The following is a 56,563-nucleotide window of genomic DNA, read 5'->3' on the forward strand; positions in this document are numbered from 1 at the left end:
CGGCCTCAAGGCCGCTGCCCGCATGATCGAGGACAAGGCGTTGTCGGCGCCGCTGGCCGAACGCTATGCCGGGTGGAACACCTCTGAAGGCAAGGCGATGCTTGCCGGCAAGAGGACGCTGGAAGAGATCGCCGAGCGCGTCGTCAAGCAGAAGATCGAGCCTGAGCCGAAGTCCGGCCGCCAGGAATTGCTGGAAAACATCGTCAACAGATACGTCTGAACGATCGGCTCTTGAACCAGACCCGCCAAGGTACCGAAAAACGTTGGTGGCTAGCGTTCGATCCAGCCGAGAGAATGGCTTTACCCAAAAGGTGGGCAGCGGCGACATCGTTTTGCCCGTTGCCGCCCTCCAATCACCTCGCTCTTGCCTTCAAACAGCCGTCACGAATCTCCTATAAGGATGCTGCGTGGCGGAGCCGAAGAAGGAGGCGAACCGATGCAGAACGAACATGAAATCGACGCCCTGCTCTCACCGGGCGAAACAGGCTCCATCATCGATCGGCTGATGGCCATGCCGCGCAAGACCGACGATGCAAGGCTCTCGAACGAATGGGATCGCGCCGTCAGCAACCGTTTTGAAATCCGGCTGGTCAAGCAGATGCGCTCGCAACTCGACGGTGACCGCCGGGACGCCGCCTGATCGCACGTTCCATACCCCTGGCTAACCGCGGCGCAACCTGACCGGCGCTTCGCCGAAAGCCCTTGAAAATGCCCTTGAAAACGCCGCGGCGGACGAGAAGCCGGTGCGCGCGGCGATATCGGCCATCGCCACCCGCGTATCGACGACCAACCGGCGCGCCGCGCCCAGGCGCAGTCTGAGATAGTAGGCGCCCGGCGTCTCGCCGATCGACTTGCGGAAGATGCTTTCCAATGTCCGCGCCGTCACGCCGGCGCGCTTGGCCACCGCGTCTATGGTCAGCGGCTGGTCGACATGCGATTCCATCAGCCGGATGGCCTGCGCCAGGCGTGGGTCAAAGCCGTCGAGCCGGCCGAGAGAGACCAGTGGCTGCGCGTCCGTCGCAGCGCGGGCCTGATCATAGATGAAGACGCTGGCGACATCGAGCGCAACGGCCATGCCGAGCCGCGTGCGAATGAGATGCAGCATCAGGTCGAAGGTCGGCGACGCGCCACCCGAGGTGAAGACCGGGCCATCGATGACATAGCGGTCGGGCCGGACATCGACGCCCGGAAAGGCCGAGGAAAAATCCTCCATGTCTTCCCAGTGGGTAGTGGCGCTGCGTCCTTCCAGCAGGCCCGCGCGCGCCACAAGCCAGGTGCCGGCCTCGACGCCGCCGCAGGCGCGCGCCGTCCGCGCCGCGCGGCGCAGGCCTGACAGCAGGGTTGATGTTGCGTAGTTCTGGGTGCCGAAACCGGCGACGACGACAAGAACGTCTGTCGGTTCGGCCGCATCGAAACGGCCACTGACCGCCACTGGCAGGCCGCAAGTGGTGACCGGAGCCTCACCGGTCACCGAGACCAGCTTGAAATCGAACAAGGTCTCGCCGGAAATGCGGTTGGCGGCGCGCAGCGGATCGACGGCCGAGGCGACGCACATGATGGACGAGCCGGAAAACACCAGCAACGTCACCTTGAGCGGCGACCGTTCGGCGCGAAAGATCGTTGGCTTTTCGCTTTTGATCATGAGAGCTTCGTAAAACGCAAAGCAGTTTCCGGCAAGTCAGTCATTGTTGGCCCTACTGGTGCATGCCGTCACTCCAAAGCGCTTTCCACTGTTGGACGACATGCATGGCTATCTCGATTGGGAGGACATTCGATGCCGCTCGCGATGAACCGTGAGGTCTTCATTACCTGTGCCGTGACCGGGTCCGGCGGCTCCCAGGATCGCAGCCCGCATGTGCCGCGCTCGCCCAAGCAGATCGCGGATTCTGCCATCGACGCGGCAAAGGCGGGTGCGGCCATCGTCCACTGCCATGTCCGCGACCCCGACACCGGCAAGCCGAGGCGCGACGTGCATCTCTATCGCGAAGTGACGGAGCGCATCCGCGCGGCGAACGTCGATGTCATCCTGAACCTGACCGCCGGCATGGGCGGCGACATGGTGTTCGGCTCGCCCGAGGCGCCGTTGCCGCTCAACGAGAAGGGCACCGACATGGGCGGCGCCAGTAACCGCGTGGAACATGTGCGCCAATGCCTGCCCGAGATCTGCACGCTGGACTGCGGCACGATGAATTTCGCCGAAGCCGACTATGTCATGACGAACACGCCCGGCATGCTGCGCGCCATGGGCGGCATGATGACGGCGCTCGGCGTCAAGCCGGAGATCGAGGCTTTCGACACCGGCCATCTTTGGTTCGCCAAGCAACTGGTCGAGGAAAAGGTGCTCGATGCCGACGCCCTGGTGCAGCTCTGCATGGGCGTGCCATGGGGTGCGCCTGACGACCTCAACACTTTCATGGCGATGGTCAACAATGTGCCGTCAACCTGGAACTGGTCGGCCTTTTCCATCGGCCGCAACCAGATGGCCTATGCCGCCGCTGCCGTTCTCGCGGGAGGCAATGTCCGCGTCGGCCTCGAGGACAATCTGTGGCTCGACAAGGGCGTCCTGGCGACCAATGCGCAGCTCGTCGAGCGCGCCGCCAGCATCGTCACCAATCTGGGCGCCCGCGTCCTGGGGCCCGAGGAAGTGCGCAAGAAGCTGAACTTGACCAAGCGGGCGCCGATAGCGGCTTGAGTTGGAGGGACCCGGCATGGCTACCGTCAAATTCACCGCGATGAAGGATGGCGACAGGGACGACTACGCGTTCCTGACCGCGCATGAGACCGATTATGCCGCCAGGACAGGCGAGCGCCTGCTCGACGCGCTGGTGCAGCTCGACGAGGGTCTTTCGGGTTACAAGATCACCCGGCTCGGCCATTCCCTGCAGGCGGCCACACGCGCTTGGCGCGACGGCGCCGACACGGACTGGATTGCCTGCGCGGTGCTGCATGATATCGGCGACATCTACGCGCCCTATAATCATGACGAATATGCCGCTTCGATCCTGAAGCCGTTCGTGCGCGAACAATGCACCTGGGTGGTGGAAAAGCATGGCGACTTCCAGCGGCTCTATTACGCCCACCATGTCGGCGGCAATCGCCACGCGCGCGACCGCTTCGCCGGCCATGCCTATTTCGACGATTGCGACCAATTCTGCGAGCGCTGGGACCAGTCGAGCTTCGACCCCGACTACGACACGCTGCCGATCGAGTTCTTCCGGCCTTTCGTGCTCGAGGTCTTTGCCCGCAAGGCATACGACCCGGCGGTGATCCGCGCCGGCGAACGCGTGCCTCTCGTCGATTCAGAAACCGCCAGTACCAGAACCGGAGCGTCAGCATGAGCATCATCAACAAGGCGGCCGCCATCGGCGGCGGTGTCATCGGCGCCGGCTGGGTGGCGCGCCTGCTGCTCAACGGCATCGACGTTTCGATCTTCGATCCCGATCCCGAAGCGTCGCGCAAGGTCTCCGAAGTGATGAAGGGCGCGCGGCGCGCCTACAAACAGATGGTGCCGGGCGGCCTGCCCGTGGAAGGCAGGCTGACCTTCGCCAAGACCATCGCCGAGGCTGTTGCCGATGCGGACTTCATCCAGGAAAGCGTGCCCGAACGGCTCGACCTCAAGCATAAGGTGCTGGCCGAGATCGACACCCATTCGCCGGCCAACGCCATTGTCGGCTCGTCGACCTCCGGCATCAAGCCGACCGACATGCAGGTGGCCATGAAGAAACATCCGGAGCGGTTGGTGGTCGGCCATCCGTTCAATCCTGTCTATCTTCTGCCGCTGGTCGAGATCGTCGGCGGCGAACAGACCTTCCCCGAAGCAATCGAGGTCGCCAAGGAGATCTATGCCTCGATCGGCATGAAGCCGGTGGTCATCCGCAAGGAAATCGAGGCTTTTGTCGGCGACCGTCTGCTGGAGGCAGCATGGCGCGAGGCGCTGTGGCTGATCAAGGACGGCATCTGCACGGTCGAGGAACTCGACGACATCATGCGCTATGGCTTCGGCCTGCGCTGGGCGCAGATGGGCATGTTCCAGGTCTACCGCGTCGCCGGCGGCGAAGCCGGCATGCGCCACTTCATGGCGCAGTTCGGGCCCTGCCTGCAGTGGCCATGGACCAAGCTGATGGACGTTCCGGAATTCAACGACGAGTTGGTCGACCTCATCGCAACCCAGTCGGACGACCAGGCGCATGGCCTGTCGATCCGCGAGCTGGAGAGGATCCGCGATGACAATCTGGTCGCCATCATGGACGCGCTGTCGAAGCAGAACAAGGGTAAAGGCTGGGGCGCCGGCGCACTGCACAAGGACTACACCAAGCAGCTCGCCAAGCTGGCGGCCAAGAAGCCTTTGGCTTCCAAGGCGGGCGAGAAGGCCAAGGCTTTAAAGCCGGTGAAGAAGGCCGAAAAGAAAAAGACCGGCAAGAAGAAGGGCTGAGCCAATGGATTTCGGTCTTTCGGAAGAACAGAAACTCATCGTCGAAACGACGCGCGCCTTTGTCGAGAACGAGCTTTACCCGCATGAGCGTGAGGTCGAGCGCACCGGTGTCCTGCGCCGCGACCTGATCGAGGAGATCAAGGCCAAGGCGATCGAGGCCGGTCTCTACGCCGCCAACATGCCCGAAGAGGTCGGCGGCGCTGGGCTCGATACGGTGAGCTGGCTACTCTACGAAAAGGAACTCGGCCGCGCCAACTACGCACTTCATTGGACCTGCGTGGCGCGCCCCTCCAACATCCTGCTAGCCGGAACGCCGGAGCAGCGTGAAAAATACCTGTTTCCGTGCATCCGTGGCGAGAAATGGGACTGCCTGGCGATGACCGAACCGGGCGCCGGCTCAGACCTGCGCGGCATGAAGGCGACCGCTGTGCAAGACGGCGACGATTGGGTGCTGAATGGCACCAAGCATTTCATCAGCCATGCCGATCTGGCCGACTTCGCGATTGTCTTCATGGCCTCGGGCGAGGAGGATTCGCCACGCGGCAAGCGCAAGAAGATCACAGCCTTCTTCGTCGACAAGGGCACCAAAGGTTTTACGGTTCGCGACGGCTACCGCAACGTTTCGCATCGCGGCTACACCAATTCTATCCTGGAATTCGACGATTGCCGGCTGCCGGCCGCCCAGGTTCTTGGCGAAGTGCACAAGGGTTTCGAAGTCGCCAACTCCTGGCTCGGCGCCACCCGCCTGCAGGTCGGCGCCACCTGTCTCGGCCGTGCCGAGCGGGCGCTTGGCCACGCGGTGGAATATGCGGCGCAACGCCAGCAATTCGGCCAGCAGATCGGCAAGTTTCAGGGCGTGTCGTTCAAGCTCGCCGACATGGCGAGCGAGCTGAAGGCCGCCGACCTGATGGTCTTCGAAGCCGGCTGGAAATACGATCAGGGCACCGTCACTGACCGGGACATGGCCATGGCCAAGTTGAAGGCCAGCGAAATGCTCGCCTTCGTCGCCGACGAGGCGATCCAGGTCCATGGCGGCATGGGATTGATGGATGATCTGCCGCTGGAGCGCATCTGGCGCGACGCCCGTGTCGAACGCATCTGGGAAGGCACGTCGGAGATCCAGCGCCATATCATTTCGCGGGCGCTGCTGCGCCCGTTCGGGGCCTGAGCATGCACAAACTCGAGCGCCTTCTACGCCCGAAATCGATAGCCGTGTTCGGCGGGATACAGGCGGCCGCCGTCGTCGCGCAGTCGATCAAGATGGGTTTTGCCGGCGAGATCTGGCCGGTGCATCCGACCAAGGACGAGGTCGCCGGCCGCAAAGCCTATCGTTCAGTGGCCGACCTGCCGGGCGCGCCCGATGCCGCTTTTGTCGGCGTCAACCGGCATCTGACCATCGAGGTCGTCAAGGCCCTGGCGGAACGCGGCGCAGGCGGGGCCGTCTGCTTTGCCGCCGGCTTCCTCGAAACCGAAGCCTATGACGACGACGGCGAGCGGCTGCAGGCCGAACTTGTCGCCGCCGCCGGGTCGATGCCGATCATCGGGCCGAACTGCTATGGCCTGATCAACTATGCGGACGGTGCGCTATTGTGGCCCGACCAGCATGGCGGCATAAGGTTGGCCGAAGGCGGCAAGGGCGTCGCCATCATCACGCAGTCGTCCAACATCGCCATCAACATGACCATGCAGAAGCGCGGCCTGCCGATCGCCTTCCTGATGACCGCCGGCAACCAGGCGCAGACGGGCCTGTCCGAAATGGCGCTCGGCCTGATCGAGGACGAAAGGGTTACGGCGCTCGGCCTGCATATCGAGGCCTTCGATTCGGTCGCCGGCTTCGAAAGACTGGCCGCGAGGGCGCGGGAACTGAAGAAGCCGATCATCGCCATGAAGGTCGGCCGCTCTGAACAGGCGCGTCAGGCGACGGTCTCGCACACCGCCTCTTTGGCCGGCTCGGACGCCGCTTCGGGCGCCTTCCTGAAACGGCTGGGCATCGCCCGCATCGATTCCATCCCCGCCTTCATCGAGGCGCTGAAGCTCCTGCACATCACCGGGCCGCTGCCGGGCTACACGCTGTCCTCGATGAGTTGCTCGGGCGGCGAGGCATCGGTGATGGCCGACAGCGCCGAGGGCCGCCGGGTCAAATTCCCTGTGCTGACCGAGGCGCACCGCGCCCATGTGAAGTCTACGCTTGGACCTCTGGTGGCCGTCGCCAACCCGCTCGATTATCACACCTTCATCTGGAACAATGAACCGGCGATGACCGCCACCTTCACCGCCATGGTGTCGGGCGGTTTCGACTTGAACATGCTGGTGCTCGACTTTCCGCGACCCGACCGCTGTTCGGTCACCGACTGGTGGGCGACTCTGCGCGCCTTCGAATCGGCGCTGAAGACCAACGAGGCGCATGGCGCGATTGTCTCCTCGCTGCCTGAGAACCTGCCTGAGGAGTATACCGCCGAACTCATGGCGAGGGGCATGGTGCCCTTGTTCGGCATTTCCGAGGCCATGGACGCCGCGCAGGCCGCGGCCTTTATCGGCTGGGCTTGGCGCGAGCCGCAGGCACAGCCGATCGACACCTCCGCTGCAGGAGCGGCCGGCGGCGAGCATGCGACCCCGGACGAGGCAGAGGCCAAGTCTCGGTTGATCAAGGCCGGGCTTCCGGTGCCGAAAGGCGAGCGCGCCGGGAATGCGGTCGAGGCCGTCATTTCTTCGATGGCGCTCGGCTTCCCTGTCGCCGTGAAGGCCTTGGGCGTCAGCCACAAATCCGAGGTCGGTGCCGTCAGGCTCAACCTCAGGGATGCCGAATCCGTCAGCGCGGCGGCGCATGATCTGCTGCCACTCGGCACCGGCCTCTATGTCGAGCGCATGGTGCGCGACGGTGTCGCCGAGCTCCTGGTCGGCTTCACCCGCGATCCGATGTTCGGCGCGGTGATGACGCTCGGCACCGGCGGTGTGCTCGTCGAACTGCTTCGCGACAGCGTCACGCTGATGTTGCCGGCGACCCGCGACGACATCGAGGCGGCGCTGCGCGGCCTCAAATTGTTTCCGCTACTGGACGGCTATCGCGGCCGTCCGAAAGCCGATGTCGCGGCCGCGATCGACGCCATCGCGGGCATTGCCGCCTTCGTGCAGGCGAATGCGGGCGAGATCGAGGAGCTCGACATCAATCCGCTGATCGTCTGCAGCGAAGGCAAGGGCGCCTGGATCGCCGACGCATTGCTGGTGCTGGGAGAGAACAAGAATGTCTGAGGTCATTTCCACCCGCCACGAGGGAACCATCCTCGAGGTCACGCTCGACCGGCCCAAGGCCAACGCCATCGACCTGAAGACCTCGCGCCTGATGGGCGAGACGTTCAAGGCGTTCCGCGACGATCCGGAATTGCGCGTCGCCATCGTCAAGACCGCCGGCGACAAGTTCTTCTGCGCCGGCTGGGACCTGAAGGCCGCGGCCAGCGGCGAAGCGGTCGACGGTGATTATGGCGTCGGCGGTTTTGCCGGCCTGCAGGAGCTGCGCGACCTGAACAAGCCGGTCATCGCCTGCGTCAACGGCATGGCTGTTGGCGGCGGGTTCGAACTGGCCCTGTCCTGCGACCTCATCTATGCGTCCGACCATTCATCCTTCGCCCTGCCCGAAATCCGCGCCGGCACGCTGGCCGACGCCGCGACGATCAAGCTGCCGAAGCGCATCCCCTATCATGTCGCCATGGACCTGCTGCTGACCGGCCGCTGGATGGATGTCGCCGAAGCGCATCGCTGGGGCCTGGTCAACGAGGTTCTGCCCAAGGAGAAGCTCGAGGACCGCGTCTGGGAGATCGCCCGGCTCCTGGCCGGCGGCCCGCCGCTGGTGTTCGCAGCGATCAAGGAGACGGCGCGCGTGGCCGAGTCGCTGACTTTCCAGGATGCGATGAACCGCGTGACGCGACGGCAATTGCCGACGGTGGATGCGCTGTATGGATCGGACGATAATATGGAAGGCTTCCGCGCTTTTGCCGAGAAGCGCGACCCGGTTTGGAAGGGGAAGTGACGTCTGAGATGGCGGCGCGCCCACCATGACCGACTACACCAATCTCATCGACGCCGAGACATGGGCGTTCATCGAGCGGACCAATTCCTATTACCCGCCCGACACGATCGACTACACGATCGTACAGCAGCGGGAAATATACGACCGTATGTGCCGGGAATTCTTTGCCGGCTATCCCCAGGGCGTCATCGTTGAAACGTCCACGGTAGATGCCCCTGCCCACCGAATCCCTATCCGCATCTATCGAGGCGGGACGCAGGCGGCAGCGACGGTGCTCTACTTCCACGGCGGCGGCTTCATCCTCGGTGGACTGGAGAGCCATGACGATGTCTGTGCCGAGCTCTGCGCCCGAACCGGCCACGAGGTAGTCTCCGTCGACTACCGGCTGGCGCCGGAGCACCCGCATCCGGCCGCCTTCGACGATGCGATAAAGGCTTTCGCGTGGGCCGCTTCCACGCGCGATCGTCCCATCCTGCTTTGCGGCGACAGCGCCGGCGGCAATCTCGCCGCCGCCGTCAGCCATGCCACGCGTGCTGGCGCGAGAAGACCTGTCGGCCAGGTGCTGATCTATCCAGGCCTCGGCGGCGACCGCTCGAAAGGGTCCTATGTAACGCATGCCGAAGCGCCCATGCTGACGGTCCGAGACCTCGAATTCTACAAGCATATACGCACCGGCGGGGCGGATCGTGGCATTGATGCGACGCTGGCTCCGCTTACCGACACCGACTTTTCCAACCTGCCGCCGACGGTGCTGATTACCGCGCAATGCGATCCGCTATCATCGGATGGCGAGACCTATCGCGACCGGATCATGGCAGCCGGCGGGAGCGCCGTCTGGGTCGAGGAGCCAGGCTTGGTGCATGGCTATCTCAGAGCGCGGCATACGGTCGGTCGGGCCGGCGAAAGTTTCACCAGGATCGTCGAGGCGGTGACCGCTCTCGGCAAGGGCGACCGGCTCTTGTAGAGTGGGGATAGCGGGATCCTATTGCACGGCGGCCGCTGCCGCCCTGCCGGCGCCACGGCCGGAAAAGATGCAGCCGCCGAGGAAGGTGCCTTCGAGCGCCGCATAGCCATGCATGCCGCCGCCGCCGAAGCCCGCGGCTTCGCCAACGGCGTAGAGCCCGGGCACGGGCTCGCCATCGGCACCCAGCACGCGGCTGTCGAGATCGGTCTGCAGGCCGCCCAGCGTCTTGCGGGTCAGGATGTTCAGCCGCACCGCGATCAGCGGCCCGCTTGCCGGGTCGAGGATCTTGTGCGGCTTGGCCGTGCGGATGAGACGGTCCCCCAGATAGGCCCGCGCTCCCCGCAAGGCGGTGACCTGCATGTCCTTGGAGAACGGATTGTCGAGCTGGCGGTCGCGCGCGCGAATCTCTCGCTCGACCTGAGCAAGATCGAGCAGCGGCTCGCCACCGACCAGCGCGTTCATGCGGGCAACCAGCGTCGAAAGGTCGGCTTCGACGATGAAGTCCTCGCCCTTCTCCATGAAGGCGCGCACCGGCCCGGGAATGCCCGAAGTGGCGCGGCCGAGCACCTGGCGCCAGCTCTTGCCGGTCAGGTCGGGGTTCTGTTCGGAGCCCGACAGCGCGAACTCCTTCTGGATGATCTTTTTGGTCAGGATGAACCAGGAATAATCGAAGCCCGTACTCATGATGTGGGAGAGCGTGCCCAGCGTGTCGAAGCCTGGATAAAGCGGCACCGGCAGGCGCTTTCCACGGGCGTCGAGCCAGAGGGACGATGGGCCCGGCAGGATGCGGATGGCATGGTCCGTCCAGACCGGCGCCCAGTTCCTGATGCCCTCGACATAGTGCCACATGCGGTCGCGGTTGATGATCGAGCCGCCGGCCTGTTCCGTGATCGCCAGCATGCGGCCGTCGACATGGTCAGGCACACCGGTGATCATGCGCTTGGGCGGCGCGCCGAGCCGTTGCGGCCAGTTTTCGCGGACGAGCTGATGGTTGGCGCCGATGCCGCCGGAGGCGACGATCACGGCTTGCGCGTGCAACTCGAAATCGCCGGCCACATCGCGCGAACTCTTGCGGCCACGCTCAACGGCGCTCGGTTGCAGGATGACGCCGCGTATACCGGTCACGACCGCGCCCGTACGCGTCAGTTCGTTGACGCGGTAGCGAAACCTGAAGCTGACCAATCCCCGCTTCTGCGCCTCGCGCACGCGCTGCACAAACGGTTCGAGCACGCCCGGGCCGGTGCCCCAGCTGATGTGGAAACGCGGCACCGAATTGCCGTGGCCAATGGCGTTGCCGCCGCCGCGCTCGGCCCAGCCGACGACTGGAAAGAATTTCAGGCCCCGCTGCAGAAGCCAGGAGCGCTTCTCGCCGGCGGCGAAGGCGACATAGGCTTCGGCCCATTTGCGCGGCCAGAAATCCTCAGGCCGGTCGAAAGCGGCTGTTCCCATCCAGTCCTCGAGCGCCAGGTCGTGCGAATCGCGGATGCGCATGCGCCGCTGCTCGGGAGAATCCACCAGGAAAAGCCCGCCGAACGACCAGAATGCCTGGCCGCCCAGAGACTGCTCCGGCTCCTGGTCGACAATGATGATCTTCTTGCCGGAATCGGCCAGTTCCGCGGCTGCAACCAACCCGGCCAGGCCCGCGCCGACAATGATCACATCCGCGTCGTCAGCCATTGTTCCTCCGGGATCAGCCGCCAATTCCCGACGGAGGTCAGACGGTCTCCCAGCTGCCGTCCTTGTCGCCGGCGCGGAAGATTGCGTCGATGACCTTCTGGTTGAGGATGGACTCCTCCAGGGTGAAGACACGCTCCTTGCTGCCCTGTGCCGCTCGCGCGAAGGTCTCGACCTCGAGCCGGTACTGCTGCGTGCCGGGGAAGCGAAATACCTGCGCTTCGCTGTGATTCTGGTTGTGCAGTTCGACCCTATGATGGTCGTACAGCCCGGCATTGAAGGGCGAGAACAGTTCGATGAAACCCGTCTCGCCGTGGAACACCATGACTTGGCGCGCCGCCATCTGCGTGGACAGGTAGAAGGACAGTTCGAAATCACCGAAATCGGCGCGGATCGAAGAATAGATGTCGGTGCCGAATTTCTTGTCGCGCTCGATCTTCGCCTGAACGCGCAGCGGCTCCTTGCCGGTCGAAAAGCGCGTCGACACGGTCGGGTAGACGCCGATGTCCGGCAGCGCGCCGCCGCCGAGGTCGAGCTGGTTGCGCATGTTGTTTGGGTCGACATTGTAATAGGAGAACGCGCCTTGGACATGGCGCAGCCTGCCGATGGCGCCGGCAGCAATGAGGTCGCGCACCTTGATCCATTGCGGATGGTAGATGACCATGAAGGCCTCGCAGACCAGAACTTTCTTCTGATCGCGCAGCTTGATCAGTGGCGGGATCTCCCTGGCGTCGAGCGCCAACGGCTTTTCGACCAGAACATGCTTGCCCGCTTCGATGGCCTTCGCCGTCCATTCGACGTGCTGCGAGGTCGGCAGCGGGATGTAGACGCCGTCGATCTCCGGCGAGGCCAGCAACTCCTCATAGGAACCGAAGGCGTGGCGGGCGCCGAAGCGCTCGCCCAGCGCCTTCGCCTTCGACAGGTCGCGGCTGGCGATCGCCGCCAGCACGCCGTTCTCCGACTCCACGATCGCCGGCAAAAGCTGCTCGCGACCGATCTTGGCCGTCGACAACACACCCCATCGGAACATCGCACTCTCTCCCTGTCGGTTATAGGTGAGGAGACTTGCCTGAAATCTGCGGAAAAGCCAATGCGGGGTGTGGGTTTCCTCGCCCCACGAAGTGGGGAGAGGTAGCCCGGCGAAGCCGGGACGGAGAGGGGGCGCCTTCGTGAAGTGCCCAACCTGCCGCTTCGAGCACCCTTGGACGTATGTCTGATCGAGGGGTGCTGCCACCACGAAGGCGCCCCCTCTCCGTCTCGGGCTTCGCCCGAGCCACCTCTCCCCCGCGTTGCGGGGGAGAGGAACCAGGCCGCGCTATCCCCTTTTTCCCGTCAGCATCATGTCGAAATCGACGATGTTGGAATAGATCGGCGTGCCGACATCCATGCCATAGCGCGACCTCAGCACCTTGCCCGTGACATGAAATTTAATGGTGCCGCCCTTGAGGCCGCCAAGCTCGGCCGTGAACTTTTCCGGATACGTCTTGCCGCGCGCCGTCAGCCGGCCGGCAACGAGTGCTGTGGTGTCGCTGGTGCGCGTCACGCTGGTGGAACGGAACCGGATTTCGGGGCTGTTGGCCGCATCGAACACGGCGTCGGAGCGCAGGAATGCATCGATACGGCCCTGGCCGGTGCCGACGCTTTCGGGAAAGATGGTGAAGTTAACCTCTGAGCGGCCGACATCGCCATTATCGATGCGGATCGAGCCCTTGAAGCGAGCAAAGGAACCATTGAGCCCGCCGCCGCCGACCTTGCCTATGGAGAAGCGGATGCTGGATGTAGCGGGGCTGATCGAATAGGTGCCGGCGGCGTCGCCAAGCGCGACGGCCGCTGAGACAGGCATGGCTAGGCAAGCGGCGACCGCCGCAAATCCGAGGATGCGCGCATACATGGGATATTCCTTCTGGAGGCGGCGCCCTTTACTGCGCCCTCGGGTCCATGAACGACCGAACCCGGCGCTCTATTCCACGTCTATTCTGACGATGGCGTGATCATGCGCTTCAGCACGGCATCCCCGAGCTGGAAGTGATGGCGCAAGGCCGCCGCGATATGGACCGTGACCAGCGCCATGCCGGCATAGGCGAGATACCAATGCGCGGCCGCCCAGAAACTTTCGGCGGCATCCGATTCGGCGAGCGGCAGGTTCGGCATGATGAACAGGTTGAACGGCAGGCTTGGGATCTCCAGCGTCGACACCGACACCAGCGCCCAGCCCGACAAAGGCAGGGCAAGCTGAAACGCATAGAGCGCCAGGTGGGCGAGCGGCGCGGTGCGACGCTCGCACTGGCCAACCGAGAGCGGCAAGGGCGGCGTTGAATTGCCGAGACGCCAGGCGATCCGGAGGATGATCAGGCCAAGCAGCAGAAAGCCCAGGGACTTGTGGAGTTGGATCAGTTCGAACGCCGTTCGCTGGCTCGTAAGCCGCACCATGACGAAGCCAAGCCCGAGCTGACCCAGGAAGATCAGCGCGATCAGCCAGTGGAGAAGGATGGTTGCCCAGCCGTAGCGGGTCGCAGTGTTGGTGATGGCCGATTGCATAAATGGCAAACGGGTCTGGACCATGCTTTCTTCCTGACGATGACAGCGTCCCTCGCACTATTTACGGTGAGAGGATGCCGGCAGCCAGGTGAGAGGCAGCCCCACCTTGGCAAGGCGTACACTCAAAGTGAGAGACTGCTCTTTCACTGCCGCCGGCTAGCCGCTGACCTTGAAGAAATCGACAAAGGCCCTGAGCGCCGGCCGCATCTGGCGGCGACTGGGGTAGTAGACGAAGAAGCCGTCGAAGGGCGGGCACCAGTCCTCCAGCACGCGGATCAGCCTGCCGTTGGCCAGCGGCGCGCGGACATAGGGTTCGAAGACGAAGGCGAGCCCGGCGCCATCGACCGCCGCCTGGGCGACCAGATGGTCCTCGTCGAGGATCAGTGGCCCCTCCACCGCCATCTCGATCGCCTCGCCATCTTTCTCGAATTCCCAGCGATAGAGGATGCCACTGGAGAAGCGAAAGCGGATGCAACGGTGGCCGGCCAGGTCGCGCGGGTGGCGCGGCTTGGGATTGGCTTCGAAATAGGCCGGCGCGCCGACCACCGCGCCACGGAGATTCGGCCCTATCCGCACCGCGATCATGTCTCGCTGCAGACTCTCGCCCAGCCTCACGCCGGCATCGTATCCCCCTTCGACCACATCTGTGAAGCGATCCTCGACGACGATTTCCAGCACGATGTCGGGATAGGCCGTCGCAAAGGCGCCCAGCCGTGGCGTCAGCACAAGATGCGCCGCCGTGCGGGGGACGCTGAGCCGCAGGTTCCCGGCCGGCCGGTCGCGCGCCTCGACCGCCGTCTCCAGCGCCAGATCGATCTCCGACAGCGCGGGCCGCAATCGCTCCAGCAATCGCGCGCCTTCTTCGGTGGGCGCGACACTGCGCGTGCTGCGCGAGAGCAGGCGAACACCGAGCCGGGCTTCCAGGCTGGACACTGCATGGCTGACCGCCGAAGGCGCGATGGCTAATTCCCTCGCGGCGCCGCGAAAGCTACCGCATTGGGCCACTGTTGCCAGTACGGCCAGTTGGGAAAGATGCGCGCGATTCATTGATCTATATTTTGCTACAGCCTGCGCAGATGAGAGCCGATTATCGAACACGGTGCAAGGCGCTATTTCTGGCGCATCGCAACAAGGAGACGCGTCATGCAAACCCGCAAGTTAGGAAACGAATTGAATGTCTATCCCGTCGGCCTCGGCTGCATGGGCATGAGCTTCGCCTATGGCGGTCAAGCGGAAGCCGAGGCAATCCGGACGCTCCACCGCGCCGTCGAGATCGGCGTCAATTTCTTCGATACGGCTGAGGTCTATGGCCCTTACGAGAACGAAATCCTGCTCGGCAAAGCGCTGAAGTCGGTGCGCAACAATGTCACCATAGCTACCAAGTTCGGCTTCAGGATTTTGGAGGAAGGCACAGGCGTCGAGCGCATGGCCGGCGTGGACAGCCGTCCGGAACACGTCAAAGCGGTGGCGGAAGCCTCGTTGAAGAGGCTCGGCATCGATGTGATCGACCTCTACTACCAGCACCGCGTCGACCCCGGCGTACCGATCGAGGACACGGTCGGCGCCATGGCCGAACTCGTGCGTGAGGGAAAAGTGCGGGCGCTCGGCCTTTCGGAGGCAAGTGCGGCGACCATCCGTCGGGCGCATGCCGTGCACCCGATCGCCGCCGTGCAAAGCGAATACTCGCTGTGGAGCCGCGACCCCGAAGACGAGGTGTTCGCCGTCTGCCGCGAACTCGGCATCGGCTTCGTTCCGTATAGTCCGCTTGGCCGTGGCCTGTTGACCGGCACGATCGCCAAAGCCGAGGCTCTGAGCGACGACGATTGGCGCCGCACGCTGCCCCGCTTCCAGGCCGATGCCATGGCTGCCAATGCCGCTATCATCGCCACGCTGGAGAAGATGGCGGCTGAAAAAGGCGTGACCCCGGCACAGCTGGCACTGGCGTGGGTGCTGCATCAGGGCGATTTCATCGTGCCGATCCCCGGCGCGCGAAAGATCCGCCATCTGGAGCAGAACACGGCGGCGGCCGCGATCGAACTGAGCGCGGCCGAGGTGGCGGCGATCGGCGACGCGCTGTCGCCGGACAAGGTGATGGGCAAGCGCTACACGGACGAGGCGTTGGCGCTGGTGAATGGCTGACGGGATGGAGCAAGGGGCCGAGCAGCTTGGCACGACCCCTTGTTCTTCCGACGTGAGCTGCATGAAGGCCTACCCGCGCAGGACACCGCCGGTCTGCTTGCCGACATTCTCGACGACACGCCTGGCCAGGGCCTCGAAATCCTCGTCTGTCAGCGTCCGCTCGAGCGGCTGGATCGACACTTCTATGGCGATCGACTTCTTGCCCTCGCCGAGTGATGCGCCTTCGAAGATATCGAAGACCGAAACTCCCGATATCAGCTTCTTGTCGGCGGCCAGGGCGGCGCGCACCAGCGTGCCCGCCTCGACCGACTTGTCGACGACGAAGGCGAAATCGCGCTTCACCCCCTGGAAGGCGGACAGTTCCAGCTTCGGCTTTGTCTTCGTCGGCTTGGCCTTCGGCTCGGGCACGGCATCGACGAACACTTCGAACCCGCAGAGCGGCCCGGAGGCATCCAGCCCCTCCAGCGTCTTCGGATGGAATTCGCCGAATGTGCCGAGCACGGTCTTCGGGCCGAGCTTGATCGTGCCCGAACGGCCGGGATGATACCAAGCCGGACCGCGGGGCTCGATCTGCAGGCGATCGACCGGCGCGCCGCAGGCCTCGAGCGCCGCTATGGCATCGGCCTTGGCGTCGAACACGCCAACCGGGCCCGAATTGCCGGCCCAGTTGCGGCCGGAGCCTTCGAGCTTGGCGGTGCCGCGACGCACGCCGGCGGCGACGCGACGCTGCTGGTCCGCGCCGTCGCCCTCATAGGTGCCCGACACTTCGAACAGCGCGACGTCGCCAATGCCCCTGTCGGCGTTGCGCTGGGCAGCGGCGATCAGCCCTGGCAGCAGCGAAGGCCGCATGTCGGACATGTCGGCGGCGATCGGGTTGGCGAGCTTGAGCGCGGTCTGGCCGCCGCCGAACAGTTCCGCATGTTTAGCCGGGATGAACGACCAGGTGACGGCCTCCATCATGCCGCGCACGCCAAGCGCGCGCTTGGCCGTGCGGGTGCGGATCTGCAGCGTGGTCAGGATCCTGCCGTTGACGGCGTCGTGTGCACCGAGTGGCTGGGAGACGATGTTGTCGACCCCATGGATGCGCATGACCTCCTCGACCAGATCGGCCTTGCCGTCGACATCCGGGCGCCAGGACGGCACGGCGACATTGACGACATCGCCGGAGCCTTCCGGCTTGAAACCAAGGCGAGAGAGGATATCGAGGCTGGTCGCCCCCGGCACCTCGATCCCGGTCAGCCGCTTCACTTCCGCCAGCGGGAAGCGCACCATTTTGGGGGTGTGGCCGGCATAGCCGACAACCTCGGTTTGCGCCGGCGTACCGCCGCAGAGATCGAGCACCAGCTTGGTCGCCAGTTCGATGCCGGGGACCATGAATTCGGGATCGACGCCGCGCTCGAAGCGGTAGCGGGCATCGGTGATGATGCTGAGCGTCCGGCCGGTGCGGGCGGTGGTGATCGGGTCCCAGAGGGCCGATTCGATCAGCACATCCGATGTGTGCTCGTCGCAGCCCGAATGCTCGCCGCCCATGATTCCGGCGATCGATTCGACGCCGTTGTCGTCTGCTATGACGCACATGTCCGGGGTCAGCGTGTATTCGCGGCCATCGAGCGCCAGGACCTTCTCGCCGTCGCGCGCATGACGCACGACGAGATTGCCGGCAACCTTCCTTGCGTCGAACACATGCAGCGGTCGGCCGCGATCGAAGGTCACGTAGTTGGTGATGTCGACTAGCGCGCTGATCGGCCGGAGGCCGATCGCGATCAACCGCTGCTGCAGCCATTTTGGCGACGGACCGTTCTTGACGCCGCGCACCAGCCTCAACGCGAAACCGAGGCAAAGCTCCGGCGCCTCGATGGTCACCTTGACCGGCGTCTCGCCCTTGCCAGCTATCGCTTCGATGGGATCGCTCTTGAGCGTGCCAAGGCCGCTCGCCGCCAGATCCCGGGCAATGCCGTAGACGCTGGTGGCGTCCGGGCGATTGGGCGTCAGATTGATCTCGATCAGAGGATCGTCGAGATGCGCATAGGCGGCGAAACTGGTGCCGACCGGCGCATCCTCGGGGAGGTCGATGATGCCATTATGCTCGTCGGACAGCTGCAGTTCCCGCTCGGAGCACATCATGCCGTGGCTTTCGACGCCCCTTATCTTGCCGACCGTCAGCGTCACGTCAATGCCGGGCACGTAGGCGCCGGGCGCGGCGAAAGCGCCGATGAGGCCTGCGCGGGCATTGGGCGCGCCGCAGACGACCTGCACGGGGGGCTTGCCGTTGCCGGTATCGACGGTCAGCACCCGCAGCCGGTCGGCATCGGGGTGCTGCACCGCCGTCAGCACCTTGGCGATGACGAAGGGCTTCAGGCTGGACTTGTCGTCGACATGCTCGACTTCGAGGCCGATCGACGTCAGCCGCTCGACGATCTCGCTGAGCGGCGCGTCGGTCTCGAGATGATCCTTGAGCCAGGAGAGGGTGAATTTCATGACTGTGTTCCGTCTAGTCTTTTGACGCTTGTTTTCAGAAGTCTCGGCAGGTCGTCCGACATATGCAGGTAAGGCAGTTGCTCGCTGACATAGGCATGCAGCGTCGGCTCGAAATCGGTCGGTGCGTCCATGGCGCCGAGCATGAAATAAATGTCATCCTCCAGCCGCTCATCGACATAGGCGATAGGCGAGCCGCAGATGCCGCAGAAGGAGCGCGTAACCGGCCCGTTCTCGAACATCTTTAGCGCCTTGCCGGTAAACGCCACCCGTTCCACCGCGAAGCCGACAAAGGCCGAGACCGGCGCGCCCGTCGCCCGCCGGCAATCGCCACAATGGCAATAGCTGACCTGCTGCGGTTCATCTGAAGCCTCGAACCGCACGGCGCCGCAGCGGCAACCACCGGCATGTGGCGCCGTCATGGGCTGAGGCCGCCGAACAAAGTGGGCATGTCGAGCGGACGGAAGCCGTAATGCGACAGCCAGCGGACGTCGGCGTCGAAGAAGGCGCGTAGGTCCGGCATGCCGTATTTGAGCATGGCGATGCGGTCGATGCCCATGCCCCAGGCAAAGCCCTGATATTCGTCCGGGTCAAGCCCGCCATGGCGCAGCACATTGGGATGCACCATGCCGCACCCGAGGATCTCCATCCAGTCGGAGCCCTCGCCGAAGCGCACCTCGCCCGGCCGCGAGCGGTCGCACTGGATATCGACCTCGAGGCTGGGCTCGGTGAACGGGAAGAAGGACGGCCGGAAGCGCATCTTCACTGACGGCACTTCGAAGAAAGCCTTGCAGAACTCCTCCAGCACCCACTTCATATTGGCGACATTTGCGGATTTGTCGATCACCAGCCCCTCGACCTGATGGAACATCGGCGAGTGGGTGGCGTCGGAATCCTGGCGATAGGTCTTGCCCGGAATGACGATGCGGATCGGCGGCTTCTGCTTCTCCATGGTGCGGATCTGCACCGGCGAGGTGTGGGTGCGCAGAAGCTTGCGCTCGCCCTTGTCGTCCGGCTGGAAGAAGAAAGTGTCGTGCATCTCGCGCGCCGGATGTCCCTCGGGGAAATTCAGCGCGGTGAAATTGTAGTGGTCGCTTTCGATATCCGGCCCCTCGGCGATGGCGAAGCCGAGGTCGCCGAAGATCGCCGCGATCTCGTCGATGACCTGGCTGATCGGATGGATGCGGCCACGCTCTGCCGGAGACTGGCGCACCGGCAAGGTCACATCGACTTTCTCGGCGGCGAGGCGCGCGGTGATTGCCACGTCCTTCAGTTCTGCCTTGCGAGCCGCCAGAGCCTCGGTGATACGGTTCTTGAGGCCGTTGATCGCCGGCCCCTTGACCTGACGCTCCTCGGCGCTCATCGCGCCCAGCGTCTTCAGCACTTCGGAGATCGATCCCTTCTTGCCAAGGGCGGCGAGGCGCACGGCTTCGATCGACGCCTCGTCGGCGGCCGAGGCGATATCTGCGAGCAGGGAAGCTTCCAGGGCTTCAAGATTTCCAGCGTTGGCGTTCACGGCGAAAACTCTCTCGGTCGGGCAACGCGCCATCCCCGGGCGTGTCACCAATTCGGTTACATCGGGCATAAGAAAAACCCGCGCCAGCCGTGCCAGCGCGGGTTCCCCAAATCAGAATTGCGAATGCTTGGGAAGCGCTGGGCTCGGAGCTCGATCCCGAAAAGTTGCAGACTTTTCGGGAAGATCGCGCTCCTCGCTAATTCCCCTGAAGCATGATGTCGTCCAAAAAGTCAGCAACTTTTTGGCATCATGCTTTAGGCGACAGCGCTTTCAAAAGCGTTCGGCGTGGTGTTCTTCAGATATTCGAGCGCAAGCTTGGCCTTGGCGACCAGGGCTGCGAAAGCCTGCGGCTCGTGGATGGCCATGTCGGAAAGGATCTTGCGATCGATTTCGATACCCGACTTGTTGAGGCCGTCGATGAAGCGGCCATAGGTCAGGCCATGCTCGTGCGTCGCGGCGTTGATGCGCTGGATCCACAGAGCGCGGAACGAGCGCTTGCGGTTCTTGCGGTCGCGATACGCGTACTGCATCGACTTTTCCACCGCCTGCTTGGCGATGCGGATGGTGTTCTTGCGGCGGCCGTAGAAGCCCTTGGCGGCTTTCAGGACCTTCTTGTGCTTGGCGTGCGAGGTGACGCCTCTCTTTACGCGTGCCATGTCATGATCTCCTTAAACGCTGTTCCTGAAACCGAAGGCTCAGAGGCCGTTCGGCAGAAAATTCTTGATGACCTTCTTGCCATCCGGTTCAGCCAGAACCATCGTGCCGCGGGCATTTCGAATGAACTTGTTGGAACGCTTGATCATGCCGTGACGCTTGCCGGCCGCAGCCGACAGGACTTTACCCGTACCTGTGATCTTGAACCGCTTCTTGGCGGCCGATTTGGTCTTCATCTTGGGCATTTTGCTACTCCGTTTCTATGAGGTCCCTGTCGTGCCTCCGGCACTCCACGCCTCTTGTCTTGTTCGCTTCAGGCCGACCAAAGCCCGAAAAGCAAATGAAACCGCCACGGCATGCCCTGCCGGGCGGTTTTCTTGAACGGCGGTCCTATACGTCAAAGACGGCCCGCGCGCAACACCCGCCTCGCCGCACATTCGCCGCGAGGTGGGACGCGACGAACTGTCCGATCAGGGCAGCGTAAACCAGATCGGCAGCATGCCGGACTGCTGGGCACCGTCGATCAGTTCGAACACCGGCAGCGCGATGAGGAATACCAGCCCGTCGAGCAGTGTGGTGAGCAGCAGGCGCGGCCTGAAGCTGCCTGTGTCGCCTTCCTGGTAAAGCGACAGGTTCGGGAAAAAGCGCGGCACCTTGTCCAGATAGGCCTGGTAGGGCGCACCGAGCGCCTCCTTGAGGAATTTCTCCTCGCGCAGAATGACGATGTGGAAGGCGCCCGCGCAAAGCAGCGCAAACAGGATGATGCCCGAGAAGGAGCCGATCTGGGCGCCCACGCCAGCCGCGGCCAGCGTCGAGAAGACATAGAGCGGATTGCGGGTGATCGAGTACGGCCCGCCCGTCACCACTTCCGACGATTTGCGTCCACCTATGTAGAGGGTCGACCAGAGCCGCCCGACAATGCCCAGGAAAATCAGCAGCACGCCGAACATCTCGATCGATTCATGCACCGGCGTATTCGGCGGGAAGGTCGATTGGCCGAACAGCAGCGCCAGAAACAGCACCACCACAAGTACGGCAAGAACCAGCCGGCGCATCTCCTGATAGTTGCCCAGGCCATGCTTGACGGCCTTGACGCCGGAAACCTTGACTTCATTGACCATGGAGGAATCCGATCGAAGAACTTTGCCGGCGATCGCGGCATCTGGCCAAGAAGCAGACGTCCCGCTGATCGCCGGGACGCCCTGGGACATGATTCAGGCGGATTTTAGCGCGATGACCAAGCCTGACGTCATCGTGTTCAAAGGCATGCATGGCATCATGCCTCTTTAGGCAACACAGCGACGAAACGGATGTCAGGCCGATGCGTCCTGAAACGATCGACTTTAGCGCGGTGACAGCACCATCATCATCTGGCGGCCTTCGAGCTTCGGTTCCGCCTCGACCTTGGCAATGGTCGCCACTTCCTCCCGCACCTTGTTCAGAAGCTGCATGCCGAGTTCCATATGGGCCATCTCGCGGCCACGGAAACGCAGAGTCAGCTTGACCTTGTCGCCTTCCTCGAAGAAACGGCGCACCGCCTTCATCTTAGTCTCGTAGTCATGGCTGTCGATGTTCGGGCGCATCTTGATCTCCTTGATCTCGATGACCTTCTGGTTCTTGCGCGCCTCGGCGGCCTTCTTCTGGTTGGCGTATTTCAGCTTGCCGAGATCGAGGATCTTGACGACGGGGGGCACCGCATTGGGCGATATCTCGACGAGATCGAGCCCAGCCTCTTCGGCGAGCAGCAACGCGTCGTTGATGGAAACATCGCCGCGGTTCTGGCCTTCGGCGTCGATAAGCTGGACCCGGGGAACCCGGATATCACGGTTTGAGCGCGGCCCATCCTTGGTTGGCGCCGCTGCTTTGAAAGGTCTGCGAATGGTCGTGGTCTCCTTGGCCGTTTCGTTCAGGGTTTTTGGTATCGATGCGTGGACGCGCCAATGTGGTGAGCGCGCGGGCGGAGTCAATAGCACAGCATTGACAGAAAATCACCCTGGTCGCGGGCCTGCACCAAACAAAGAAGCGTGGCGAGCACTTTCCGCTTCGGCGTCGGCTGTGCCAAAAGACCGCTGCGCCACGGAGAGGCGTTAGGAAAAATGCGATGACCGACACGCCCCCTGTCTTCCTGGATGTCGACGGCTCGAGAATCGCGGTACGCCACGCGGCCGGCGCCGCGCCGGGTGTCGTCTGGCTGGGCGGCTACAAATCGGACATGCTGGGCACCAAGGCCCAGACGCTGTCGGACTGGGCGACGCAGGAAGGCCACGCCTTCCTGCGCCATGACTATTCCGGCCATGGCGAATCCGGCGGCGCCTTTGCCGACGGCACGATTTCGAAATGGCTGTCGCAAAGTCTTGCCGTGTACCGACATTTCACAAGCGGCGAACAAATCCTCGTCGGCTCCTCGATGGGGGCCTGGATCGCCTTGCGCATGGTGCAGGAGCTGCGCAAAACTGGCGACTTCAGCGTCGTCGGCCTGGTGCTGCTGGCGCCCGCCCCCGACTTCACCAGCGAACTCGTCGAACCGGGCCTGACCGAGGCGCGCAAGCGCGACCTTGCCGAAAAGGGCTTCTTCGAGGAGCCATCCGACTATTCCGCCGCGCCCTATATCTACACAAGGGCGCTTATCGAGGATGGGCGCGACAATAGGGTGATGACGGGCCCGATCGACACGCATTGCCCGGTGCACATTCTACAGGGACTGGCCGACGCCGACGTGCCGGCAAGCCATGCGCTGAAGCTGGTCAGCCTGCTGCCCGCCGACGACGTAACGCTGTCGCTCATTCCCGATGGCGACCATCGCCTGTCGCGACCGCAGGATCTCGACATGCTGGTGCGGGGCGTCGCCGCCATGGTGCAGAGGGGAAGCTGATGCGCCTGTCCATTCCGATTTCCGCCTTCGTGGCGGCTATCGTCGGTTTCGGCGGGACGCTGGCCGTCGTCATCGCCGCCGCCACGGCGGTGGGCGCGACGCAGGTCGAGACGGCGAGCTGGGTGACGGCGATCTGCCTGGCGATGGCGATCGAGAGCCTTTGGCTGTCCTGCCGCACGAAGATGCCCGTCATCACGGCGTGGTCGACGCCGGGCCTGGCGCTGATCGCGGCATCGACCGGCTTTTCGATCCATGACGCTGTCGCGGCCTTCATCGTCACCGCCATCTTGTTAATCGCCACGGGCCTGTTCCGCCCCTTGACGCAGCTGATCTCCAGGATACCGCCCTCCGTCGCTTCGGGAATGCTGGCCGGCATCGTGGTCACCTTCGCCCTCAACGCGGTCAAGACCATCCCGGTCGATCCATGGTTGATCCTGCCGCTGATCGCGGCCTTTTTCGTCATTCGCCTGTTCAACCCGGCGCTCTCGGTCCTGGCGGTGCTGATCGGCGGCGGCCTCGCCGCCTTCCTGACTGGCCGGGTCGGCGGCCTGCCGACCCCGGAGCTGTCGACGCTGACGTTTGTTGCGCCTGAATTCAGCGCCAGGGCAATCATCGGCCTTGCGCTGCCGCTCTATCTCGTCACCATGGCGTCGCAAAACCTTTCCGGCCTCGCCGTTCTGCGCGCCGCCGGCTACGATCCGGAGCCCGGTCCACTGATCGGCGTCACCGGCCTGTTCTCGCTGCTATCGGCGCCGTTTGCGGGCTCGACCACCAACCTGGCGGCGATCTCGGCGGCGATCTGCACAGGGCCGGACGTCCATCCGGACCCCGCGGAGCGCTGGAAGACGGGGCCGTTCTACGCGCTTGCCTATCTCGTCTTCGCGATTTTCGGCGCCTCGTTGGTGGCGATCTTCGCCGTTCTGCCGGTGAGCCTGATCGTGCTGGTCGCCGGCCTGGCGCTGATGGCTTCGCTGGCCAACGCGCTGTCGATCGCGCTGAAGGAGGAGGGGGAGCGGATGGCCGCCACCGTCACCTTCGTCGTCACGGCTTCGGGACTGACATTGTTCGGCGTCGGCGCTGCCTTCTGGGGCCTGGTCGGAGGACTGGTCGTTCTTTTCCTCGACAGTTTCAAAAAGCGATAATCTTTTCATAGTCTTGTCCGGTTTTGGCGGACACTGTCTTGAATCGCCGTTTTTGCTATCCCATTTCGATTCCACGCAGCCGATCTGGCTGTCTCCAACCGAAGGAATGGGAGAAATGAACACATCCGCATTGATCCGTCCGGCCTGGACGCCGGCAACCATCGCGTTGATGGTGATTGGCTTCATGGTGTTCTGGCCGCTCGGCTTCGCCATGCTCGCCTACATCATCTGGGGCGATCGGCTTGAAGGTTTCAAGCGTGACGTCAACCGTGCGACCGACGGCATCTTCGCCGGCTGCCGCCGCGGTTCCGACAAGGCCGCACGCTGGGGCAATGGTTCTGCCCGCACCGGCAATGTCGCTTTCGACGACTGGCGGGAAAAAGAGCTGGAGCGCCTCAACGAGGAGCGCCGCAAGCTCGACGAGATGCTGACCCAGTTCGACGAGTACGCCCGCGAATTGCGCCGCGCCAAGGATCAGGACGAGTTCGACCGCTTCATGGCCAACCGCAACAAATCGTCGGCGCCGACGACGACCGACACCAAGCCCACAAAGGGCTCGGGCCTGCTGGACGACTGAGCACGGCAAGCGGTCACCGCGCAAATGACGGCGTCGCGAAAGCGGCGCCGTTTCTTTTTTGTTCTACTCGTTTCCTCGAATCGCGTAATGCTGCGCCAATGTCCTTCGGCTTCTTCCGCACCCCGACAAAGCCCAAGCCCGCGCCTGTCGAAGAGCGCGAGCACGTGGTTGCCGGCCGTTCCTTGCCGCTCAAGATCGTCGAGAACGATCGCGCCAGGCGACTGACGTTGCGCATCGATTCCGGTGGCCGCGGCCTGCGCATCACCGTGCCCCCCGGCCTGCGCCGGGGCGAGGTGGAGAAGTTCCTCGACCGCCATCAGGGATGGCTGGAGCAGCGGCTGGCCAAGGTGCCGAACCGGCCGCAGGTGCGGCCCGGCATCAAGATCCCGCTTCGCGGCGTGCCGCATCGCATCGTCCATGAGCCTTCGAAGCGTGGCACGGTGACCGTCTCGAACGATGAGCACGGTCCGCTCTTGATCGCGCATGGCGATCGCATTCATTTGCCGCGGCGCATCGCCGATTTCCTCAAGCGCGAGGCGAAATCAGAGATAGAGGCGTTGGTGGCCAAGCATACGCAGGCTTTGGGCAAGCGCGCCAAGGCCATCCGCTTCAAGGACACGTCAAGCCGGTGGGGCTCCTGCACGTCCGAGGGCAATCTGTCGTTTTCCTGGCGCATCATGATGGCGCCCTCCCCGGTGATCAATTATCTCGTCGCGCATGAGGTGGCGCATCTCAAGGAGATGAACCACGGCCCGAAATTCTGGAAATTGTGCGAAGAGCTTTGCCCGGACACCGAGCGCTGCAAGGCCTGGCTCAAGCGCAATGGCGGCGCCTTGCAGTCGATTGCGTTCGAGTAGATGCCGCAAGTAAGTAAGCGCCGTCAGAACCGCTCAACCGTCATTCGCCGCATTCAACTCCTCCGGCCGCAAGCCCTCGTCTTCATGGTGCGGCCAGGGCAGGAAGTCGGCGTCGAAGGCGTCGCCAGTGAAATAGTCGAGCGCGCGGTGCGCCTCGGCGCCGTTGAAGGCGGCCTGGTCCATCAGATGGGCGATGACCTCGCGCGCCTGTGCGATCTTCTGCTTCAATTCGGCAATGGTTGCGTCCGCCATGAGTCTCTCCCGCCTGTCATCAAGTCGAACCAAAGGTAGCGCTATTTGCCACGCTGGCAACGGCGTGCTTTTTCTCGACTTTCGCCGCGTTTCATGCCAATCCCCGCGCCATGGCGCTCGACATCAAGATCTGCGGCTTGAAGACCGAGGCGGCGCTCGCGGCGGCCCTCGCCGGCGGAGCCAGCCATGTCGGCTTTATTTTCTTCCCCAAGAGCCCCCGCTATGTCGAGCCTGCCGAAGCAGGCCGGCTGCGCGAGGCGGTGCGCGGCAAGGCGTTGGCGGTCGCGGTCACGGTCGACGCAAGCGACGCCTTCCTGGATGAGATCGTTACTGCCATGCAGCCCGACATGTTGCAGCTGCACGGCTCGGAAACACCCGAGCGGGTGACGGAGCTGAAGGCCCGCTATGGCCTGCCGGTGATCAAGGCGCTGCCACTCAGCGATGCCGTTGATCTCGAACGGATCAAGCCATTCATCGGCGTTGCCGACCGTTTCCTGTTCGATGCCAAGCCGCCAAAGGGCTCCGCCTTGCCGGGAGGCAACGGCGTGGCCTTCGACTGGCGCATCCTTGCCGGCCTTGACGCCGATGTCGATTACATGCTTTCCGGTGGGCTCAACGCCGCCAATGTCGGCGATGCCCTTCGGCTTGCTAACCCGCCCGCCATCGACATTTCCTCGGGTGTGGAAAGCGCGCCGGGCGTCAAGGACCCGTCGTTGATCGAACAATTTTTCCGGGCCGTCCGGGCAGCACGCGACGACCGCGCCGCCTGAGCGTATTCCACCCCCAAGACGCAGGAGATCGGCGATGAACAAGCCGGCGACACCCAATTCCTTCCGTACTGGCCCTGACGAACAGGGCATGTTCGGCATTTTCGGCGGACGATTCGTCGCCGAGACGCTGATGCCGCTTATCCTCGACCTGGAGAAGCACTGGACATTCGCCAAGAACGATCCGTCGTTCAAGGCAGAGGTGGAGCATCTTAACAAGCACTATACGGGCCGGCCCAGCCCATTGTATTTCGCCGAACGCCTGACCGAACACCTCGGCGGAGCAAAGATCTATTTCAAGCGCGACGAGCTCAACCACACGGGTTCCCACAAGATCAACAATTGCCTGGGCCAGATCCTACTGGCCAAGCGCATGGGCAAGACGCGCATCATCGCCGAGACCGGCGCGGGACAGCATGGCGTGGCATCGGCAACGGTCGCGGCGCGTTTCGGCCTGCCCTGCGTGGTCTACATGGGCGCCACCGACGTGCAGCGCCAGGCGCCGAACGTCTTCCGCATGAAGCTGCTCGGCGCCGAAGTGGTGCCGGTCACGTCCGGCCACGGCACGCTGAAGGACGCCATGAACGAGGCGTTGCGCGACTGGGTGACCAATGTCGACGACACCTATTACATGATCGGAACCGCGGCAGGCCCGCATCCCTATCCAGAAATCGTGCGCGACCTGCAGTCCGTGATCGGCCGCGAAACCAAGGAACAGATGCTGGAAGCGGAAGGACGATTGCCCGATCTGCTGGTCGCCGCCGTTGGCGGCGGATCGAACGCCATCGGCCTGTTCCATCCGTTCCTGGACGACAAGGACGTGAAGATCGTCGGCGTCGAGGCGGGTGGCAAGGGACTTGAGGGCGAGGAGCATTGCGCTTCGCTGACCGCCGGTTCGCCTGGCGTGCTGCATGGCAACCGGACCTATCTGCTGCAAACCTCCGATGGCCAGATCATGGAAGGCCACTCCATCTCCGCCGGGCTCGACTATCCCGGCATCGGACCAGAGCATTCATGGCTGAAGGAGATCGACCGTGTGCAATATGTGCCGATCATGGACTCCGAGGCTCTCGAGGCGTTCCAGCTGCTGACCCGGCTGGAGGGCATCATCCCCGCATTGGAGCCGGCGCATGCGCTGGCCGAGGTGATCAAGCGGGCTCCGAAGATGGGCAAGGACCAGATCATCGTCATGAACCTGTGCGGCCGGGGCGACAAGGACATCTTCACGGTGGGCAAGATCCTGGGGATGGAGCTTTAAGATGACGACCCGTATCGACCGCCGCATGGCGGAACTGAAGGCCGAAGGCCGTCCGGCGCTTGTAACCTACTTCATGAGTGGCGATCCCGACTATGAGACCTCGCTGTCGATCATGAAGGCGCTTCCGGGAGCAGGCGCCGACATCATTGAAATGGGCATGCCGTTCTCGGATCCGATGGCAGACGGCCCAGCGATCCAGGCCGCCGGCCTGCGTTCGCTGAAGGGCGGCCAGACGCTGGTCAAGACGCTGAAGATGGCGTCCGAGTTCCGGGCCGGCGACGATAAGACGCCGATCGTGCTGATGGGCTATTACAATCCGATCTACAAATACGGTGTTGATCGTTTTCTCGGCGACGCGATCGCTAGCGGCATCGACGGGCTGATCGTCGTCGACCTACCTCCCGAAATGGACGAGGAACTCTGCATCCCCGCCCTCAAGGCAGGGATCAACTTCATCCGGCTGGCAACGCCGACCACGGACGACAAGCGCCTGCCCAAGGTGCTGCAGAATACTTCGGGTTTCGTCTACTACGTTTCGATGACAGGCATTACCGGTGCGGCATTGGCCGACATGAGCAAGGTGGCGGCGGCGGTCAAGCGGATCAAGGGCCATACCGAATTGCCGATTTGTGTCGGGTTCGGCGTCAAGACCGCCGAGCAGGCGCGGGTGATCGGGGCCAACGCCGACGGAGTTGTCGTCGGCACCGCCATCGTCGCTGCGGTGGCGAATGTGCTTGGGGCGAACGGGGAAAAAACCGGCGATCCGGTGGAAGTCGTCACCGCTTTGGTCAGCGGTCTTGCGCAAGGGGTTCGAACCGCTCGCCTTGCTGCCGCCGAATAGTTCTCCTAGATCAGGATTTCGAGCGCAATTGCCACAAGACCGGAGCCATTCTTGGCGGGCAGGCGCCAACCCTTCGTCAGGACAGGAGCCGAAGCGATGAACTGGATCACCAATTACGTTCGTCCGAGGATCAATTCGATGCTCGGACGGCGGGCGGACATGCCAGAGAACCTCTGGATCAAGGATCCCGAGACCGGCGAGATGGTGTTCCACAAGGATCTCGAATCCAACCAGTTCGTCATCCCGTCGTCTGGCCATCACATGAAGATCTCGGCCAAGGAAAGGCTGAAGTTCTTCTTCGACGACGGCAGATACGAGACTTTGGAAAACCCCAAGGTAATGCAGGATCCGCTGAAGTTCCGTGACGAGAAACGCTATGTCGACCGGCTGAAGGATGCCAAGGCCAAGACCGGGCTGGAAGACGCCATCATCAATGCGCTGGGCACTGTCGAGGGCCTGCCGGTGGTAGTCACGGTACAGGATTTCGCCTTCATGGGCGGCTCGCTCGGCATGGCCGCCGGCGACGCAATCGTCCATGGTTTCGAGGTAGCGCTGCAGCGCAAGCGGCCGCTGATCCTGTTTGCCGCGTCGGGCGGTGCCCGCATGCAGGAAGGCATCCTGTCCCTCATGCAATTGCCGCGCACCACGGTCGGAGTCGACCGGCTGAAGGAAGCCGGCCTGCCCTACATCGTGGTGCTGACCAATCCGACCACGGGCGGCGTCACCGCTTCTTATGCCATGCTGGGCGACGTGCACATCGCCGAGCCCGGCGCGCTGATCGGCTTTGCCGGGCCGCGCGTCATCGAACAGACCATCCGGGAGAAGCTGCCCGATGGTTTCCAGCGCGCCGAATATCTGATGGAGCACGGCATGGTCGACATGGTCGTTTCCAGGCTGGAATTGCGTCAAACCATCGCGAAGCTGCTGAAAATACTGCTCAAGCTGCCGGAAGAGCATAAGCCGCTGGAGCCTGAAATCCTGCCGCCTGCAGTGATTTCGGCGGAAGCCAGGCCGCAGGCCTGACGCGGAGGCATCGGCGCCCGTGACGTTGCGGCGGATGCCCGTGCGTCATGGCCCATATTGCGCTAGGACCCTTGCATGACCACGCTCGCTGCCGACCGCGAAATCGAAGCCCTGATGGCGCTGCATCCGAAAGGCTTCGACCTTTCGCTTGATCGCATTTCGCGGCTGCTGGAGCGGTTGGGCAATCCTCAGGACAGCCTGCCGCCTGTCATCCACATAGCCGGCACCAACGGAAAGGGCTCCTGCGCGGCCTTTTCGCGTGCGCTGCTCGAGGCGGCGGACTACCGCGTGCATGTCCACACCTCGCCGCATCTGGTGAACTGGCACGAGCGCTACCGCCTGGCCGCCGATGGCGGCGGCAGGCTGGTCGACGACAAGGTCTTCGCCGACGCCATCGCCCGTGTCGCAAAAGCCAATGAAGGCGAGACAATAACCGTCTTCGAGATCCTCACCGCCGTCACCTTCCTGCTGTTTTCCGAACATCCCGCCGATGCCGCCATCATCGAGGTGGGTCTCGGCGGCCGTTTCGACGCCACCAATGTCATCAAGGCGCCTGCCGTATCTGTCATCATGCCGGTGTCGCTCGACCACGAGGCCTATCTCGGCGACCGTGTCGAACTGATCGCCGCCGAGAAGGCCGGCATCATCAAGCGCGGCCATCCGGTAGTCATCGGCGCCCAGGAAAGCGAGACGGCGCTGCAGGTGCTGATCGAGACCGCCGAGCGGCTCGGCTGTCCCACGCTCGTCTACGGCCAGGATTTTCTCGCCTTCGAGGAAAATGGCCGCATGGTCTATCAGGACGAGGACGGGTTGATGGACCTTCCGCCGCCGAGGCTGCCCGGGCGCCACCAGTTCGCCAATGCGGCGGCCGCGATCGCCGCGGTCAAGGCCGCCGGCTTCGAGATCAGCCACCGTGCGGCCGAAAAAGCGATGACTCATGTCGCCTGGCCTGGCCGGATGCAGAAGCTCGCGCAGGGAAAGCTGGCCGAGCTGGCGCCGAAGGGCGCCGATATCTGGCTCGACGGCGGTCACAATCCGGGTGCCGGGGTGGTCGTTGCGGAGGCGCTGGCCGAGCAGGAAGAGAAGAACCCGCGTCCGCTGTTGCTGATCTCCGGCATGATCAATACCAAGGACCAGAGCGGCTATTTCCGCGCCTTCAAGGGCCTCGCCCGGCATGTCTACACCGTGCCAGTCAGCATGAGCGATGCCGGCGTGCCCAATGACGAACTGGCGATCCGCGCCGTTGAGGCCGGCCTTTCGGCCGAGCCGGTCAGTTCCGTCGCCAATGCGCTGATGCTGCTGCGCGACACCTGGGACGGCCCACCGCCGCGCATCCTGATCGGCGGATCGCTGTACCTCGCCGGCGCGGTGCTGGCGGAGAACGGAACGCCGCCGACCTGAGGGAAGCCTCCGCCGGCCTGTCCGCGGCCATCGCGGCGCACAAGCGGTCGCTCTTGTCCCTCCGCACAGGAACATCTAGTGGTCACGTCAACGCCATTGACCCGGAGTCAATCGCAGGAGAGCCTTATCCAGCAGGCAACGTCGATGGCAGGCGGTTGCGCAGGGACCGGGATGGACACGAAGCTGATCACGCAGTGCTTCTTCCCGAGCGACAGTCAGGCCAACGCCGATGTCGCGATCGTGTTTGGCATGAGCAATCCGGCGCGACCCCTGGCGCGCGCGGTCGAGCTGTTCGAGGCCCGGATGGTGCGCGCGCTTTTGCTGACCGGCGGATACAATGAGAAGCTGCGAGCCGTCGAAGCCCATGAGATGGCGAGGCTGGCCCGGCAAAGAGGCGTGCCCGCCGACGCGATCTTGGTCGAGGACAGGGCCGTCAACACCGAACAGAATGTCGCGTTCGCTTGGGACATGCTGCAGAGCCGGTTCGGCCGGGGCGCCATCGGCTCGGTCATGCTGCTGACGATCCATTATCACATGCGCCGGGCCTACCTCGCCGCTCGTCGAAGACTTCCAGCCGACGTCGCTTTGCATTGGGCGTGCTACCCGAGCATCCACTATTCGTCCGAAAACTGGTTCGACGTAGAGCAGGGGCGCCGGGACGTTGAATCCGAGATCGCGAAGATCGAGCGATACTACAGTCTGTCGCTTCCCGAGATTGCCAGGCAAATCCGATGAGACCGGCGCTGTCTGTCGGCGATACTGCAACGGACCCGCCTTTCGCCAGCATGGCGGAAGCCATTGCCGGAGGCGTGGCCAGGTTCCCGGACGGCGGCTTCCTTTACTTTGGCTCGCAAGGTCAACAGGCAGCGGTTTCGTACCGGGACACGCTCGCGCTTGCCCATCGGCTGGTCAGCGGCTGCCGAAACCGCGGGATGCAGACTGGAGATGCCCTGCTGATCTGCATGGCCGATGCCACGCGGATCGTGCCGGCCCTGTGGGCCGCGGCGATCGGCGGCTATGTCGCGGTGCCGATGACCCATGCCGCCCGCGCCGGTAAGGCAATCGATGGGGAGGTCTTGGCAAGCTTGCAGCGTGCGGTGTCCGCCCTCCACATCATTGGCGACGATTTCGTGCCGACGGGGCGTCCGGACGTGCCGTTCATGCGGTTCGCCGATGTTGCCGCCGCTGCAAATCCTGACAACGCAGTGGTCGCGACACTGCCGCACGATATGAGCTTCGCGATCCCGACTTCGGGGACCACCGGACGGCCCAGATTGGTCGGCCTGTCGCATCGCGCATCGCTGGCCCGCTGGTGGCCGCAACTGCCCGACGCGGCCCACGCGGAAGGCTTCCTGTCATGGGCCGCGTTCGATCATGTCATGGGCATCGGGCACGCCATGCCCAACCTGCCTCGGAAGATCCACCTCGATGCCGGCCGCTTCGTTGCCAACCCAGCGTCGTGGCTGGATGCGCTTGAAATGTCGGGAGCCACGCATGCGACCATGACCAATTTCGGCCTGTCGCTGGTCCTGCGCGCGGTGGCGGAGGCTCCGGAGCGGCGCTGGCGCCTCGACAAGGTCCGCAAGATCGGAATCGGCGCCGAGGCCATTTCTAGCCGGACCTGCCAGCGCTTCCTGGCCAGCTTGGCGAAGTTCGGCTTGCGCGATGATGCGCTGATCCTCGGTTACGGGCTTTCTGAATGCGGCCCCGTTGTCGGTGGGCGGACACCCTTCGCCGGGGACGCTTCGCAGCGCCCCGACGAGCCGCCGGAACTCGACCGGCCGACCGCCGGCCACGCGGTAAGGATCGTCGGCGATAACGGCCTTCTCCTGGAGGGAGCGGTCGGGCGGATCGAGGTGCGTGGCCCGACGATGACCGACGGATATGTCGGCGACCCTGAGGCCAGCGCTGAACTGTTCACTCCCGACCGCTGGTTGCGGACCGGCGATTTGGGTTTGTTGCGCGACGGCAGGCTGACGGTCGTCGGGCGGGAAAAGGAGACGCTGATCGTCAATGCCAGGAAGTATTCCTGCCATGAGGTCGAGACGGTCCTCAGGAACGAGACCGGCCGTGACGAAGTCTATGTCGCCCCCCTGGGCGGCGCGTCTGAAACGGATGAAGCCGCGCTGGGCGCGCCGTGCGCCGTCTTCGTGGTGGCCGAGCCGGCCGATGCGACATCGTCCGTGGCGGTGGCCGATGTCGTCCGGGAGGCGATGGCCAGGTCATTCCGTTTCGTGCCGCGTTTGGTCGCGCTCATTTCTCCCGACGAAATACCGCGAACATCGCTCGGCAAGGTCCGGCGGCTGGCCCTTCCGGCCCTGCTCGCAGATCCCGAAATCGCCCGCCGGGTGAGCCATCTGGCGGCGCGAACCGCCGATCAGGCAACAGCCGCGGGGAGGACGGACGTCGCATCGAGGATAGCCAGGATCTGGGGAGATCTTCTGCGCGTCGACGGGGAGATCGGCCGCGATACCGATTTCTTCGCGATCGGGGGCGATTCCCTGCTGGCGATACGAATGTCCTTCCTGCTTGAGGAGGAGTTTGGCATAGAAGTGCAGTTCGAGCGTTTCCCGGGCAGGCTAAGCATTGCGGAACTGGCAACGTATCTGTCGGGCAACAGGACAGAGCCCGTGGCGCCGCCGCCAGAGCCCGGCCTGCCGGATTGGTTGGCCGAGAGGCTACGCCAGCTGACCGAAAGATGGCCGGGAGAGCCCGCGCTTACGGATGGCTTCGTGCGCCGCGTGGGCAATCGACATCACGGCGTTCCGGTCTTCTGGTGCGTGCAAACCTCCGAAGAAGCCCGGCACTTCGAAACGGCGATGAACGGCCGCTTCCCCGCTTATGTGATGCGCTCCGGAGCCCTGTTGCTGGAGTATGGCACGCCCCTGGCCGACGCCCTGATCGACCGCTATGTCGACGAGATCGCGCAGATCGCCGAGGGCGGCCCCGTGATCATCGGCGGCAACTGCCAGGGTGTGACGATCGGCGTCGCCATCTCCCGCCGGCTGGTAGCAAGGAAGTGCGACGTGCGCCTGCTGGCCGCCGCCGACTGCCGTTTTGCCGACATCTGCGGCACGGTGCCGGTGCCGGCGCCGGTGGCGTTGTTTCCGGCCTTGAACAGCAAGTTCAATCCCTACAGATATTTCCGCCATCCGGAAGCGGGCCTTCGCAAGTTGGCGCCCTCCGGCTTGCGCATCGAGATGATTGACGCCCGCTATTCGCAGGTGATGTTCGGTGCGGCCATGGAGCATATCGCACAGGCTCTGCAGGCTGCCGCCGACTGGGCCTCGTCGCGACGCCAGCCAGAACCCGTCGCGCGTCCGAGTCCTCCTGAACTGTATGAGTGCCGTCTCTCCACGGTCTTCAAGTCGCTCGAGCTTCAGCCCGGCGAAATTCTGCGTGTGCCCGTCAAGGTTAAGAACACCAGCCCTGTCGCCTGGGCCCCCTTTGCCTGCAGCGGCCTGATGCTGGCAAACCATTGGCTGGCCGGCACCGGCGAGATGTCGATATGGTCGGATGGCAGGACCGCCCTCGAGCGCGAGATACAGCCGGGCGGCCGGGCATACATGACGCTCGACGTCACCGCTCCGCCGCGAGCCGGTGACTATCTGCTCGAAGTCGACCTTGTCGAAGAGGGCGTTCGGTGGTTCGGTACTGGGGCCGGCTCGCCTTTGCACGTGCCGGTAAAGGTTCGCGACGCCGCCGGCCACGGCATGGCGCGCCTCACCGCCGGGCGCTCTTCGCTGCTTGCGGCCGTGGTGCGCCTCGTTGACGCTGTTCCTGCGCTGACCAGAGGGGCGAAACGACGTAGACAATGAGTTCGACCGGACGATCGGGCCAGCAGAAGCGCGCGGTCGCGATCCGCCATGGGCCTGCCGGCCGCCCTGCGGTCTATTTCAGCTCGATCTCGATAAAGGCATACTCGCCTTCGTTGGCGTTGATGACATCGTGCTCGACGCCCTCCTTGCGGAAATACGGTGCCCCCTTCTTCATTTCGGCGAAGGTTTCACCATCCTTGGTCAAAAGCTTCACCTTGCCGTCCATCAGCGGCACGACGACATAGTCGTGGCCGTGGCGGTGCCAGCCGGTGTTGTCCCCCGGCTCGAAGCGGTATTCGGTGACGATGACGCGATCATTGTCGATGAAGACGGTGGCCTTGGCGGATCCGGTCATATGTCGTTCTCCCTTATCTTTCACCAACAGAAGACATGGGGTGCCGGAACGTGAGGGCCAGCGCGGCTCAGCGATGACGCCAACAAAAAGCCCGGCGCAATGGCCGGGCTTGATACAGGATGTCTCAGGTCGATCAGGCGAGGTTGCCGTTGACCCAATGCGACAGTGCCGTCTTGGGCGCGGCGCCGACCTTGATGTCGGCCACTTCGCCGCCCTTGAAGATCATCAGCGTCGGGATCGAGCGAACGCCGAACTGCGCGGCAAGCTCCGGATTTTCGTCGATGTTCAGCTTGGCGATCTTTACCCTGGCGCCGAGTTCGGTGGCGATGTCTTCAAGGGAGGGCGCGATCTGCTTGCAAGGACCGCACCATTCAGCCCAGAAATCGACCACGACCGGCACGCTGGCGTCGAGCACGTCGGCCTGGAAATTGCTATTGTCGACCTTGACGGTGGCACCCATGCGGAAAATCCTTTCGAGAGTTCTTTGTCGCACCAAATGTGGTGTTTATCGCGCCCTTCTTCAAGCAGGTCTTGTGTCACGGTCCCGTGAGTCGGGCAAGGGCGTCATCCATGACGCTGGGCGGCAGTTCGATCAGCCGCGGCGCTTCGGTGAACAACAAGGCCGCTTTCACCGCGCGTCCTGGATAGAGCGGCCGCAGCAGGGCGCGGTATAGCGCGAGTTGCAGGACATAGGCTGGCGGCACCTCGGCCAGCGAGGTGGGAGCGGGCCTGTTGGTCTTGTAGTCGACGATCGAAACAGTGTCCGATGTCACAGCAAGGCGGTCGATCTTGCCGGAAATCGAGCGGTTCCTGCCCTTGACCTCGAGGCTGCCCATAATGGCGACCTCGGCGCGCGACGATGGCGCAAACAACGGCCCCAGCGCGGCGTCGGCAAGGATGGCGTCGACCGAAGCTAAAGCATCCTCACGCTCTGATGGACGCCATTTGGTGCCAACGCGGGCAAGGTAGCGTTTCGCGGCTTCATGGCGCCTGTCTTCGGCAATGCCGGGCAACATCTGCAGCAGCTTGTGCAGGGCGAGCCCCCGCATCACCGCGAAACCCGGCTCAACATCGGCATCCAGCACCGGCGAGGCCTTGTCCACCACGGCCTCCTTGCCTTCATCGATCAGCGCCGAGGCGCCTGATGGCGACAGCGGACGCGGCAGATCCTCGAAGGGCGGCAGGGGGTGGAACAGCGTGGTGGGCAGCGGTGCGAATGCATCGGCCGGGTCAGCCTGCGCGCCGGAAAGCAGGGCAACACCCGGCAGCTTCGTGACATGGAATCGATGCACCGGCTCTCCACCGGCGGGATGCTCCCGCTGTTCGCTTTCCGGCGCCCCGATCAGGGCGCGGCTGACGATCGAATGCCAGGTGCCGGCATTCGGCGCCCGCTTGCCGTGATAGCCGCAGACGATCAACCGGTCCTCGGCACGCGTCATGCCGACATAGAGCAGCCTCCGATATTCGTCGTCGGCGAGTTCCCGCGCCTTTGCCGCCGCCGCTTTCGAAAAGCCATTGGCGACATCGCTGGCCGAGCGCCAAAGATAGCCCTTGCCGTCCCAATGGGCGCCGGACCCGGCGAAAGGCATCAGCCGCGGCAGATGCTGGTCGCTGAACGGGGCGGAGCCGCCATCGACCAGGAACACGACCGGCGCCTCGAGCCCCTTGGCCGCATGGACGGTCATGACGCGAACCTCGTCGCGGGTCTGGTCCATCTCGCGCTTGATCTCGGGACCGGCATTCTCCAGCGTCGCCAGGAAGGCCTCGAGCCCAGGCAGGCCGGTCCGTTCCTCGGCAAGGCAGAAACTCAAAAACTCGTCGAGAATATCGCCGGCCTCGGGACCGAGGCGCGCGATCATCCTGGCGCGCACGCCATCGCGCGCCAGGAGACTGGCATAGAATTCGAACACCGGCCTGAAGGCGGCCTCGTTCGTCCAGGCCTCGAGTTGCGCGGCAATGTCCGCAAGTCGTCCACCTTCGCCCGCCTGAGTGCGCAGCGACGCGAGCAGCGACATGCCGGGCGGCCTCTGCGCGGCGAGCGTGAAGAGTGCCTCTTCCGGCAGGTCGAAGATCGGGCCGCACAGGATTGCGGCCAGCGACAGGTCGTCCTGCGGCTGGATGAGGAGATGCCCGAGCGCGATCAGGTCCTTGACCGCGATATGGCCGGGCAGGCTCAGCCGGTCGGCGCCGGCAACCGGGATGTCGCGGCGCTTCAAGGCACGAGTGAGGGCGTGCACGAAGCGGTCCCGCTTGCGCACCAGGACCAGCACATCGCCCGGCCGCAGCCGCTTGCCGCGGCCTTCTATGATCTCGCCCCTGCCGATCCACCCGGCGATCGTGGCGGCGACATTTTCGGCCACGCGCACCGCCGGTGCATGCGCGTGATCGATGGCCTGCGTCCAGTCGTCCGGCTCGTCGACGGCTTCGGTCCCGATCGATGGCCAGACCTCGACATAGCCAGGCGCGTCGGTGCGGATCGCCTGGTGGCGCAGCGGATCGGGATCGTGGCTGATGCCCCTCCTGACGACAGGGTCGGCAAAAACACGGTCGACGGCGGCAAGCACATCGTCGGTCGAGCGGAACGACCAGGTCAGCTTGAGGTCGGCAAACGACGCCTCGGCTTCGCGCACCTTACCAGCGAACAAAAGCCGGCTGTCAGCGAAGGAGTCGGGCGCGGCGCCCTGGAAGGAATAGATCGACTGCTTCTCGTCGCCGACGGCAAAGACCGTCCGATTGTTGGCGTCGCGGGCTCCAATGCCGGCAAAGAACTCTTCGGCCAGCCGCTTCACCACTTCCCATTGATCGGGGCTGGTGTCCTGCGCCTCGTCGAGCAGGATGTGGTCGATGCCCTGGTCGAGTTTGTAGTGCACCCAGGGACCGGCGTCGGGCCGCGCCAGAAGGCTGACCGTGCGTGTGATCAGGTCGTTGAAATCGAGGAAGCCACGGCTGCGCTTCAAAATCTCGTAGCGGGCAATCAGCCAGTCGGCGATGGTAAGCGCGGCCCGCGTGCCCTCGAGCATCCGGAACAGGGCAAGCCGGTCGACGGTTTGAATGATCGCTTTGGCCGCTGTCAGGTAGCGGTCCGCCAGATCGGGCAGTTGGCTAACCAGAGCTTTCTTGAATGCCGTTCCCGGATCATAGGCATCGCCACCGGTCTTGAGGAAGGCCCTCGACAGCAGTTGCAGCCGGCGCACCGGATCGTCCTCGGCGAAAGCCAGACGCGCATAGGGCAGGATATTGTTCAGCACCGTCCTGGCGTCGGCTGCTTCGGCGGCATGGGCAAACGCGCCGAAGTAATCCGGCGGGAAGCCGGGCAATGGCCACGCCGAGGCGGCTATGCCGTCGGCGGTCTGGCCGGGGCGGAAATCGAACTCATCGAACAGGGGCTGGAAGCGGGTGTCGTAGCGTCCGATGGCGTCGATAAAGGAGTTCAAGCCGTCGCGCTTGCGCACGATCTCGCCCAGCAGCGCATCGAGCCCGGCTTCCCCGCCGCGGTCGAGAATGGTTGCGAACGCCTCGGCCAGTTCCCTGTCGCCAGCAGCCGTGCCGGAGATCATCTCGCGGCGCGCGGCGGCAAAAAGCGATGCCTCCATCTGGCTGTCGAGCAGCTCGAAATGGGCGGGGATGTTGGCTTCCAGGGGAAATTGATGGAGCACCGATTCGCAGAATGCGTGGATGGTCTGGATCTTCAGCCCACCCGGCGTTTCCAGCGCCTCGGCAAACAGGCGACGGGCGCGGCGCATGGTTTCCAAGTCCGGCCGCCGGCCTTCCAGCGCCTCCACCCTGGCCGCAAGATCGACCTCGCTAAGCGTGGTCCACTCAGACAGGGTCGAGAACACCCGGTTCGACATGTTCGCTGCCGCGGCGCGCGTATAGGTCAGGCACAGGATTTTCGACGGATCGGTGCCGCGCAGCAGCAGCCTGATGACGCGCTGGGCCAGCACATGGGTCTTGCCCGATCCGGCATTGGCCGACACCCAGGCGGAGTTGTTCGGATCGGAAGCACGCGCCTGGCTGGAAGCGGTTTCACTCGGGATCGGATAGGGCTTCTTCATGCCTCGTCGCCCTCGTCGCCGGGATCGCCGCCGGCCGACCATTCGAGAACGCGCGCAAGATGGTCGTAGGCGCCATCCGTCTCGCCCTCCCGGAACGGTAGCGCACGGGACAGATAGCCGGTCTCCGGGTCGGCATAGTGGATCAGCAGCTTCTCCAGCCGCGCCCAGGCCTCCTCTGCAAGATCGGCAGCCGTCCGCGGCTGTCGGTTGTGTTCGAGGATGGATTCCTCGAACACCTCGCCGTTCGGCTTCAGCCTGATGAAGGCCAGCTGCGACGGCTCGCGCGCGCCCAAATCCCTGAAGGCACCGCGCCTTAACAGCGCGCCCTCCAAGGCCAATTGCGGCGCCAGCAGCGTATGCGCCTGCGCCTTGGAGGGCGAGGAGCCGGTCTTGTAGTCCAGTATGTCAGCCATGCCGCCGGCCAGCAGATCGACGCGATCCGCATAGCCGGACAGCGTCACGCCGGACCGTCCGACCAACGTCTTTCCTGCCCGCTCCTCGGCATGGCGGCTCATCACCGCGTCGGCGCGCGTGCGCTCCCATTCGATGATGTTGGCGGCGAGTTTCTCGAAGCGCGGCCACCATATCGCCTCGACGTCGGCAGGAAGCCCTGCCTCGGCAAAGCAGGCGCGGCCGGCGGCGATGAGGCCGGCCAGTGCGTCGGGCGCGCGCGGGTCGGGTGAGTGCCCGGAGAAGCGATGCAGGACGGCGTGGAACAGCGTGCCGCGCTCCGCCGCGCCGGGGTCACGGATAACCGGGTCGAGCGGCATCAGCCCGAGGATGCGCCTTGCATAGATGGCATAGGGGTCGCGGCGCAGCGTTTCGATCTCGGTGACGGAGAAATGCGTTGGGCGTACAGACAAAGGCGGCTTCGGACGTGGCCGTGGCGCGAAATCCTGCCTGGGGCCGGCGTCCAGGGCGCGCGCCCAGGCGAGCAACTGATCGCCACGCCGGCGCGGCGCAGCCGCCTGATCGCTGCCTATGAAGGTGACGAGACGCTGCAGCCAACGCGACGGCACGGCAGGAGCGTCGCCGGCGCGCACCGAGCGGGCCAGCACCACTTTGCCGGCGCCCATGGCCATTTGGAAATCATGCGCGGCGAGGCCTATGCGCCGTTCTGGGGGTTCGAGGTCGATGCCGGACTTCATCAGCCGCGACATGAAGCGGTCGCTCTCAGGCTTGCGTGGCCACACGCCTTCATTGAGCCCGCCGATGACAAGGGTGTCGACGGTTTGCAGCCGGGCTTCCAGCGCGCCCCAGATGGCGATGTTCCTGTCGCTCCCCTGCGCCGGCTTCACCGTCTCGGGTGCGATCAGGGCCGCCATCACGTCCGGCCATTCGCTGGCAGCGAGCGAGAGCGGTGCCGAGGCTGCAATCAGTCCCCGCAGCAGTTCGGCGAGTTTTTCGCCTGCGTCACCCGCGTAAAGCCCGGCAAGGCCGCCATCCGCTGTGCGGCCGAGATTTTCCAGTGCCGTGACGCTGGACCTGGCCAGCGCCGACAAGGCCGCTTCCGCTTCATCGCGAAACGTGGTCAACGGCGCCAGGGCCTGAGTGAGACGCCCCAGCACATCGCGCGCGTTTCCGATGGTCCGCACGGTCAGCCGGGACAACCAGAACGGCGGCCGCCCACCATCGTCCAGGCCGGCAAGGCGGGCCTCGAACAGATCCGGGAGCGACGCGATGTCAGGACGGCCGGTGCCGCCGCGAAGCGCCACCAGTTCGACCAGTTCGGCCGCGTGGCGCACCTCGGCCCGTTCGAGGCCGAGATGGAGCAGCGGATGCTTGAGCAGCGCAAGCAGGCCTACCGGATCTCCGGGACGGAACACCGCTTCCAGCAACAGCCTGAGCAGGCCGGCCGCCGGACTGTTGGCGAGCGGCGTTCCGCCGGAATCATCGGCGATGACGCCAAACCGCTTCAGTTCGACGCAGACACGGCGCGCAAGGGCACGGTCGCCGGTAACAAGCGCGGCCGTTTGGCCGGGCGCCTCGACGGCCTGCTTGAGCGCGACGGCGATGGCAACGGCCTCATCGCGCTCGCTCGCCGCTTCGATCAGGGTCACATCGGCAAAGGCGCGCGCAATTTCGGGGGCCAGGAATCCGGCGCGCGTCTCGGCCCAGAGTTCGGTGGTCTCGGCTGGCCGCAGCGCCTCGCCGATCATTGCGGCGCGCAGCGCGAGCCGCGGCTCGGGCACGGCGATCTCCTCGACATCGCCGCGCGGCACGCCGATCTTGCCGAGCAGTCTTGCCAAGCCATATTGCGGGTGCCCGAGTACCGCCGGACGGGCGCCGGGGGCGGCAATCGCCTGGAAGGACGCCTCGTCGAGGGTCCGGTCGAGCCCAGGCAGCACGACGGCGCCGTCGGGCAAGCGGGCAATGGCCGCAAGCAGTTCCGCCGTGGCGGGTATCGAGCCTGTGGATCCCGCCGCGATCACCGGCCCGGCGGGCAGATCGCGACGCAGCCGCGCCGCTTCCGCCCGGATCAAGGCGTTGCGATGCGCCGCCGGATCGGACTGGCCGCTCTCCTCAAGGAATTGCGGCCAGGCGTTGGTGACGATATCGAGGAACTCGAGTGTTACCTGCCACCACTCGGCAAGGTTGCCGGTGACCACGTCCTTTAGCCTTGCCCAGTCTGAGCCCTCCGTCTCGATGTCATCCATCAGCCTGGCGAGATCCCGCGCCAGCCAGATCGCGTCGGCCGTCGAGGCCGGGATGACGATCTCCTCGGAGAAAAGCGCGGCGACATGCGCCGGCAGCCGGCGCTTCCAGGCGCGCACCAGAGGCGTCAGCAGCAGCAGGCGCTCGATCGCGGCGATGGGCGGCGCGAGATCGATGGCGGCGGACGGCTCGACATCGAACGCGGCCTCGTCTTCGTCGAATTCGCCGAGCGGGCGAATGACCGGCAGGATGGCCGAACCGCTGCCGCCACGCGCCTTCAGGCTATCGACGAAGACGCCACGCAAGGCGCGAGCCGCGCGGCGGGTCGGCACGTAAATGGTGACATCGGCCAGCGCAAGGGGGTCGCCCTCGAACCGGAAGCCTGGGACAAGGCGGCCGGCAAGCAGGGCCTCGGCAAGCGTCGGCAGAAACGGCGCTCCGGGTGGGATGGAGAAAACGCGGCTCGAGCCGCTCATCGCGACCCGGTCAAGGAACCGGCGACAGCTGCTTCCGCGAGTGGGATGGCGTCCGGCGTGCCGACGGTGATCCAGCGGCCACGCATCGGCAGGCCGAACAGGCGGCCGGCTTCTATTGCCCTGTCGAAATAGGCGTTGAGCGAATGCGCTCCCGCGGGTGCATCCTGGAAAAGACGAGGCTGGATGATCGCGGCGCCGGCATAGATCAGCCCCGACGGATCTCCTTTCGAGCGCTGCAAGGCACCATCCGGCGCCACCAGGAAATCGGTCCCGCCGCTATGTCCGGTCGCCTGGTGCAGATCAGCCAGCATCATCAGAATATCCATCGTCGTCTCGTCCCATGCAAGGGCGAGCCGACCCAGATTGGCGGGTCCGTCGTCGATCCAGAACGTGTCGGCATTGACGATGTAGAAGGGTTTCATGCCAAGGTCCGGCAACGCCTTGACGATGCCCCCGGCGGAATCAAGCAGCTGTTCGCTCTCGTCGGAGATGATGATGCGGGGCGCCTGGCGTGCCGCGACATGAGCGACGATCTGTTCGGGAAGATAATGGACGTTGACCACGGCCCTGCCGACGCCGGCGGCAGCCAGGCTGTCGAGGCCCCAATCGAGCAAGGTCTTGCCGGCGATCCTGACCAGCGGCTTGGGAATGGTGTCGGTGATCGGCCGCATGCGCTTGCCGAGCCCGGCGGCGAGCACGATCGCGCTGTCCGGCCCTTCCATCACAGCCCTCGCTCTTCCAGCAGGCCGTTATCGCTGTAGAAATCCCGCAGTTCGACCAGCGCAGGGTGCCCCAGGGCGCGGCGCAGATAGTCGCGAATGCGCGGCAGATGCTTGAGATAGTCGGGCTTGCCGTCACGTTCGTGCAGTCGCACGAAGATGCCGAGGATCTTGGAATTGCGCTGCGCCGCCATGATCGCGTAGGTCTCGAGAAAGCCTGCCTCATCGAACGCGCCGGCGGCATGGCGTGCCGCGACATAGGCATCGAGCGTCCGCTTCTCGATCTCGGGAGATATTGTCACGCGGGCGTCCATGGCCAGGGACGCCACATCATAGGCTGAAGGACCGATCAGCGCATCCTGGAAGTCGACGATGCCCAGCCGGTCGTGGCCGGTGCGATCGGGGCGCCAGATGATGTTGGGTGAATGGAAATCGCGCAGCATCAGCGTGTATTCGCGGCCTTGCAGGCGGTCGAAAAGTCCGTTCCAAGCCTGGTGGTAGCCGGCGCGCAAGCCCTCGCTCGCCGGACTGCCTGAGATCGCCGGCACATACCAGTCGACCAGCAGGTCGGCTTCGATCATCATCGCATCGCGGTCGAAGGGCGGCACCTCATGGAGGCCGCCGAGCCCGGTTTCCATGCGCTTCGGCCATGTCCTGCCATGCATCATGGCCAGCAGTTCAGCCGCCGCTGCATGGCGCTCGGCCACCGGTTCGCCATCCTTGCCAAGGAACCCTTCGGAACCGAGATGTTCGATGAGCAGGAAACCGTTGTCCTGGTCCTCGGCATGAATCTCGGGAACGCTGACGCCGCCGGCTTGCAAGGCACGGTCGATGGCGACGAAGGCCGAGACCGACTGGGCTGTATGCGCGATCTCGGCATAGGGCTTGCCATCCCTGACCGGTGGCCCGAGCACCAGCCGCGGCGAGTTCATCAGCACTTGATGGTCCCGGCCGGCAAGCGATACGATTTCGTAGGAGCGGGCCGATGCATCGCCGGTGAAATGGCGCCGCCGCGCTTCGCCCCAGCCGGCATGTTCGAGAAAATCGCGCATTGCCAGCGACCGCGCGGCGCGGTCGAAGGCGGCACCCTGCCCCGACAGCCGCGCCAGCCGAGCTTCGCCATGCTGGACAAGTTCGACCAGAATAGCGGTTTTCGGCAGATGGCCTTCCGCTCGTTCCGGCCATTCGACCAGCGCCGCACCCTGAGCCAGCGCCTCATCGAAGCCAAGCTCATCGAGCTCGGACGCAGAGGCCAGGCGGTAGAGATCGAAATGGTGCACCGGAATGCGGGTCTCGTAGCTTTGCACCAGAGTGAAGGTCGGGCTCGGGACATCGAGCCCTGGGTCGTCGGCCAAGGTCCTGATCAGCGCGCGCGCCAGCGTGGATTTGCCGGCGCCGAGATCGCCCTTTAGCAACAGCACGTCTCCGGCCCGCAACGACAGCGCGAGATCCTCGCCCAGTCTTGCCGTCCGTGCCTCGTCGGCAAGCACGCGCTCCAGCACCAATTCCGCCATCGCGCGTGCTACTCGGCCGCGGCGCGGATGCCCGGCCTGTCAGGAAAGGTGCAGATGACGGTCGTGCCCTTGTCCTTGCCGGTTTCGATGCGGACGCTGCCGCCATGGAGCTCGACGAAGCTCTTGACGATCGACAAGCCGAGGCCGGCACCGCGACGGCGCCCGCCATTGGTGCGCGGCTCAAAGCGGCGGAAGACCGAATCGAGCACATCCGGCGGCATGCCCGGGCCGTCATCGTGAACCGAGAATTCCACCCCGCTCGTCAATTGCCGGCAGGCGAGCCTGATCGTGCTGGCTTCCGGAGCATAGTTGGCGGCGTTGCTGAGCAGATTGTAGAGGATCTGGCGGACTCTGATCTCGTCGCCGTGAAACGTCTTCGGCGCCGCCGCGGCGTCGATTTCCAGCCTTATCGCATGCTCCTCCAGCCGGTCGACCACCAATTCGGCAGCGGCAGCGATCGTCTGGTCGACATGCACTTCCGAAATGTCGAGCTGCATGATGCCGGCATCCACCGTGGCCAGGTCGAGGATGTCGTTGACGATGGTGAGCAGCACGGAGGACGACGAGCTGACATGGCCGACATATTCGCGCTGTTTCGGGTTCAGCGGACCGGTCGTCGGCAGCGTCAGCAGTTCGGTGAAGCCGATGATGTTGGTGAGCGGCGATCGCAATTCGTAGGACACATGCTGGACGAACTCGTTCTTGAGCTGGTCGGATTTCCGCAACGCCTCGTTCTTGTCCTTCAGCGCCCTCTCGACATGGACGCTGTCGGTCACATCGACGAAGGTCACCATCACCTGCCCGTTGGGTAGCGGAATCATGGCGTAGCTCAGCACATCGCCATTGTTGAGTTCGGTCTGGCCATGGCGATCGCGCCGCTCGTCGTCGAAACCGGTGATGGCGGCGACGAAGCCGGGCCAGGGACTGTCTGCCGCTTGCCGGCTGCACAGGTCACGGATCGTGGAAACGTGCACATTCGCCTTGGCGGCCTCGGCGCTCAGCCCCCAAAGTTTGGCAAAGGCCGGATTCGAAAGCCGAAGCCTGCCGTCCGGGCCGAACACCGCCACGCCCTCGGCAAGGTTGTCGAGCGTTTCGCCCTGGACCCGCACTGCCGTTTGATAGCGGCTCTCGAGATCCATCTTCTCGGTAAGGTTCTCGAAGACCCAGGTCACGCCGCCCTTGGGCTGCGGACTGGCGACGACGCGAATGGTCTTTCCATCGGGCAGATGCCACCAATGTTCCTGCGACTCCACGGCGCGATAGGCGCTAAGCAGGCTTTCCTTCCAGCGGCGCCATTCGGGCTGCTCGGCGATCTTGCCCTCGCTGCGCAAACGGTCGAGCAACAATGCATTGTCGGGGGCGCTGTGCAGGAAGCCGGTTTCGAGGCCCCAGAGTTTCTGGAACGCCTGGTTGAAGAACCGCAGCTTCTCATCGACGTCGAAAATGGCCACCGCCGTGTTGAGCTGGTCGAGCGTGTCGGCATGGCTCCTTACGGTGCGCTCATATTCGCCGCGCATCGCCTCGATGGCGCTGGTGTCGCAGGCAAGGCCGGCGGAGCCATCGGCGCCGGCGAAATCGGTCACCGCGAATACGCGACGGTCGCCTTCGATCACAGTCGAGAGCGATTGCTCGAAGACCGGATGGGATCTGTGTTGGGCGGCAATCGCGTCCCGCGCCTGGCCGCCGAGAAACTCCTTCGCGTCGCGCACGGCGGCTTCCGGGCTTTCGGCCTCGACGGCATCGGCATAGGCCCTGTTGACCCATCTCAGCCGCCCGTCCTCGCCACGCATCCACGCCGGCATCTTGAGCGCGTCGAGCAGGCCCATCATCGTATCGTGGTCCGCCGTCAGGCGCTGGTTTTCGATCTTGAGCCGCGCCTGGCCACGTTGCGTCTCCGACAGCGAAACGAAGCGCACGAGCACGTGCGCCGCGCTCTTGCGGCCATGCACCTCGAGCGGTGCGCCGGCCTGCGATTCAATGACAAGGTCGAAGGGTCTCGCTTTTTCGCGCAGTCCGGCGATGGCGTGCTCAAGCGCCGCGGCCGAGCGCGGCATCAGCCAGCGGCCGAAGGCAAGGAACGCTGCCCGGTCCTCAGGCGCTCCGCTCTCGACCGGCAAGGTGCCGATCAGTTCCGGTTTCTTATTGTCCGCCGCCCAGACAACGACACGCTGGTCGCGCAAGTTGAGCAACGCCTCAGAACGGCGCAGCGCCGCATTGATGTCGGCGAGACGGCTCCTGAGTTCGACATTCTCCGCCGAGGTGCGGGCCCTTTCGCGAATGAGGACGACGGCCGACAGAAGGGCCGCGCCGGTCACGCCGACGAACACGGCAAGCTGCATGACCTCTACCGTGCTGACCGACAGGCCGGCAACGGTCGCACCCTTGCCCTCGGCACGCGCGACCGCATGAAGGAAGGGAGCGGCCAGTGTAGAGGTGCCGAGCAACAGCCCGGCGCGGGCGCGCCATGACAGGCGGCCGCCTCTTAAGGCGGAGCCAGCGGCCCCCGAATCGTCATGGCCGCCGGAAACGGCCCGTCCCGCTGCGTGCGGGTGTTGCCCCGGCATGTCTTGGTCCTCTCCGCCGCCTGATACAAGACCGCCCTGATGCGCGCCTCTCTCATCCCTTGCAGGCCGCAAGCGTCGCGAATCACCCGACAATAAACCCTCGCCGAATCGCCGTGAAGGCGATGGCGCGCAAAAATAAAGCCGGGCGAAATGTCAATCGCCCGGCGTCAATATCTGGTAGTAATTTCCGCTTTGGTTAATAGCGGTAGTGTTCCGGTTTGAACGGTCCCTGCTGGCTGACGCCGATATAGGCTGCCTGCTCGCCCGAGAGTTCAGTCAGGCGGGCACCGAGCTTATCGAGATGCAGCCGCGCGACCTTTTCGTCGAGATGCTTGGGCAGCACATAGACCTGATTCTCGTACTGTCCGGGCTTGGTGTACAATTCGATCTGGGCCAGTACCTGGTTGGTGAAGGACGCCGACATGACGAAGCTCGGATGGCCGGTGGCATTGCCCAGATTGAGCAGGCGGCCTTCCGATAACAGGATCATGCGCTTGCCGTCCGCAAAGGTGATCATGTCGACCTGCGGCTTGACGTTGGTCCATTTCAGATTGCGCAGCGACGCCACCTGGATCTCATTGTCGAAGTGGCCGATGTTGCCGACGATGACCATGTCCTTCATCGAGCGCATGTGGTCGAGGGTTACGACGTCTTTGTTGCCGGTTGTGGTGATGACGATGTCGGCGGTCGGAGCCGCGTCTTCCAGCGTGACCACCTCGAAACCGTCCATCGCCGCCTGCAGCGCGCAGATTGGATCGACTTCGGTGACCTTGACGCGGGCACCGGCGCCCTTGAGCGAAGCCGACGAGCCCTTGCCGACGTCGCCATAGCCGCACACCACGGCGACCTTGCCGGCCATCATGGTGTCAGTGCCCCGGCGGATGCCATCGACCAGCGATTCCTTGCAGCCATACTTGTTGTCGAATTTCGACTTGGTGACCGAGTCGTTGACGTTGATGGCAGGGAAGGGCAGCAAGCCCTTCTTCTGTAGCTGGTAAAGACGGTTGACGCCGGTGGTCGTCTCTTCGGTGACGCCCCGGATTGCAGCCTTCTGCCTGGTGAAGAAGCCGGGCGTGGCCGCCAGGCGCTTCTTGACCTGGGCATAGAAATATTCTTCTTCCTCGCTCTGCGGGTTGGACAGCACGTCCTCCCCGGCTTCGGCGCGGGCGCCGATCAGGATGTACATGGTGGCGTCCCCGCCATCATCGAGGATCATGTTGGAGAGGCCGCCGTCCGCCCACTGGAAGATGCGGTCGGTGTAGTCCCAATACTGTTCGAGGCTCTCGCCTTTGACAGCGAAGACAGGAATGCCGGCCTCGGCAATCGCCGCGGCGGCATGGTCCTGCGTCGAGAAGATGTTGCAGGACGCCCAGCGGATGTCGGCGCCGAGCGCCTTAAGGGTTTCGATCAACACTGCTGTCTGGATGGTCATGTGCAACGAGCCGGTGATGCGCGCGCCCTCGAGCGGCTTCTTGGAGCCGAATTCCTCACGGCAGGCCATCAGGCCCGGCATTTCGGTCTCAGCGATCTCGATTTCCTTGCGGCCCCAGCCGGCAAGCGAGATGTCTGCGACCACGTAATCCTTGCTACCCGTCATGGCAGTGCTCCTGCGAATTGTTGCGCTTACGAATTGGTTGCCGATGCGCCCACGCCTATCGGCGCGTCAAAGGGCGCGGATGCCGCTGACTAGCAGATCGCCGGCGAGGCGACAATGGGATATAAAGAAATCTTTATCCCTGCATGTGTCGAAGACACGCTTTTGCCGAAATCAGGCGTCCTCGCCAAAGCGGGATGCCACGAGTTGTTCCAGCGCGTCCATCGCCTGAGCCGCCTCCGGGCCGCTGGCTGTAACGCGGATCGAATAACCGGGGCTGGCTGCCAACATCATGAGGCCCATGATCGAGGTGCCGCCGACCTTGACCCCGTCCTTCTCGACATGCACAGAGGCGTCGAACCCGCTCGCCACCTGGACGAATTTAGCCGAAGCGCGGGCATGCAGTCCGCGCTGGTTGATGATCGGAAACTCCCGGACAAGCTGGTCTTTTTCCGACAGCGCGTTCATTTGCTGCTCAGAAGCTGGCTGGCGACGTTGATGTATTTGCGGCCGGCGGCCTGCGCCTCGTCGAGCGCCGCCGCCATATTGTCGCCCTTGCGGATCGAGGACAGCTTTATCAGCATCGGAAGGTTCATGCCGGCGATCACTTCCGTGCGGCCAGACTCCATCACCGAAATGGCGAGGTTCGACGGTGTGCCGCCGAACATGTCGGTCAGCACGATGACGCCGGCTCCGGTATCGACACGGGCGACAGCATCGACGATGTCGCGGCGACGCTGCTCCATATCGTCGTCGGCACCGATTGCCACGGTTTCGAAACTGTCTTGTGGCCCCACGACATGTTCCACGGCATGTCGAAACTCGGTGGCCAGTTGACCGTGCGTTACAAGCACGAGTCCGATCATTCTCTGGTGGCTCCCGTCATCGCCGCTTCACAGGCGCATTTTATGCTCGCCAGCCATTTTAGGCGGCGGGAGCGCTATCTTGTCGACGCGCGGCCTGTTGACAAGCCCAAAATTGCGCGGGCACCTGCCATTTTGACGCATTGCAACAAGAAATAGGGACGGATCACAGGAATAGCGCGATCGACAGCCGTGCCGCAATTGCGGGCAAAGCGGCCGTGACGTTGCGTTCGGCTAGGTCGATCCGGGGCACTAGGCAGCCCGCGATGGTGCTTGCGGCGTCCTCCTGAAAGCGCGCCGTTCCGCCGGCCGCCAACAGGCGCAGGTGCAGATCGACGACGCAAGCCGGCTCGAAGGGAAGCGGACGCGGACCGAGCCCAGGCACCTCGGCGAGGCCGGCTATGACGGCGGGAACACGGCAAACCAAACGCCCGGCGTGACCTTCGACAAATAGCTGATCGTCGCCGACCAGCCGCGCGAACAATCCACATGGCCGGCAATGCGCGATGAGCGCCAGGGCCAGCGTTGTCTTGCCGGAACCGGAGGCGCCAGTGACGAGGATGCCGCGATCGCCGATCAACAGTGCCGTTGCGTGAATGTTTTCAGGCTGCACGATCGGCAATCATGCTTGTTGGAGGAAGCATGAGCCCTGGACGAACGGCACATCCAGTCCGAGAAACCGCGGCTCACCTCTCGCGATCATGCTTCCGCCGGCAGCGTCACGACGAAGCGCGCGCCCTTGATTTCGCCAGGCTTGGTGCCTGGAATGTTTTCGGCGGTCAGCGTGCCGCCATGAGCCTCGACGATCTGTCGCGATATGGACAGGCCGAGACCCGAATTCTGGCCGAACGCCTCGCCAGCCGGCCTGTCGGTGTAAAAGCGCTCGAAGATCCGGTCGATGTTGTCCGCCCGGATGCCGGGGCCGTTATCGTCGACCGTGAGGATGTTGAACTTGCCTGAGCGTGCCAGAGACAGGGTGATATGGCCATGGTCCTCGGGCACGAAGGAACGAGCGTTCTCGATCAGGTTGGTGACGACCTGGCCGATGCGCAGGTCATGCCCGAGGACGAAATAGCCCTTGACCCCCTGCGGCGGCTTGGCAACCTTGAACTCGATCTCAACCGCCTTCTTGTTGCGCGTGGCTTCTCGCGAAACGGCGACAAGATCGGTGATGAATGTCTTCAGGTCGACCCTGCCCGCGTCTTCCCGCGCCAGCTCCGCATCGAGGCGCGAGGCGTCGGAAATGTCCGTAATGAGGCGGTCCAAACGCCTGACGTCGTGCTGGATGATATCCATCAGCCGGCCGCGCGAAGTGTCGTTCTTGGCCAGCGGCAGGGTTTCGACAGCGCTGCGCAGCGACGTCAGGGGGTTCTTCAGCTCATGCGAGACGTCGGCCGCGAAGCTTTCGATGGCCTCGATGCGGGCATAGAGCGCGTTGGTCATGTCGCGTATGGCGATCGACAGATTGCCGATCTCGTCCTGCCGGTCGGAAAAGTCGGGGATTTCCTCGCGGCTCTTGACGCCTCGGCGCACGCGCACCGCAGCCGCAGAAAGACGGCGCAGCGGATTGGCGATCGTTGACGCCAGAAGCATGGACAGGATGGCGGTGACCAGGGCCGCTATGCCGAAGACGCGCAGGATCGCCTTGCGCTCGGCGGCGACGATCTTGTCGATGTCGCCGCCTTCGGTCGACAGCATCAAGACGCCCAGGACGGCGCGAAAGCGCTGGATCGGCACCGCCACCGAAACGATCTGCTCGCCCTGCTCGCTGACGCGCACGATCGTCGACGGGCTCCCGGTGAGCGCCTTGACCACTTCCGGGAAGGCCGCGCCGTTGCCGCCGGGCTGCTCGTGATAGACCGGCAACTCGGTGTTGCGGAACAAATCGAAGACGAATTTCTGGACGCGTTCGAGCAGGTCCGGCTGCTCCTCTTCCACTGGCGGCAAGTCGTAGCGCAGGATCTGGCCACGAGAATAGAGATGGCGTGAATCGAGCAGCAGATTGGCGTCCCGGTCATAGATGCGGGCACGCGTGCGGGTCGGCGATATCAGCCGTCTCAGAACAGGCGCGACACGTTCGGGATTGATCGGAAAATCAAGATTGTCGAGCTGATCCGAGCCGGGTCCGAGGCTTTCACCGGCCTGCAGTTCGAGCAGTTTTTCCGGATCGATGCTGATCGAATCCGTCTCGACCGTCGCAGAAGCGGCGATAGCACCGGCGATGATCTCGCCCTGCGTCATCAGGCTTTCGACGCGGGCGTCGATCAGCCCGTCGCGAAAGGTGTTGAGATAGAGAATGCCGGTCACCAGGACGGCAAGACCGGCGAGGTTGAGGAAGAGGATGCGCCGCGTCAGGCTGGAAAAGATGTGATGGCCAAGGAAGCGGCGCATCGGAACCGTGACCTTCGATAAGAAGGACGGCATAATCCTGGACGATCGCCTGTTGGCGCCCGCCGGCCTGCCTCGCTGTGCCTCCACTGCCATCGAATAGCAGGTCCCTGTTACTGAGTGGGCAGTGAGCAGCAGGCAACAGATAAATGGCTGGCTGAGACGCGGTGGCCGCTCCCACCATTCAAACCGACCACGGACTATTCCCTAATGCCAACAGCCTTTTCAAGCCTCTCGGAACCGGTACCCGACTCCGTAAAGGGTTTCGATCATCTCGAAGTCGTCATCGACGGCCTTGAACTTCTTGCGCAGGCGCTTGATGTGGCTGTCTATCGTGCGATCGTCGACATAGACCTGTTCATCATAGGCCGAATCCATCAGCGCATCACGGCTTTTTACGACGCCGGGGCGCTGCGCCAATGAATGCAGGATCAGGAATTCGGTGACTGTGAGCGTCACCGGTTCGCCCTTCCAGGTGCAGGTGTGGCGCTCCTGGTCCATGACAAGCTGTCCGCGTTCGAGCGATCGGGCCTGCTGGCTGGGGGTTTTGGCGGCGGCCTCGCGGGCGCTGGCGCGGCGCAGGACGGCGCGCACGCGCTCGACAAGAAGACGCTGTGAAAAGGGTTTGCGGATAAAGTCGTCGGCGCCCATCTTGAGGCCGAACAACTCGTCGATCTCGTCATCCTTGGAGGTCAGGAAGATCACCGGAAGGTCGGACTTCTGGCGCATGCGACGCAGCAGCTCCATGCCGTCCATGCGGGGCATCTTGATGTCGAGGATGGCAAGATTCGGCGGGCGCGCCGCGAGCCCCTCCAGCGCCGACGCACCATCCGTGTAGGTCTCGACGCGATAGCCCTCGGATTCGAGGGCGATCGACACCGACGTCAGAATGTTGCGATCGTCATCGACAAGCGCGATAGTTGCCATTTCAAGCGGCTCCCTCATGAGCTGTCCCTTCCTTTGGAGAAGGGGCTTTTGCAGGACAAATTAGGTACAAAATGTGGCATCGGCCCTGCCCGCTGTCACGCGGGACGTGCCGGTGGCCACAATTGCACCAGTACACGGATAGGACGATCGAACACTGCCAATCCTTTGGGCAACTATCCAACTTTTTGCATATATAAACGATTTAAACAACTTTCAAAATATTTAAATCGATTAATGATTTGATATCATTCGGCTTTTCTGGTTCTGACGATCTCGGCCCGCGCAATGGGGCACGCAGGAATTTCCGGCGAAGGGGCGATAATTGCTAGAAGGAACCACCATGTCGGAAGTCGGCAAACGCAATTCTGCCAGCGCCCTCGATGATATCGGCCTGAAAACCACCGGCACGGTGCATTACAATTTCGGTGCGGCCGCCCTCTATGGGGAGGCGATCCGGCGCGGCGAGGCCCGTTTGACCTCGCATGGCGCGCTTGTCGCCGAGACCGGCCTGCATACCGGCCGCTCGCCCAAGGACAAGTTCGTCGTCCGCGACGACGCCACCGAGGCCCACGTCTGGTGGGACAACAACAGGGCGATCTCGCCGGCCCAGTTCGATACGCTGCTTGCCGATTTCCTGGGCCATGCAGCGGACAAGGATCTCTATGTCCAGGACCTTATCGGCGGCGCCGACGCGGAATTGAAGCTGCCGACCAGGGTCGTCACCGAATTGGCGTGGCACTCGCTGTTCATCCGCAATCTGCTCATCCGTCCCGATGCCGCAGAACTCGAACAGTTCGTCCCCGAGATGACCATCATCGACCTGCCGTCTTTCCGCGCCGACCCCGCTCGTCATGGCAGCCGCACCGAGACGATGATCGCCGTCGACCTGACCCGCAAAATCGTGCTCATCGCCGGCACGTCCTATGCCGGCGAGATGAAGAAGTCGGTTTTCACCATGCTCAACTACCTGCTGCCGGCCAAGGGCGTGATGCCGATGCATTGCTCCGCCAATGAAGGAAACAATGGCGACGCCGCGGTCTTCTTCGGCCTTTCGGGCACCGGCAAGACGACGCTGTCGGCCGATCCTTCGCGCACCCTGATCGGCGATGACGAGCATGGCTGGGGGCCGCACGGCATCTTCAACTTCGAGGGCGGCTGTTATGCCAAGACGATCAAATTGTCGGCCGATGCGGAGCCGGAGATCTTCGCCACCACCCAGCGCTTCGGCACGGTGCTGGAAAACGTCGTGCTCGACGCCGACCGGGTCCCCGACTTCAACGACGGAAGCCTGACCGAAAACACCCGGTGCGCTTATCCGCTGGACTTCATTCCCAATGCCAGCAGGACCGGGCGCGCCAAACATCCGAGGAACATCATCATGCTGACCGCCGATGCGTTCGGCGTGATGCCACCGATTGCCCGCCTGACCCCGGCGCAAGCAATGTACCATTTCCTGTCGGGCTACACCGCCAAGGTGGCTGGAACCGAAAAGGGGGTTACCGAGCCCGAAGCGACTTTCTCGACCTGCTTCGGCGCGCCGTTCATGCCGCGCCATCCATCGGAATACGGCAATCTGCTGCGCGATCTGATCGCTCGGCATGAAGTCGATTGCTGGCTGGTAAACACCGGCTGGACCGGGGGCGCATACGGCGCCGGAAAGCGGATGCCGATCAAAGCGACCCGGGCACTGCTTTCAGCTGCCCTCGACGGCTCGCTCAAGGACACGGCATTCCGTACCGACGACAATTTCGGCTTCGAGGTGCCGGTGGCCGTACCTGGCGTGGACAGCGCCATTCTCGATCCCCGGTCGACCTGGGCCGACAAGGCCGCTTACGACCGGCAGGCCGCGAGGTTGGTCGGCATGTTTGCCGTCAATTTCGAGAAGTTCGAAAGCCATGTCGACGCCGTGGTGCGAGGTGCCGCGCCACGCATGCAGGAGGCGGCGGAATAATCGACTTGGAATGACCATTGAAGGGCCGTCTCGATCGGGTCTTTTCTTTTTTGCTCCATCGCGCCATGACTGCGGCATGACGAGCGACGACAGCATAATCATTGCCGCCGGCGCGGTGATCCACCCGGGCGATTTGCACGAGGACTTCATCCGTTCGTCCGGACCGGGCGGCCAAAACGTCAACAAGGTGGCGACGGCGGTGCAGTTGCGCTTCGACGCGGCCAACGCGGCCGGCCTTTCGGAGCGCGTGCGCGAGCGGACGATCAAGATGGCCGGCCAGCGGGCCACCAAGGATGGCGTCATCGTGATCGAGGCCGGGCGCTTCCGCACCCAGGAACAGAACCGCGCCGACGCAAGGGCGAGGCTGACGGCGCTTGTCGCCAAGGCCGCGGAGCCGCCGCCGCCGCCGCGCAAGAAGACCCGGCCGTCCAAAGGTGCCGTTGAACGGCGGCTGAAGAGCAAAGCCGGGCGCGGCACGGTCAAGAAGTTGCGGGGAAAGGTCAGCGACGACTGATCGCTGGCGGGAGCATTTCGGATCGCCGCCTGCGTTTCGATATGGCATTCTTGAGTCAATAGCAGAACAGGATATTGCCAGATCTATGCTCGTCCTGCCCAAAGGCGTCCGTCACATGCCAGCCCACCTCTCCCGCCAAGCGCAGGAAGCGCTGGTCGAGGATGTGAGACGGGTCGTGGCGCAGGCGCCGCTGTTCGTTCCCGCCATGCCGCGCACGGGCAAGGAGATGAGCGTGCGCATGACCAATTGCGGGCCGCTCGGCTGGGTCACCGACAAGGAACATGGCTACCGCTACCAGCCGACGCATCCGGCGACTGGGGCGCCGTGGCCGGCAATACCGGAGGCACTGCTCGATTTGTGGCGGCAGGTGTCGGCCTACCCCCATCCTCCTGAAGCCTGCCTAATCAATTTCTATACGCCGGATGCGAAGATGGGCCTGCATCAGGACCGCGACGAGGAGGATCTCTCGGCGCCTGTCGTCTCGGTCTCGCTGGGCGATGATTGCCTGTTCCGGATCGGCCAGACGACGCGCGACGGCGGCACGAAATCTTTCCGGCTGCAGAGCGGCGATGTCGTTGTGCTTGGCGGCGAGGGACGCTTATGCTTCCACGGCGTCGACCGGATCTATTCCTCTACCTCGGCGCTGTTGAGGAATGGCGGCAGGATCAATCTGACGCTGCGGCGGGTGACGAAGCCGGTCTAGGGTCGGGTGCACTGCCGCCGTTACTGTTCTTTAAAAAATTAGTGTCACTTAAGACACTATT

54 protein-coding genes (2 of these 54 only partly in view) are annotated in these 56,563 nt (G+C 64.0%); 27 read left to right on the forward strand and 27 right to left on the reverse strand.

The annotated features are described in order from the left end of the window. Both xylA and LB513_RS12795 read left to right on the forward strand, forming a co-directional pair. On the forward strand, positions 1-220 hold the end of the coding sequence (gene xylA / locus LB513_RS12790) for a xylose isomerase (RefSeq protein ID WP_224663867.1). 1,106 nt of this gene lie to the left of the window's left edge; only the last 220 of its 1,326 coding nucleotides appear in the window; the start codon falls outside the window, past its left edge; it ends in the stop codon at positions 218-220. A gap of 216 nt (positions 221-436) precedes the next feature. Beyond that, a complete protein-coding gene (locus tag LB513_RS12795) occupies positions 437-640 on the forward strand; it encodes a hypothetical protein (protein WP_224663868.1) in 204 nt (67 codons plus the stop codon). A 21-nt stretch (positions 641-661) separates the two neighbouring features. Here the strand turns inward: LB513_RS12795 and LB513_RS12800 are convergent, their stop codons facing one another. Next, a complete protein-coding gene (locus tag LB513_RS12800; protein WP_224663869.1) occupies positions 662-1,642 on the reverse strand; it encodes a GlxA family transcriptional regulator in 981 nt (326 codons plus the stop codon). A 132-nt stretch (positions 1,643-1,774) separates the two neighbouring features. Here LB513_RS12800 and LB513_RS12805 point away from each other — a divergent pair, with 132 nt between their 5' ends. Genes LB513_RS12805 through LB513_RS12835 form a run of 7 tightly spaced genes read left to right on the forward strand, consistent with a single transcriptional unit; the run spans position 1,775 to position 9,420 of the window. Beyond that, complete coding sequence (locus LB513_RS12805) at positions 1,775-2,692, forward strand: 3-keto-5-aminohexanoate cleavage protein (RefSeq protein ID WP_224663870.1); 918 nt, start codon at positions 1,775-1,777, stop codon at positions 2,690-2,692. A gap of 16 nt (positions 2,693-2,708) precedes the next feature. Beyond that, positions 2,709-3,338: an HD domain-containing protein gene (locus tag LB513_RS12810; protein WP_224663871.1), complete on the forward strand. Its 630-nt coding sequence runs from the start codon at positions 2,709-2,711 to the stop codon at positions 3,336-3,338. Beyond that, on the forward strand, positions 3,335-4,432 hold the full coding sequence (locus tag LB513_RS12815) for a carnitine 3-dehydrogenase (protein WP_224663872.1): 1,098 nt from the start codon (positions 3,335-3,337) through the stop codon (positions 4,430-4,432). The genes LB513_RS12810 and LB513_RS12815 overlap by 4 nt, the downstream gene beginning before the upstream one ends. 4 nt (positions 4,433-4,436) lie before the next feature. Then, on the forward strand, positions 4,437-5,600 hold the full coding sequence (locus tag LB513_RS12820; RefSeq protein ID WP_224663873.1) for an acyl-CoA dehydrogenase family protein: 1,164 nt from the start codon (positions 4,437-4,439) through the stop codon (positions 5,598-5,600). 2 nt (positions 5,601-5,602) lie between these two features. Next, the gene (locus LB513_RS12825) at positions 5,603-7,681 is read left to right on the forward strand and encodes an acetate--CoA ligase family protein (protein WP_224663874.1); all 2,079 of its coding nucleotides are present in this window, start codon (positions 5,603-5,605) and stop codon (positions 7,679-7,681) included. Next, a complete protein-coding gene (locus tag LB513_RS12830; protein WP_224663875.1) occupies positions 7,674-8,456 on the forward strand; it encodes a carnitinyl-CoA dehydratase in 783 nt (260 codons plus the stop codon). The genes LB513_RS12825 and LB513_RS12830 overlap by 8 nt, the downstream gene beginning before the upstream one ends. A 25-nt stretch (positions 8,457-8,481) precedes the next feature. After that, positions 8,482-9,420: an alpha/beta hydrolase gene (locus tag LB513_RS12835; protein WP_224663876.1), complete on the forward strand. Its 939-nt coding sequence runs from the start codon at positions 8,482-8,484 to the stop codon at positions 9,418-9,420. 18 nt (positions 9,421-9,438) lie between these two features. Here the strand turns inward: LB513_RS12835 and LB513_RS12840 are convergent, their stop codons facing one another. The 5 genes from LB513_RS12840 to LB513_RS12860 all read right to left on the reverse strand — a co-directional run bounded on the left by LB513_RS12840 (position 9,439) and on the right by LB513_RS12860 (position 14,679). Next, complete coding sequence (locus LB513_RS12840) at positions 9,439-11,097, reverse strand: FAD-binding dehydrogenase (protein WP_224663877.1); 1,659 nt, start codon at positions 11,095-11,097, stop codon at positions 9,439-9,441. A 37-nt stretch (positions 11,098-11,134) separates the two neighbouring features. After that, positions 11,135-12,124, reverse strand: coding sequence for a Gfo/Idh/MocA family protein (locus tag LB513_RS12845; RefSeq protein WP_224663878.1), 990 nt, complete (start codon positions 12,122-12,124; stop codon positions 11,135-11,137). A gap of 285 nt (positions 12,125-12,409) precedes the next feature. Next, positions 12,410-12,985 carry a YceI family protein gene (locus tag LB513_RS12850; RefSeq protein ID WP_224663879.1) on the reverse strand — a complete coding sequence of 192 codons (576 nt, stop codon included), beginning with the start codon at positions 12,983-12,985 and terminating at the stop codon, positions 12,410-12,412. Between the two features lie 80 nt (positions 12,986-13,065). Further along, positions 13,066-13,632: a cytochrome b gene (locus LB513_RS12855; protein ID WP_224663967.1), complete on the reverse strand. Its 567-nt coding sequence runs from the start codon at positions 13,630-13,632 to the stop codon at positions 13,066-13,068. A 156-nt stretch (positions 13,633-13,788) separates the two neighbouring features. Further along, positions 13,789-14,679, reverse strand: coding sequence for a LysR family transcriptional regulator (locus LB513_RS12860; protein WP_224663880.1), 891 nt, complete (start codon positions 14,677-14,679; stop codon positions 13,789-13,791). A gap of 96 nt (positions 14,680-14,775) precedes the next feature. Here LB513_RS12860 and LB513_RS12865 point away from each other — a divergent pair, with 96 nt between their 5' ends. Beyond that, positions 14,776-15,771: an aldo/keto reductase gene (locus tag LB513_RS12865; RefSeq protein ID WP_224663881.1), complete on the forward strand. Its 996-nt coding sequence runs from the start codon at positions 14,776-14,778 to the stop codon at positions 15,769-15,771. Positions 15,772-15,840: 69 nt separating this feature from the next. On the opposite strand, the gene pheT is transcribed toward LB513_RS12865, so the two are convergent. The 6 genes from pheT to LB513_RS12895 form a co-directional block, all read right to left on the reverse strand. Continuing rightward, complete coding sequence (pheT, locus tag LB513_RS12870) at positions 15,841-18,249, reverse strand: phenylalanine--tRNA ligase subunit beta (protein WP_224663882.1); 2,409 nt, start codon at positions 18,247-18,249, stop codon at positions 15,841-15,843. After that, a complete protein-coding gene (locus LB513_RS12875) occupies positions 18,246-18,668 on the reverse strand; it encodes a GFA family protein (RefSeq protein WP_224663883.1) in 423 nt (140 codons plus the stop codon). Before LB513_RS12875 ends, pheT begins: the two co-directional genes overlap by 4 nt. Continuing rightward, the gene (pheS, locus tag LB513_RS12880) at positions 18,665-19,762 is read right to left on the reverse strand and encodes a phenylalanine--tRNA ligase subunit alpha (protein WP_411962701.1); all 1,098 of its coding nucleotides are present in this window, start codon (positions 19,760-19,762) and stop codon (positions 18,665-18,667) included. The genes LB513_RS12875 and pheS overlap by 4 nt, the downstream gene beginning before the upstream one ends. Before the next feature lie 254 nt (positions 19,763-20,016). Beyond that, positions 20,017-20,418, reverse strand: a complete 402-nt coding sequence (rplT, locus tag LB513_RS12885; protein ID WP_224663884.1) for a 50S ribosomal protein L20 — start codon at positions 20,416-20,418, stop codon at positions 20,017-20,019. A 39-nt stretch (positions 20,419-20,457) separates the two neighbouring features. Next, positions 20,458-20,661: a 50S ribosomal protein L35 gene (gene rpmI, locus LB513_RS12890; protein ID WP_006201248.1), complete on the reverse strand. Its 204-nt coding sequence runs from the start codon at positions 20,659-20,661 to the stop codon at positions 20,458-20,460. Positions 20,662-20,886: 225 nt separating this feature from the next. Then, positions 20,887-21,537, reverse strand: coding sequence for a methyltransferase family protein (locus tag LB513_RS12895; protein ID WP_224663885.1), 651 nt, complete (start codon positions 21,535-21,537; stop codon positions 20,887-20,889). Here LB513_RS12895 and LB513_RS12900 point away from each other — a divergent pair. Further along, positions 21,530-21,706 carry a hypothetical protein gene (locus LB513_RS12900; RefSeq protein ID WP_224663886.1) on the forward strand — a complete coding sequence of 59 codons (177 nt, stop codon included), beginning with the start codon at positions 21,530-21,532 and terminating at the stop codon, positions 21,704-21,706. The genes LB513_RS12895 and LB513_RS12900 overlap by 8 nt on opposite strands. Positions 21,707-21,759: 53 nt before the next feature. On the opposite strand, the gene infC is transcribed toward LB513_RS12900, so the two are convergent. Continuing rightward, positions 21,760-22,296, reverse strand: coding sequence for a translation initiation factor IF-3 (gene infC, locus LB513_RS12905; RefSeq protein ID WP_013528312.1), 537 nt, complete (start codon positions 22,294-22,296; stop codon positions 21,760-21,762). A gap of 221 nt (positions 22,297-22,517) precedes the next feature. On the opposite strand from infC, the gene LB513_RS12910 reads away from it, so the two are divergent. The 4 genes from LB513_RS12910 (at position 22,518) to LB513_RS12925 (ending at position 25,864) form a co-directional block, all read left to right on the forward strand. Beyond that, positions 22,518-23,288 (forward strand): alpha/beta hydrolase, encoded by a 771-nt coding sequence (locus LB513_RS12910; protein WP_224663887.1) that lies wholly within the window; start codon positions 22,518-22,520, stop codon positions 23,286-23,288. Further along, a complete protein-coding gene (locus LB513_RS12915; protein ID WP_224663888.1) occupies positions 23,288-24,430 on the forward strand; it encodes a benzoate/H(+) symporter BenE family transporter in 1,143 nt (380 codons plus the stop codon). The genes LB513_RS12910 and LB513_RS12915 overlap by 1 nt, the downstream gene beginning before the upstream one ends. A 115-nt stretch (positions 24,431-24,545) precedes the next feature. Further along, complete coding sequence (locus tag LB513_RS12920; protein ID WP_224663889.1) at positions 24,546-25,007, forward strand: DUF2852 domain-containing protein; 462 nt, start codon at positions 24,546-24,548, stop codon at positions 25,005-25,007. 98 nt (positions 25,008-25,105) lie between these two features. Continuing rightward, the gene (locus LB513_RS12925) at positions 25,106-25,864 is read left to right on the forward strand and encodes a M48 family metallopeptidase (RefSeq protein ID WP_224663890.1); all 759 of its coding nucleotides are present in this window, start codon (positions 25,106-25,108) and stop codon (positions 25,862-25,864) included. A gap of 33 nt (positions 25,865-25,897) precedes the next feature. On the opposite strand, the gene LB513_RS12930 is transcribed toward LB513_RS12925, so the two are convergent. Then, positions 25,898-26,116 carry a hypothetical protein gene (locus LB513_RS12930; RefSeq protein WP_224663891.1) on the reverse strand — a complete coding sequence of 73 codons (219 nt, stop codon included), beginning with the start codon at positions 26,114-26,116 and terminating at the stop codon, positions 25,898-25,900. Between the two features lie 110 nt (positions 26,117-26,226). Between LB513_RS12930 and LB513_RS12935 the strand changes: the two genes are divergently transcribed. From LB513_RS12935 to LB513_RS12965, 7 genes are all read left to right on the forward strand, one after another. Beyond that, positions 26,227-26,886, forward strand: a complete 660-nt coding sequence (locus LB513_RS12935) for a phosphoribosylanthranilate isomerase (protein ID WP_224663892.1) — start codon at positions 26,227-26,229, stop codon at positions 26,884-26,886. Positions 26,887-26,920: 34 nt separating this feature from the next. Further along, on the forward strand, positions 26,921-28,141 hold the full coding sequence (gene trpB / locus LB513_RS12940; RefSeq protein WP_224663893.1) for a tryptophan synthase subunit beta: 1,221 nt from the start codon (positions 26,921-26,923) through the stop codon (positions 28,139-28,141). Between the two features lies 1 nt (position 28,142). Then, positions 28,143-28,982: a tryptophan synthase subunit alpha gene (gene trpA / locus LB513_RS12945; protein ID WP_224663894.1), complete on the forward strand. Its 840-nt coding sequence runs from the start codon at positions 28,143-28,145 to the stop codon at positions 28,980-28,982. Positions 28,983-29,078: 96 nt separating this feature from the next. After that, complete coding sequence (accD, locus tag LB513_RS12950) at positions 29,079-30,005, forward strand: acetyl-CoA carboxylase, carboxyltransferase subunit beta (protein ID WP_224663895.1); 927 nt, start codon at positions 29,079-29,081, stop codon at positions 30,003-30,005. A gap of 75 nt (positions 30,006-30,080) precedes the next feature. Then, positions 30,081-31,406 (forward strand): bifunctional folylpolyglutamate synthase/dihydrofolate synthase, encoded by a 1,326-nt coding sequence (locus tag LB513_RS12955; protein ID WP_224663896.1) that lies wholly within the window; start codon positions 30,081-30,083, stop codon positions 31,404-31,406. 171 nt (positions 31,407-31,577) lie between these two features. Next, positions 31,578-32,141 carry a YdcF family protein gene (locus tag LB513_RS12960; protein WP_224663897.1) on the forward strand — a complete coding sequence of 188 codons (564 nt, stop codon included), beginning with the start codon at positions 31,578-31,580 and terminating at the stop codon, positions 32,139-32,141. After that, complete coding sequence (locus LB513_RS12965; protein WP_224663898.1) at positions 32,138-35,224, forward strand: non-ribosomal peptide synthetase; 3,087 nt, start codon at positions 32,138-32,140, stop codon at positions 35,222-35,224. The genes LB513_RS12960 and LB513_RS12965 overlap by 4 nt, the downstream gene beginning before the upstream one ends. Before the next feature lie 73 nt (positions 35,225-35,297). On the opposite strand, the gene LB513_RS12970 is transcribed toward LB513_RS12965, so the two are convergent. The 10 genes from LB513_RS12970 to LB513_RS13015 form a co-directional block, all read right to left on the reverse strand. Further along, positions 35,298-35,579 carry a cupin domain-containing protein gene (locus LB513_RS12970; protein ID WP_224663899.1) on the reverse strand — a complete coding sequence of 94 codons (282 nt, stop codon included), beginning with the start codon at positions 35,577-35,579 and terminating at the stop codon, positions 35,298-35,300. Between the two features lie 133 nt (positions 35,580-35,712). Next, positions 35,713-36,039, reverse strand: a complete 327-nt coding sequence (gene trxA, locus LB513_RS12975; RefSeq protein ID WP_224663900.1) for a thioredoxin — start codon at positions 36,037-36,039, stop codon at positions 35,713-35,715. Between the two features lie 76 nt (positions 36,040-36,115). Continuing rightward, the gene (addA, locus tag LB513_RS12980; protein WP_224663901.1) at positions 36,116-39,634 is read right to left on the reverse strand and encodes a double-strand break repair helicase AddA; all 3,519 of its coding nucleotides are present in this window, start codon (positions 39,632-39,634) and stop codon (positions 36,116-36,118) included. Then, complete coding sequence (gene addB, locus LB513_RS12985; RefSeq protein ID WP_224663902.1) at positions 39,631-42,765, reverse strand: double-strand break repair protein AddB; 3,135 nt, start codon at positions 42,763-42,765, stop codon at positions 39,631-39,633. The genes addA and addB overlap by 4 nt, the downstream gene beginning before the upstream one ends. Continuing rightward, the gene (locus LB513_RS12990) at positions 42,762-43,487 is read right to left on the reverse strand and encodes a nucleotidyltransferase family protein (protein WP_224663903.1); all 726 of its coding nucleotides are present in this window, start codon (positions 43,485-43,487) and stop codon (positions 42,762-42,764) included. The genes addB and LB513_RS12990 overlap by 4 nt, the downstream gene beginning before the upstream one ends. Further along, on the reverse strand, positions 43,487-44,998 hold the full coding sequence (tsaE, locus tag LB513_RS12995) for a tRNA (adenosine(37)-N6)-threonylcarbamoyltransferase complex ATPase subunit type 1 TsaE (protein ID WP_224663904.1): 1,512 nt from the start codon (positions 44,996-44,998) through the stop codon (positions 43,487-43,489). The genes LB513_RS12990 and tsaE overlap by 1 nt, the downstream gene beginning before the upstream one ends. Before the next feature lie 8 nt (positions 44,999-45,006). After that, positions 45,007-47,562 carry a sensor histidine kinase gene (locus LB513_RS13000; protein WP_224663905.1) on the reverse strand — a complete coding sequence of 852 codons (2,556 nt, stop codon included), beginning with the start codon at positions 47,560-47,562 and terminating at the stop codon, positions 45,007-45,009. A gap of 196 nt (positions 47,563-47,758) precedes the next feature. Further along, positions 47,759-49,159, reverse strand: coding sequence for an adenosylhomocysteinase (gene ahcY / locus LB513_RS13005; RefSeq protein WP_224663906.1), 1,401 nt, complete (start codon positions 49,157-49,159; stop codon positions 47,759-47,761). A gap of 171 nt (positions 49,160-49,330) precedes the next feature. Further along, positions 49,331-49,624: an HPr family phosphocarrier protein gene (locus tag LB513_RS13010; RefSeq protein WP_224663907.1), complete on the reverse strand. Its 294-nt coding sequence runs from the start codon at positions 49,622-49,624 to the stop codon at positions 49,331-49,333. After that, a complete protein-coding gene (locus LB513_RS13015; RefSeq protein WP_140690825.1) occupies positions 49,621-50,022 on the reverse strand; it encodes a PTS sugar transporter subunit IIA in 402 nt (133 codons plus the stop codon). Before LB513_RS13015 ends, LB513_RS13010 begins: the two co-directional genes overlap by 4 nt. On the opposite strand from LB513_RS13015, the gene LB513_RS13020 reads away from it, so the two are divergent. Beyond that, positions 49,957-50,178: a hypothetical protein gene (locus LB513_RS13020; protein ID WP_224663972.1), complete on the forward strand. Its 222-nt coding sequence runs from the start codon at positions 49,957-49,959 to the stop codon at positions 50,176-50,178. The two genes, LB513_RS13015 and LB513_RS13020, sit on opposite strands and share 66 nt — an antisense overlap. 7 nt (positions 50,179-50,185) lie before the next feature. Here the strand turns inward: LB513_RS13020 and LB513_RS13025 are convergent, their stop codons facing one another. From LB513_RS13025 to LB513_RS13035, 3 genes are all read right to left on the reverse strand, one after another. Beyond that, entirely contained in the window at positions 50,186-50,632 is a 447-nt protein-coding gene (locus LB513_RS13025; protein WP_411962703.1) for an HPr kinase/phosphorylase, read from the reverse strand. Between the two features lie 86 nt (positions 50,633-50,718). Beyond that, the gene (locus tag LB513_RS13030) at positions 50,719-52,503 is read right to left on the reverse strand and encodes a sensor histidine kinase (RefSeq protein WP_318011189.1); all 1,785 of its coding nucleotides are present in this window, start codon (positions 52,501-52,503) and stop codon (positions 50,719-50,721) included. Positions 52,504-52,632: 129 nt separating this feature from the next. Beyond that, complete coding sequence (locus tag LB513_RS13035) at positions 52,633-53,334, reverse strand: response regulator transcription factor (protein ID WP_013528337.1); 702 nt, start codon at positions 53,332-53,334, stop codon at positions 52,633-52,635. A 340-nt stretch (positions 53,335-53,674) separates the two neighbouring features. On the opposite strand from LB513_RS13035, the gene LB513_RS13040 reads away from it, so the two are divergent. The 4 genes from LB513_RS13040 to LB513_RS13055 all read left to right on the forward strand — a co-directional run. After that, complete coding sequence (locus tag LB513_RS13040; protein WP_224663910.1) at positions 53,675-55,285, forward strand: phosphoenolpyruvate carboxykinase; 1,611 nt, start codon at positions 53,675-53,677, stop codon at positions 55,283-55,285. A 76-nt stretch (positions 55,286-55,361) separates the two neighbouring features. Further along, positions 55,362-55,799 (forward strand): alternative ribosome rescue aminoacyl-tRNA hydrolase ArfB, encoded by a 438-nt coding sequence (arfB, locus tag LB513_RS13045; RefSeq protein ID WP_224663911.1) that lies wholly within the window; start codon positions 55,362-55,364, stop codon positions 55,797-55,799. An 85-nt stretch (positions 55,800-55,884) separates the two neighbouring features. After that, positions 55,885-56,502, forward strand: a complete 618-nt coding sequence (locus LB513_RS13050) for an alpha-ketoglutarate-dependent dioxygenase AlkB family protein (protein ID WP_224663912.1) — start codon at positions 55,885-55,887, stop codon at positions 56,500-56,502. Continuing rightward, positions 56,400-56,563, forward strand: the 5' end (the start) of a protein-coding gene (locus tag LB513_RS13055; protein ID WP_224663913.1) for a phosphatase PAP2 family protein. The gene runs 1,177 nt beyond the window's last position; 164 of the gene's 1,341 nt are visible here — the first part of the coding sequence; it begins with the start codon at positions 56,400-56,402; its stop codon lies off the right edge, out of view. The genes LB513_RS13050 and LB513_RS13055 overlap by 103 nt, the downstream gene beginning before the upstream one ends.

It is taken from the genome of Mesorhizobium sp. ES1-1 (assembly GCF_020164785.1).
In the GTDB taxonomy this organism is placed as follows: Bacteria; Pseudomonadota; Alphaproteobacteria; order Rhizobiales; family Rhizobiaceae; genus Mesorhizobium.

Bases quoted from the DNA above. Each gene is read 5' to 3' on its own strand.
- LB513_RS12795 (WP_224663868.1), top strand. From the start codon at position 437: ATGCAGAACGAACATGAAATCGACGCCCTGCTCTCACCGGGCGAAACA.
- LB513_RS12800 (WP_224663869.1), bottom strand. From the start codon at position 1,642: ATGATCAAAAGCGAAAAGCCAACGATCTTTCGCGCCGAACGGTCGCCG.
- LB513_RS12805 (WP_224663870.1), top strand. From the start codon at position 1,775: ATGCCGCTCGCGATGAACCGTGAGGTCTTCATTACCTGTGCCGTGACC.
- LB513_RS12810 (WP_224663871.1), top strand. From the start codon at position 2,709: ATGGCTACCGTCAAATTCACCGCGATGAAGGATGGCGACAGGGACGAC.
- LB513_RS12815 (WP_224663872.1), top strand. From the start codon at position 3,335: ATGAGCATCATCAACAAGGCGGCCGCCATCGGCGGCGGTGTCATCGGC.
- LB513_RS12820 (WP_224663873.1), top strand. From the start codon at position 4,437: ATGGATTTCGGTCTTTCGGAAGAACAGAAACTCATCGTCGAAACGACG.
- LB513_RS12825 (WP_224663874.1), top strand. From the start codon at position 5,603: ATGCACAAACTCGAGCGCCTTCTACGCCCGAAATCGATAGCCGTGTTC.
- LB513_RS12830 (WP_224663875.1), top strand. From the start codon at position 7,674: ATGTCTGAGGTCATTTCCACCCGCCACGAGGGAACCATCCTCGAGGTC.
- LB513_RS12835 (WP_224663876.1), top strand. From the start codon at position 8,482: ATGACCGACTACACCAATCTCATCGACGCCGAGACATGGGCGTTCATC.
- LB513_RS12840 (WP_224663877.1), bottom strand. From the start codon at position 11,097: ATGGCTGACGACGCGGATGTGATCATTGTCGGCGCGGGCCTGGCCGGG.
- LB513_RS12845 (WP_224663878.1), bottom strand. From the start codon at position 12,124: ATGTTCCGATGGGGTGTGTTGTCGACGGCCAAGATCGGTCGCGAGCAG.
- LB513_RS12850 (WP_224663879.1), bottom strand. From the start codon at position 12,985: ATGTATGCGCGCATCCTCGGATTTGCGGCGGTCGCCGCTTGCCTAGCC.
- LB513_RS12855 (WP_224663967.1), bottom strand. From the start codon at position 13,632: ATGCAATCGGCCATCACCAACACTGCGACCCGCTACGGCTGGGCAACC.
- LB513_RS12860 (WP_224663880.1), bottom strand. From the start codon at position 14,679: ATGAATCGCGCGCATCTTTCCCAACTGGCCGTACTGGCAACAGTGGCC.
- LB513_RS12865 (WP_224663881.1), top strand. From the start codon at position 14,776: ATGCAAACCCGCAAGTTAGGAAACGAATTGAATGTCTATCCCGTCGGC.
- pheT (WP_224663882.1), bottom strand. From the start codon at position 18,249: ATGAAATTCACCCTCTCCTGGCTCAAGGATCATCTCGAGACCGACGCG.
- LB513_RS12875 (WP_224663883.1), bottom strand. From the start codon at position 18,668: ATGACGGCGCCACATGCCGGTGGTTGCCGCTGCGGCGCCGTGCGGTTC.
- rplT (WP_224663884.1), bottom strand. From the start codon at position 20,418: ATGGCACGCGTAAAGAGAGGCGTCACCTCGCACGCCAAGCACAAGAAG.
- rpmI (WP_006201248.1), bottom strand. From the start codon at position 20,661: ATGCCCAAGATGAAGACCAAATCGGCCGCCAAGAAGCGGTTCAAGATC.
- LB513_RS12895 (WP_224663885.1), bottom strand. From the start codon at position 21,537: ATGGTCAATGAAGTCAAGGTTTCCGGCGTCAAGGCCGTCAAGCATGGC.
- LB513_RS12910 (WP_224663887.1), top strand. From the start codon at position 22,518: ATGACCGACACGCCCCCTGTCTTCCTGGATGTCGACGGCTCGAGAATC.
- LB513_RS12915 (WP_224663888.1), top strand. From the start codon at position 23,288: ATGCGCCTGTCCATTCCGATTTCCGCCTTCGTGGCGGCTATCGTCGGT.
- LB513_RS12920 (WP_224663889.1), top strand. From the start codon at position 24,546: ATGAACACATCCGCATTGATCCGTCCGGCCTGGACGCCGGCAACCATC.
- LB513_RS12925 (WP_224663890.1), top strand. From the start codon at position 25,106: ATGTCCTTCGGCTTCTTCCGCACCCCGACAAAGCCCAAGCCCGCGCCT.
- LB513_RS12930 (WP_224663891.1), bottom strand. From the start codon at position 26,116: ATGGCGGACGCAACCATTGCCGAATTGAAGCAGAAGATCGCACAGGCG.
- LB513_RS12935 (WP_224663892.1), top strand. From the start codon at position 26,227: ATGGCGCTCGACATCAAGATCTGCGGCTTGAAGACCGAGGCGGCGCTC.
- trpB (WP_224663893.1), top strand. From the start codon at position 26,921: ATGAACAAGCCGGCGACACCCAATTCCTTCCGTACTGGCCCTGACGAA.
- trpA (WP_224663894.1), top strand. From the start codon at position 28,143: ATGACGACCCGTATCGACCGCCGCATGGCGGAACTGAAGGCCGAAGGC.
- accD (WP_224663895.1), top strand. From the start codon at position 29,079: ATGAACTGGATCACCAATTACGTTCGTCCGAGGATCAATTCGATGCTC.
- LB513_RS12955 (WP_224663896.1), top strand. From the start codon at position 30,081: ATGACCACGCTCGCTGCCGACCGCGAAATCGAAGCCCTGATGGCGCTG.
- LB513_RS12960 (WP_224663897.1), top strand. From the start codon at position 31,578: ATGGACACGAAGCTGATCACGCAGTGCTTCTTCCCGAGCGACAGTCAG.
- LB513_RS12965 (WP_224663898.1), top strand. From the start codon at position 32,138: ATGAGACCGGCGCTGTCTGTCGGCGATACTGCAACGGACCCGCCTTTC.
- LB513_RS12970 (WP_224663899.1), bottom strand. From the start codon at position 35,579: ATGACCGGATCCGCCAAGGCCACCGTCTTCATCGACAATGATCGCGTC.
- trxA (WP_224663900.1), bottom strand. From the start codon at position 36,039: ATGGGTGCCACCGTCAAGGTCGACAATAGCAATTTCCAGGCCGACGTG.
- addA (WP_224663901.1), bottom strand. From the start codon at position 39,634: ATGAAGAAGCCCTATCCGATCCCGAGTGAAACCGCTTCCAGCCAGGCG.
- addB (WP_224663902.1), bottom strand. From the start codon at position 42,765: ATGAGCGGCTCGAGCCGCGTTTTCTCCATCCCACCCGGAGCGCCGTTT.
- LB513_RS12990 (WP_224663903.1), bottom strand. From the start codon at position 43,487: ATGGAAGGGCCGGACAGCGCGATCGTGCTCGCCGCCGGGCTCGGCAAG.
- tsaE (WP_224663904.1), bottom strand. From the start codon at position 44,998: ATGGCGGAATTGGTGCTGGAGCGCGTGCTTGCCGACGAGGCACGGACG.
- LB513_RS13000 (WP_224663905.1), bottom strand. From the start codon at position 47,562: ATGCCGGGGCAACACCCGCACGCAGCGGGACGGGCCGTTTCCGGCGGC.
- ahcY (WP_224663906.1), bottom strand. From the start codon at position 49,159: ATGACGGGTAGCAAGGATTACGTGGTCGCAGACATCTCGCTTGCCGGC.
- LB513_RS13010 (WP_224663907.1), bottom strand. From the start codon at position 49,624: ATGAACGCGCTGTCGGAAAAAGACCAGCTTGTCCGGGAGTTTCCGATC.
- LB513_RS13020 (WP_224663972.1), top strand. From the start codon at position 49,957: ATGTTCCACGGCATGTCGAAACTCGGTGGCCAGTTGACCGTGCGTTAC.
- LB513_RS13015 (WP_140690825.1), bottom strand. From the start codon at position 50,022: ATGATCGGACTCGTGCTTGTAACGCACGGTCAACTGGCCACCGAGTTT.
- LB513_RS13030 (WP_318011189.1), bottom strand. From the start codon at position 52,503: ATGGCAGTGGAGGCACAGCGAGGCAGGCCGGCGGGCGCCAACAGGCGA.
- LB513_RS13035 (WP_013528337.1), bottom strand. From the start codon at position 53,334: ATGGCAACTATCGCGCTTGTCGATGACGATCGCAACATTCTGACGTCG.
- LB513_RS13040 (WP_224663910.1), top strand. From the start codon at position 53,675: ATGTCGGAAGTCGGCAAACGCAATTCTGCCAGCGCCCTCGATGATATC.
- arfB (WP_224663911.1), top strand. From the start codon at position 55,362: ATGACGAGCGACGACAGCATAATCATTGCCGCCGGCGCGGTGATCCAC.
- LB513_RS13050 (WP_224663912.1), top strand. From the start codon at position 55,885: ATGCTCGTCCTGCCCAAAGGCGTCCGTCACATGCCAGCCCACCTCTCC.